The following is a 54166-nucleotide window of genomic DNA, read 5'->3' on the forward strand; positions in this document are numbered from 1 at the left end:
CTGGGTGCGGCGCCCTCGCAGGCGTCGGCGGCGGTCGACAACGCGAGCTGTCGCCCCGACGGGCTGTACCAGACCCCCGGGGTGGACGTCCCGTACTGCTCCGTGTACGACACCGGCGGGCGCGAGAAGATGGGCGCGGACCACCAGCGCCGCATCATCGGGTACTTCACCGGCTGGCGCACCGGCAAGAACGGCGACCAGCCGTACCTGGTGAGCGACATCCCCTGGGACAAGGTCACCCACCTCAACTACGCGTTCGGGCACGTCGGCGGCGACAACAAGCTGTCCGTCGGCACGGACGGCCCGACCAACGAGGCCACCGGGATCTCCTTCCCCGGCGTGCCCGGTGCCGAGCTGGACCCGACACTGCCGTACAAGGGCCACTTCAACCTGCTGACGAAGTTCAAGAAGCAGTACCCGAACGTCAAGACCCTCATCTCGGTCGGCGGTTGGACCGAGACCGGCGGCTACTTCGGGGACGACGGCAAGCGGGTGAACTCCGGCGGCTTCTACGCGATGACCGTCAACCCGGACGGCAGCGTCAACCAGGCCGGCATCGACACCTTCGCCGCCTCGTCGGTCGACTTCCTCCGCACGTACGGCTTCAACGGCGTCGACATCGACTACGAGTACCCGACCTCGATGAAGGACGCCGGCAACCCGCTGGACTGGCAGCTCGCCAACTCCAAGCGCGGCTCGCTGGCCAAGGGCTACGCGGCGCTGATGAAGACGCTGCGGGAGAGCCTGGACAAGGCCGGCGCCGCCGACGGCAAGCACTACCTGCTGTCGGTCGCGGCCCCGTCGTCCGGCTACCTGCTGCGCGGCATGGAGACCTTCCAGGTGGCGCGGTACCTGGACTACGTCAACATCATGTCGTACGACCTGCACGGCGCCTGGAACAAGTACGTCGGTCCGAACGCCTCGCTGTACGACGACGGCAAGGACGGCGAGCTGGCGGCGGCCAACGTCTACGGCACCGCGCAGTACGGCGGCATCGGCTACCTCAACGCGGACTGGTCGTACCACTACTTCCGCGGTGCGATGCCCGGCGGGCGGATCAACGTCGGCCTGCCGTACTACACCCGTGGTTTCAAGAACGTCCAGGGCGGCACCAACGGCCTCTGGGGCACGGCGTCCGCGACCACCTGCCCGGTCGGCTCCGGTCTGACCTCCTGCGGTGACGGCGCGGTCGGCATCGACAACATCTGGAACGACAAGGACGACGCGGGCAAGGAGTCCCCGGCCGGGTCGAACCCGATGTGGCACGCGAAGAACCTGGAGAAGGGCATCCTGCCCGACTACCTCGCCAAGTACGGCGTGAAGGACACCGCGCTGCAGGGCACCTACGCCCGCAACTACAGCTCCTCCCTGGTGGCGCCGTGGCTGTGGAACGACACCAAGAAGGTGTTCCTCTCCACCGAGGACGAGCAGTCGGTGGGCGCCAAGGCCGACTACATCGTCAACCAGGGCGCCGGCGGCGCGATGATCTGGGAGCTCGCGGGCGACTACCGGTGGGACGCCGCGGCGAACGGCGGCAAGGGCGAGTACGTCCCCGGCTCGACGCTGACCTCGCTGATGTACGACAAGTTCAAGTCGGCGACCCCGTACGGCGCGACGCGTTCGACGGTCGCGCTGCCGCAGCAGACCCTGGCGGTGGACGTGTCGTTCACCAACTTCGCGCTGGGCGACTCGAACTACCCGATCAACCCGAAGCTGCACATCGTCAACAACTCGGCGCTGACCCTGCCGGGCGGCACCGAGTTCCAGTTCGACTACGGCAACTCGGCGCCGGGCAACGCCAAGGACCAGTCCGGGTTCGGCCTGCAGGTGATCCGGCAGGACAACCCCGGACCGGGCAACGTGGGCGGTCTGAAGGGCACCTACAACCGGGTGTCGGTCAAGCTGCCGGGGTGGCAGTCGTTGGCGCCGGGCGCCTCGGTCGACATCGACTTCGTCTACTACCTGCCGGTGTCCACGCCGTCGAACTGGACGGTCAACGTGGGCGGCACGCTGTACGGGATCAAGGGCGACCTGACCCGGGGCGCGACGGACGGCGGTACGACCCCGCCGACCACTCCGCCGACCACGCCTCCGACGACCCCGCCGACGACGCCTCCCACCACTCCGCCGACCACGCCGACCACGCCGCCCACGACGCCGCCGACCACGCCGGCCGGCTGCGCGGGAGCGCCGGGCTGGGACGCGGGCACCACCTACGCGACCACCACCAAGGTCTCGTGGAAGGGCCACTACTACCAGAACAAGTGGTGGACCAAGGGCGACGACCCCACGGCCAGTGGCGCGTGGGGCGTCTGGAGCGACCTCGGGGCCTGCTGATCCGGCAGCCGGGGTGAGGAACGGCGGTGGCGGCGCACCCGGTCGGGGGGTGTACCGCCACCGCTCCGTCGCTGCCGGGCGTGCCCGGACGGCCCCGGCGGCTACGCCTCGATCTTGAGGTCGCGCAGCAGCTTGGCGACGTGGCCGGTGGCCTTGACGTTGTAGAGGGCGCGTTCGACCTTGCCCTGCTCGTCGACGATGACCGTGGAGCGGATCACGCCCTGGTAGGTGCGGCCGTAGTTCTGCTTCTCTCCGTAGGCGCCGTACGCCTCCAGGACCTTGTTGTCCGGGTCGGAGAGCAGGGTGACCTTGAGGTTCTCGGTCTCGCGGAACTTGCCGAGCTTCTCCGGCTGGTCCGGCGAGATGCCGATGACGTCGTAGCCGGCGCCCTCGAAGACCTGCAGGTTGTCGGTGAAGTCGCAGGCCTGCTTGGTGCACCCCGGGGTGAGCGCCTTGGGGTAGAAGTAGACGATGACCTTGCGGCCCGCGTGGTCGGCGAGGGAGACCTGGTTGCCGTCGGCGTCGGACAGGCTGAAGGCGGGCGCGGTGTCGCCGGGCTGGAGACGCTCAGTCATGGGTGGACTCTCCTGGTGCGTGCTGCTGTGACGGGCGGTCGTACCACGGCAAACTTACCTCCGATGGTGGGTGGGGCCGCGCGGCCGTGCGCGGCAGCTGACACACTGGGTCAGTCGCACGGAACAACATCGGCAAGTGAATGGGGTGGCCCGAGTGGGCGAGGCGAGCACGCAGGACAAGTCGGCGCGGACGACCGCCCAGATCGAGGCGGACATCGCGAGCGCGCGCGACCGACTGGCGTCGACCCTGGACGAGCTGGCGGTCCGCGTCCACCCGAGCACGATCTCCGCCCAGGTCAAGGCCAAGGCGGTGGCCGCCGTCGAGGAGAAGGCCGGCCGGGCGTACGTGGCCGCCAGCGGCATGGTGGACAAGGTGAAGGCGCAGTTCGTGGACGAGAAGGGGCAGCCGCGCCGGGAGCGGATCGTCCCGGCCGCGCTGGTCGGCGTGGGCCTGGTGCTGCTGGTCGCCTCGTCCCGCAAGCGCCGCAAGGACTGACCCGGGCGGTGGGTGAGGGCCGGGCGCGGTGCGCGTCCGGCCTTTCGCATGCCGGGCCAGCGTCACGCTCCGCGCCCGGGAGCGGTACCTTCGGGACCGTGAGTACGAACGAGGAGACCCACTCCGACCACCCCCACGATCCCGCCCGGCACGACCGGCTGGGTGAGAAGCTGCCGATCCGGATGCTGCACGACCGCGTGCTGGTGCGCATCGAGGGCGCCGAGGGCGAGCGCCGCTCGACCGGCGGCATCCTGATCCCGGCGACCGCCGAGCTGTCCAAGCGCTGCACCTGGGCCGAGGCCGTCGCGGTGGGCCAGAGCGTGCGCTCGGTGGAGCCGGGCGACCGGGTGCTGTACGACCCGGAGGACAAGTTGGAGGTCGAGGTCCGCGGCGCCACCTACGTGCTGCTGCGCGAGCGCGACCTGCACGCCGTGGCCGCGACCCGTTTCGGGGACACCGAGGGCTCGACCGGCCTGTACCTCTGACCGTGGACCGCCTGCGGTACTCCTTCGAGGCGGGGGTCGTCGGCACGGCGCTGTGGCCGGACGTGGAGAGCCCGTACGGCTGCCCGGCCGATCTGGACCGGCTGTCGATCGGTGCCGCGCCGGCGTCGCGGCCGGGGCGGTGACCGGTCGGCCGCGGGTGGGTCAGGTGACGCGGATGGTCAGGCGACGCCGGTGGTCAGGTGACGCCGGTGGTCAGGCGAGCAGTGCGCCGCCGTCCACGGTGACGACCGTGCCGGTGGCGAAGCGCTGTTCCATCAGGTAGGCGTACGCCTCGGCGGCCTCCTCCGGGGCGCCGATCCGGCCGAGCGGGAGGCCGGCGGCGGTCGTGGCGTAGAGCTGTTCGCGGTCGGTGTCGGGGAGGCCGGACCAGAGCGGGGTGCGGAGCATGCCGGCCCGGACGGCGTTGACCCGGATCGGGGCGAGTTCGACGGCCAGGGCCCGGACCAGGGACTCGATCGCGCCGCAGATGCTCGCGGCGACGCTCCAGCCCGGGCCGGGCCGCCGGCCGGCGGTGCCGGAGGTGAGGGTGATCGAGCCGCCGGGGCGCAGCCGGGGCGCGGCGGCGCGGACGGCGTCGAGGGCGCCGAAGTAGCGCAGGGTGAAGAAGCGGCGGGCGGCGTCGAGGTCCAGGTCGTCGAGCGGCATCAGGGCGAGCGGTTCGCCGGCGGTGAAGACCAGGTGGTCGACGGGGTCGAGGCGGTCGAAGAGGGCGGCGACCTGGTCGCTGTCGGTGAGGTCGGCGATGTCGGCGGTGGTGCCGGTGGGCAGGGCGGCGAGGGCGCGTTCGGCGCTGTCGCGGCGGCTGGAGGCGACGGTGACCCGGGCGCCGCGGCGGGCGGCGAGGTCGGCGGTGGCGAGGCCGATGCCGGAGGTGCCGCCGAGGACGACGACGCGCTGGTCGGTGAGGGGCATGGTGGTGCCTTTCGGGCTGCCGGGGCGGTTCGGGGGTGTGTCGATCGTGCGTCGCGCGGGCGGGTGTCGTCCAAGACCTGTTCCGTCCGCTGTCATACCCTCGGGGTATCAGTCGAGGTGGGTGCGGTGGAGGGGGTGCGGTGGACGTCGATCTGCGGAAGCTGCGGTACTTCGTGGCGGTGGCGCGGCAGCTGCACTTCGGGCGGGCTGCGGCGGAGTTGCACATCGCGCAGCCGGTGTTGTCCCGGCAGATCCGGGCGCTGGAGGCGGAGTTCGGCGCGCAGCTGTTCCGGCGGGACCGTCGGTCCACGGAACTGACGTGCGCGGGGCGGCAGTTGCTGGAGGACGCGCCGCCGCTGCTGGCGGCGGCGGAGGCGTTGCGGCGCCGGGTGGGGCGGTCGGCGGACGACCGGGAGCGGTTCGTGGTGGGGTTCATGCCCGGGATCACGGTGACGGCCGTCGCGCGGGCGATGTGCGGGCGGCATCCGGGGCTGGCGGTGGAGGTGGTCCGGACGTCCTGGCGGGACCAGGCGCAGGTGGTGCTGGACGGGCGGGTGGACGTGTCCTTCGTGCGGCTGCCGGTGGACCAGCGGGGCCTGGCGCTGCGGCCGCTGTTCGCGGAGCCCCGGGTGGTGGCGCTGCCGGCCGGGCACCGCTTGGCGGGTCGGCCGTCGGTGGCGATGGCCGAGCTGGGCGGGGAGCGGCTGCTGCAGGATCCGGACGCGGTGCCGGAGTGGCGGGACCTGCCGGTGCCGGGCGGGCGGCGGCCGGAGCGGGCCCGGCCGAGCGCGGACACCGTGGAGGAGAAGCTGGAGTACGTGGCGGCGGGCGAGGGCATGGTGGTGCTGCCGCTGTCGGTGGCCGCGTTCTACACGCGCTCGGACGTGGTGCACGTGCCGATCTCGGACATCGCGCCGAACCGGGTCTGTCTGGCGTGGGCGGCGGGGCGGACGTCACCGCTGCTCGCGGAGTTCGCGGAGTTGGCGGCGGAGCTGGCCGCCGGCGGCGCGGGGGAGGGCGCCGGCCCGGAATTGTCGGTGGCGGGCGCTAGGGTCCCGGCATGACGAGGCGCGTGCCGGTGATCGGTGACGGGGAACGGCGGGCCAGGCTGGGCCGGCGGCAGTTGTTGGCGCCCTCGGCGCGGGCGGCGCGGGTGGAGGACGTGGCCGACGCGGTGGTGGGGCTGCACGCCACGGACGCGGCCACGGTGTACCTGTCGGCGTGCGCGCGGCTGGCCGAGCCCTCGGCGGCGGAGGTGGACCGGGCGCTGTACGAGGACGTCTCCCTGGTGAAGCTGCTGTCGATGCGGCGGACGATCTTCGCGGTGACGGAGGGCCTCGCCCCGTACGTGAGTTCGGCGGCGGCCCGGGCGATCGCGGCCAAGGAGCGGGCGACGCTGCTCAAGCACCTGCGGGACCACGCCGAGGGCTGGGACGAGCGGCGGCTGGCCGAGACGGAGCGCGCGGTGCTCGCCGCGCTGGCGCGGCGCGGCGAGGCGACGACCAAGGAACTGGGCGACGAAGTCCCGCAGTTGCGCGAGACGATGCTGATGTCGGCGGGCAAGGCGTACGAGGCGAAGCAGAGCGTGGGGAGCCGGCTGCTGCGGCTGCTGGCCTCGGACGGGCACGTGCGCCGCTGCCGGCCGCGCGGCTCGTGGCTGAGCAGCAGCTATCCGTGGGCGCTGGTGCCGCAGTGGCCGGACGTGCCGGTGCGGGAGGCGAAGGCGGAGGTGGTGCGCCGTTGGCTGGCCGGGTACGGTCCGGCGACGGTCGAGGACGTGAAGTGGTGGACGGGCTGGACGCTCGGCGACGTCCGCACGGCGCTGGCGGACGTCGGCGCGTCGGCCGTGGAGCTGGCGGGCGGCGCGGCCGGGCTGGTGCTGCCGGGGGACGAGGGGCCGGTGGCGGAGCCGGAGCCGTGGGCGGCGCTGCTGCCGGCGCTGGACCCGGCGGTGATGGGCTGGCGCGGGCGGGACTGGTACCTGCGGCCGGAGGACGTGCCGGCGCTGTTCGACCGGGCGGGCAACGCCGGGCCGACGGTGTGGTGGTGCGGCGAGGTGGTCGGCGGCTGGGCGCAGCGGGCCGACGGCGAGCTGGTGTGGCGGCTGTTCCGGGACGTCGGGGCGGAGACCGGGCGGGCGGTCGCGGCGGAGGCGGAGCGGTTGGCGGGCTGGCTGGGGGAGGTGCGGGTGACGCCGCGGTTCCGGACGCCGTTGGAGCGGGAGCTGGTGGCGTAGCGCTGGGGCCGGTGGGGCCGGTGGTGCCCGCCGCTCAGGGGCTGCCCGCCGCTCAGGGGGTGGGGGTCGCCACGGGGTGGGTGACGGGTCCGCCGGTGGCGGTGGGTGGGTCGGTGGGGCGGGGCGGCCGGGTCGGGGTGGGCTGGGCGGTGGGGCTGGGCTGTGCGTGGCTGGGCGTGGGCTGGGGGGCCTGTGGGCTGGGCGTGGCCGGGTCGGGACCGGGGCCGGGTGCGGGGGCGCCGGTGGCGGCGGGTGCGCTGGGGGCGCGGGTGGGGACGGTCGTGATGAGCCCGGGGATGGTGGCGCTGGGTGCCACGGCGCCGGGGGGCGGGGTGGCGCCGGCGCCCGGGGCGGTGCTGCCGCCGGGGGTGGGCCCGTTGTCGGTGCCGGGGTCGTCGTGTCCGGTCTGCAGGTCGAACTGCCGGGTGGGGGTGCCGTCGAGGGCGGCGGCCGTGTAGGCGGTCCAGATCTTGGTGGGGATGGCGCCGCCGTTGATCCGGGTGAGTCCGGCGGTGCCGGCCAGCGGCTCCTTGGCGTGGGTCTTCGGGTTCTCCCGGAACAGGCCGACGGTGGTGGCGAGTTCGGGGGTGTATCCGGCGAACCAGGCGGAGAGGTTGGCGTCGGTGGTGCCGGTCTTGCCGGCGGCGGGGCGGCCGAGGTCGAGGGCGGCGGCGCCGGTGCCGCGCGGGCTGACGACGTCGCGCAGGACGTCGGTGACGGAGTCGGCGATGCCGCGGCCGACGGCGTCGGTGGGGTTGTGGTCGGGCGTCTTGGGAACGTCGACGGCGCCGCCGGGGTTGACCCGTTCGAGCTTGAGCACGGACCACGGGGCGTGTGCCTGGCCGTGGTTGGCGAGGGTGGCGTAGGCACCGGCCAGGTCGAGGGCGCTGGGCGTGGCGGTGCCGAGGGTCATCGAGGTGTTGGCCGGGTCCATGCCGCGGACGCTGTCGGGGATGCCGAGTCTGACGGCGGTCTCCCGGACGCGGGCGAGTCCGGCGTCGACGCCCTCCTGCGCGTACACGGAGTTGACGGACTTCACCATGGCGTAGCGCAGGGTGATGCTGCCGTAGTCGGTGCCGTCCTCGTTGGGCGGGGCGTACGGGGTGGGACCGCCGGTGACGGGGCGTTCGCTGGTGCCGTCGTAGCGGGACTCGGTGGTGATCGGGCGGCCGTCGAGGGTGTGCTGGGCGATGAGGCCGGCGGCGAGGTCGATCGGCTTGAAGGTGGAGCCGATCTGGTTGTCCTGGCGCAGCGCGTCGTTGTAGGGCTGTTTGGCGTAGTCGGGGCCGCCGTAGACGGCGACGACGCGGCCGGTGGCGGGTTCGACGGAGGCTCCGGCGACCCGGACGTCGGTGTCGGTGGTGGGGCGGGACTTGGGGTCGAGGTCTGCGCCGAGCTCGTCCTGGACGGCCTTGACGAAGGCGTCCTGCCGGGGCTTGTCGAAGGTGGTGGTGATGCGCCAGCCGCCGGCCTTGAGGGTGGCGGCGTCGATGGTGCCGGAGGAGATCAGGTAGTCGTCGGCGACGCCGACCAGGTAGCCGGCCTGGCCGGCCAGGCCGGTGGTGGGCTGGGGCTCGATCGGTTCGGGGAAGGCGGTGGCGGCGCGGTCGGCGGGGGTGAGGAAGCCGAGCTGGACCATGCCGTCGAGGGTGTAGTTCCAGCGGGCGACGGCCTTCTCGCGGTTGGCGGGGGTGGCGGTCCTGACGTCGTAGAGGCTGGGGGCCTGGAGCAGCGAGGCGAGGTAGGCGCCCTGGCCGAGGGTGAGACCGGAGACGTCGACGCCGTAGTAGGCGTGGGCGGCGCTCTGGATGCCGTAGGCGCCGCGGCCGAAGTAGCTGCTGTTGAGGTACCCGGCCAGGATGTCGCGCTTGTCACGCTGCTGGTCGACCTTGAGGGCGATGAGGAGTTCGCGGCCCTTGCGCTCGATGGTCTTGTCCTGGGTCAGGTAGTAGTTCTTGACGTACTGCTGGGTGATGGTGGAGCCGCCCTGCATGCCCTTGCCGAGCAAGGTGTTCCAGCCGGCCCGTGCCATGCCCTTCAGGTCGATGCCGCGGTTCTGGTAGAAGGTGCGGTCCTCGGCGGAGACGACGGCCTGCTGGGTCTGCAGCGGGATCTGGTCGATGGTGACGTCGGTGCGGTTGACGGCGCCGGTGCGGGCGATCTCGGTGGTGCCGTCGGCGTAGAGGTAGATGTTGTTCTGGGCGACGGCGTGGGCGTTGGCGTCGGGCACCGGGACGATGACGTAGAGCACGGCGAAGCCGCCCACGGCGAGCAGGAAGAGCGCGGTGAGGGTGCCGAGGAGGACCCTCCAGGTGGGCAGCAGCCGGCGCCAGAGCGGGAGGGCGCGGCGGGCCTCGCGGCGGGCGGCCCGTTTGGCCTGGCGTCTGCTGCTCAAGGTCATGCCGCGATTATGTGCTATTTGACGTCCGGTCAGCGGTGTGTCGGGGTCTGACGTGCGCCGTTGTGCGCTGTGAGCGCCGCTGTTCGCGCCGGGGCGTGTGCGTACTGACGACCGCTGGAAAAACGGGTGCGGGCCGTGGGGGTCGGAGGTACGGTGAAAGATGCGAACTTCATAGCGCACCCACTTCGGCAGCTCCGCCCGCCAGGCCCGGCACCCCCGGGTACGGCCGGTCGGAGCCACTGGGGCGTGTGCGGACGCGTGCGGGCACCCGTGTGCCCGCATTTGTCGACAAGGAGACAATATGCTGAACGCTGCCCCCGCCGGGGCGAGGCCTCCCGATCCCCGGGCGGCCCTGACCGCCTCCCTCGGGCTGTACGCGGCCGTCGCCCGCGGCGCCTTCCGCCGCTACTCCACCTACCGGGCCGCCACGCTGGCCGGCATCTTCACCAACACCGTCTTCGGCTGCATCCTCGCCTACACCTTCGTCGCGCTCTGGCGGGCCCGGCCCGGTCTCGGCGGCTACGACCTGACCCAGGCCGTCACCTTCATCTGGATCTGCCAGGCCCTGATGCCCACCACGGCGATCTTCGGCGGCGGCTTCGAGAACGACCTCCAGACGCGGTTCCGCAGCGGCGACATCGCCGTCGACCTCTACCGGCCCGTCGACTTCCAGGGCTGGTGGCTCGCCAGCGACCTCGGCCGGGCCGGCTTCCACCTGGTGGTCCGCGGCGGGGTGCCGCTGCTGGCCGGATCGCTGGTCTTCCACTTCCGGCTGCCCGAACGGCCGCTGACCTGGCTGGTCTTCCTGTTCTCCGTGCTGCTCGCCGAGACGGCCAGCTTCGGGCTGCGCTTCCTGGTCGCGCTCACCGGCTTCTGGCTGCACGACTCCGACGGGGTGCGCTCGGTGACCCTGGTGGTGACGATGTTCCTCTCCGGGATGCTGCTGCCGCTGACGCTCTTCCCCGGGTGGCTCGGCGACCTCGCCCGGGTGCTCCCGTGGGCGGCGCTGGCGCAGGTGCCCGCCGACCTGTTCCTGGAGCACGCGACCGGCGCGGCCGTGCTCGGGCCGCTCGGCTTCCAGCTCGGCTGGGCCGCGGCGCTGCTCGCCGCCGGGCGCGGGGTGCAGGCGCTCGCGACCCGCAAGGTGGTGGTCCAGGGTGGCTGACCCCGGTCTGATGCGCTCCGACCCCGCCCGTTCCGACCTCACTCCTTCCGCTCCGGCCCGCGTCCGCTGGGCCGTGCGCTCCTGGTGGTTGTGCGCCGCCATGTGGACCCGCTCGGTGATGTCCTACCGGGCCTCCTTCACGATGATGCTCGCGGCCAACCTGGTGATCGCCTTCCTCGACTTCGCCGTGATCATCCTGATGTTCCGGCACACCGCCACGCTCGGCGGCTGGACGCTGCCCGAACTCGGCTTCCTCTACGGCACCTCCGGCTTCGCGCTCGGCATGGCCAACCTGCTGGTCGGCAGCATCGACGCGCTCGGCGACCGGATCAGGACCGGGACGCTGGACGTGATGCTGATCCGGCCCGCCCCGGCCCTGGCCCAGCTCTGCGCCGAACGCTTCTCGCTGCGCCGGATCGGCCGGCCGGTCCAGTCCGCGGCGGTGCTGGCCTGGTCGCTCGCCGCCCTGGACGTGCCCTGGACCTGGGACAAGGTCCTGCTGGTGCCCGTCCTGCTGCTCTGCGGCACGGCCATCTTCTGCGCGATCTGGGTGGCCTTCGCCTGCCTGCAGTTCTGGTGGGGCGAGGCCGGGGAGCTCCAGAACTCCTTCACCTACGGCGGCGGCCTGATGCTGCAGTACCCGCCGACGGTCTTCGCCAAGGAACTGGTGCTCAGCGTGGTCTTCGGCGTCCCGCTGGCCTTCGTCAACTGGCTGCCCGCCCTGCACGTCCTCGGGCGGCCCGACCCGCTCGGCCTGCCCACCGCCTTCCAGTACGCCTCCCCGCTCGCCGCCGCCCTCTGCGTCGCCGTCGCCGGGCTGGCCTGGCGCGCCGGACTGCGCGCCTACCGCGGCACCGGCAGCTGAACTCCCCCCGCCCTCAAGGAGGTTCCAGGTTCCATGGCACTGATCGAACTCCAGGACGTCCGGCGCAGCTTCACCGTACGGGCCCGCGCCGGCCGGTTCAGCCGCACCAAGCGCGAGGTGCGCGCGGTGGACGGGCTCAGCTTCGACGTCGAGGCCGGCGAGTGCGTCGGCTACATCGGGCCCAACGGCGCCGGCAAGTCCACCACCATCAAGATGCTCACCGGCATCCTCGTCCCCAGCTCCGGGCGGCTGCGGGTCGCCGGGGTCGACCCGGCCCGCGAACGCGTCGCGCTGGCCCGCCGGATCGGCGTCGTGTTCGGCCAGCGCACCACCCTCTGGTGGGACCTGCCGCTGCGCGACTCCTTCGAACTCGCCCGCCGGATCTACCGCATCCCGGACCGGCGGTACCGCGAGAACCTCGACCGCTGCGTCGAACTGCTCGACCTGGGCGAGCTGCTGGACACCCCGGTCCGTCAGCTCTCGCTCGGCCAGCGGATGCGCGGCGACCTCGCGGCCGCACTGCTGCACGACCCGCGGGTGCTCTACCTGGACGAACCGACCATCGGCCTGGACGTGGTCAGCAAGGCCAAGGTGCGCGAGTTCCTGCGCGAGGTCAACCGCGACCGGGGCACCACGGTGCTGCTCACCACGCACGACCTGACGGACATCGAGCAGCTCTGCGACCGGGTCATGGTGATCGACCACGGCCGGGTGGTGTACGACGGCGGGCTGGAGGGCCTGCACGCCACCGGGCGCAGCGAACGCACCCTGGTGGTGGACCTCGCCGGGGCCCGGCCCCCGATCGAGGTGGCCGGGGCCCGGGTGGTCAAGGTCGAGGGGCCGCGCCAGTGGCTGGCGTTCCCGGCGCAGCAGAGCGCCGCGCCGATCGTGGCGGCGGTCGCGGAGCGGTACCCGCTGGTGGACCTGTCGGTGCGCGAGCCGGCCATCGAGGACGTGATCGCGCGGATGTACGCGGAGGTCCCGATCGGCTGACGTCGGCCGCCTCCCCCGGAGGGATCTCCTCCCGGCCGCCGTGCCGCGTACGGCGGCCGGGAGCGCGGTCGCCGGACGGGAGCGTGGTCGGTGGGCGGCGGAGTGGTCGCCGGCCGGTGGCGTGGTCGTCGGCAGCGGCGTGGTCGAGGGGCGCGCGCCAGGGGGTGTGAGGGGCTGTCGGGGAGGGTTCGTCGCGGATGCGGGGCGTGTGATCGCGAGGCACGCCCCCGTCCGCGCCGGGCACCGGGCAGACTGGCGGGGTGAGTGACGAAGCCTTCAGCGGGACCGGCCCCGGGGTCCGGTTCACCGCGGCCGACGAGCAGAAGAGACGCGGCGTCCGCCGGATGAAGACCATCGCGACCGGCCTGCTGGCCTTCGCGAGCCTGGTCTTCGCCCTCGCCACCTGGGCCAAGGCGGAGGGAGCCGGCGCCTGGGCCGGGTACGTGGCGGCCGCGGCCGAGGCGGGCATGGTCGGCGCGCTCGCCGACTGGTTCGCGGTGACCGCGCTGTTCCGCCGCCCCTTCGGCCTGCCGATCCCGCACACCGCGATCATCCCGACCAAGAAGGACGCCTTCGGCCGGTCGCTCGGCGACTTCGTCGGCGAGAACTTCCTCTCCGGCCACGTCGTGCGCGGGCGCCTCGCGGCACTCGGCATCGGCCGCCGGCTGGGGGAGTGGCTGGCCGCGCCGGGCAGCGCCGAGCGGGTCACCAAGGAGGCCTCGGCCGCGCTGCGCGGCCTGCTCGCGGTGCTGCGCGACGACGACGTTCGGGCGGTGGTCGCCGAGGCGGTGACCCGACGGGCCGCCGCCACCTCGGTGGCCGAGCCGATGGGCCGGATGCTCGGCAAGGTGGTGGCCGACGGCGGGCACCACGGCGTGGTGGACCTGGTGGCCGTCCGGGCGCACGGCTGGCTGACCGCCAACCACGAGGACGTGGTGCGGAAGGTGACCCAGAAGACCCCGGGCTGGACGCCCAAGTTCCTCGACCACCAGGTCGGCGAGCGGGTCTACAAGGAGCTGCTGCGCTTCGTCACCGACATCCGGGACGACCCGGACCACCCGGCCCGCGGCGCGATCGACAACTTCCTCGCCGACTTCGCGACCGAGCTGCAGACCGACCCGGAGACCATCGCCAGGGTCGAGCGGGCCAAGGGGGAGATACTGGCCCGCCCCGAGGTGCAGGACCTGATCAACTCCACCTGGACGGCCGTGCGCACGCTGGTGATGGGCGCGGCCGAGGACGAGGACAGCGAACTGCGCCGGCGCATCCGCGAGGGCGTGCGCCGCTTCGGCGAGCGCCTGGCCACCGACGCCAAGCTGCAGGCCAAGGTGGACGGTTGGCTGCAGGACGCCGCGCAGTACCTGGTCGACACCTACCGGGCCGAGATCACCTCGCTGATCTCCGACACGGTGGCCGGCTGGGACGCCGACGAGGCCTCCCGGAAGATCGAGGCCAACGTGGGCCGCGACCTGCAGTTCATCCGGATCAACGGCACCGTGGTCGGCGCCCTGGCCGGACTGCTGATCCACACCGTGGCGGTCGCGCTCGGCGGCTGAGCCGCGCCGCGGCCTATGCTTGCCAGCACTGTCGGAACGCGCGTAGACGCGCGGAGAAGGAAGAAGGGCACCGCCGTGGTCCAGCCGGACGGAAGTCGGATCGGAAACCCCGCCACCAGCACCTTCGGTGCCGGTGGCAAGAGCGGCATCGAGGCGTTCATCGCCGGGATGCCCAAGGCGGAACTGCACGTCCACCACGTCGGCTCGGCCTCGCCGCGGGTCGTCGCCGAGCTGGCCGCCCGCCACGCCGGGCAGTCCAAGGTGCCGACCGACCCGGCCGCGCTCGCCGAGTACTTCACCTTCACCGACTTCGCGCACTTCATCGAGGTCTACCTGAGCGTCGTGGACCTGGTCCGGGACGCCGAGGACGTCCGGGCGCTCACCTACGGCGTGGCCGAGGACATGGCGCGCCAGAACATCCGCTACGCCGAGCTGACGATCACCCCGTACTCCTCGGTCAACCGCGGCATCCCCGAGGTCGCCTTCATGGAGGCGATCGAGGACGCCCGGGTGCGCGCCGAGAAGGAGCTCGGCGTGGTGCTGCGCTGGTGCTTCGACATCCCGGGCGAGGCGGGTCTGGAGGCGGCCGAGGTGACCGCCCGGCTGGCCACCGAGCTGGCCCCCGAGGGCCTGGTCAGCTTCGGCCTGGGCGGCCCGGAGATCGGCGTGCCGCGCCCGCAGTTCAAGCCGTACTTCGACCGGGCCCGGGCGGTCGGCCTGCGCAGCGTCCCGCACGCGGGCGAGACCACCGGGCCGGAGACGGTCTGGGACGCGATCCGGGTGCTCGGCGCCGAGCGCATCGGGCACGGCACCCAGGCGGTCAAGGACCCGGCGCTGGTCGACCACCTGGGCGAGCACCGGATCCCGCTGGAGGTCTGCCCCACCTCCAACATCGCCACCCGGGCCGTGGAGCGGATCGAGGACCACCCGATCAAGCGGATGGTGGACGCGGGCCTGCTGGTGACCGTCAACAGCGACGACCCGCCGATGTTCGGCACCGACCTCAACACCGAGTACGCGGTGGCGGCGCGGCTGCTCGGGCTGGACGAGGCCGGGGTGTCGGCGCTGGCCCGGAACGCGGTCGAGGCCTCCTTCCTGGACCAGGCGGGCAAGAAGCGACTGGTCGCCGAGATCGACACCCACCTGGCGGCCTGGCAGCAGGCCTAGCCTCGGCGTTCCCCCGGGTGAACCGCCCCGTCGGCTGCTGCCGGCGGGGCGGTTCGGCGTTCGGGGCCGTACGCCGTCCGGGTGATGGCGCCAGAGTGGTGCCATGAATGGCTCGACATGGCGCCATCGATGTGCCATGCTCTGGGCATGGACCTCACACCGTACGTCGAGAACCTCCGGAACGAGCTCGCCGTGGCCGCCGCCGCCGGCGGGGACGAAGCCCGCGCGCTGGCCGACCGGCTGACGCTCCCGCTGGAGTCGGCCGTGCGGCTCACCCTGCTCAACGCGCTCTCCGCCGCCATGGGGGAGGTCACCCGCGACCTCGCCCCCGGCTCGGTGGACGTGCGGCTGCGCGGGCTCGACCCGGAGTTCGTGGTGACGGCGCCGCCCGGTGCCGAGGGCTTCCACGGCGACGCGCCGGTGGTGGTGCCGCCGATGGTGCCGCCCGTGGTGCCACCGGTGGTGCCGCCGGTGACGCCGCCCGTGGTGCCGTCCGGCTCGGCGGAGTCCGACGAGAGCGGCACCGCCCGGATCAACCTGCGTCTGCCCGCCCACCTGAAGGCCCGGGCGGAGGAGGCCGCAGGGCAGGAGGGCCTCTCCCTCAACGCCTGGCTGGTCCGGGCCGTCGCCGGCGCGCTGGAGGTCGGTCAGTCGGCCGCCCGCCCGACGGCCGACCTCGGCCTCCGGCCGGCCCCGCGCAGCGCCGGCGGCCAGGGCTTCACCGGTTGGGTCCACTGACGCCTCGGCGCCACCCTTCCGCACCACCTGACTTCCGCACCACCTGACTTCCGCATCACCTGATCTTCTGCACCACCTGACCTTCTGCACCTTCGACGTCACCCCCGCTCCGACCAGCGGGAACACCCACACGAGCCAAGAGGACGGGACAGCCATGCCTACGTACGAGACCGACGGACCGATCTCCGCCTCCATCGAGTTCGAGATCGGCGCGGTGTGGATCACCGCCGGCAAGCGCGCCGACGCCGTGGTCGAGGTCCGGCCCGCCAGCGCGGCCAGGGAGGCGGACGTCAAGGCCGCCGAGCTGACCCAGGTCGACTTCTCCGGCGGCCGGCTCACCCTCAAGGGCCCCAAGCAGCGCACCGTGTTCTCCAGCAAGAAGGGCTCGATCGAGGTCCGGGTCGAGCTGCCGGCCGGCTCCCAGGTGCACGCCGAGTCCCCGATGGCGGACTTCGTCGTCGAGGGCGCGCTCGGCGACTGCCGGCTGAAGACCTCCATGGGCCGGATCCAGGTCGACCGGGCCGAGAGCGTGCGGCTCAAGACCGACATGGGGGACATCCGGCTCGGCGCCGTCGCCGGGGACGCCGAGGTGTCCGGCTCCGGGCGGATCGAGATCGGCACCGTCGGCGGCGTGCTGACGGTCAAGAACAGCAACGGCGACACCGAGATCGACGAGGTGCGCGGCGAGCTCTCCGCCAACGCCTCCAACGGCCGGATCCACGTCGGCGCCGCCGGGGCCGGTGTGGAGGCCAAGTCGGCCAACGGCCACCTGAGGGTCGGCAAGGTGGTCCGCGGCAAGGTCAACCTGCAGACCAGCGTGGGCGACGTGGAGGTCGGCATCGCGGAGGGCACGGCGGCCTGGCTCGACGTGCACAGCAAGTTCGGCGCCGTCCGCAAGTCCCTCGGCGAGGTGCAGGGTCCGGGCGACGCCCGGGAGACGGTCGAGGTCCTCGCCCGCACCCAGGTCGGCAACGTCATCATCCGGAGGGCCTGATGGCCGCGATCTCGGCGATCGGACTGACCAAGTCCTACGGGGACAAGGCGGTGCTCCGGGGCGTCGACCTGGAGATCCCGGCGGGCAGCGTGTACGCGCTGCTCGGGCCGAACGGGGCCGGCAAGACGACCACCGTGCAGATCCTCTCCACCCTGATCCCGGCCGACGGCGGGGTGGCCCGGGTGGCCGGGCACGACGTGGTCGGGCAGGCCGACGCGGTGCGGAAGGCGATCGGGGTGACCGGCCAGTTCTCGGCGGTGGACAACCTGCTCACCGCCGAGGAGAACCTGATGCTGATGGCCGACCTCAACCACCTCCGCCGTCGGGAGGGGCGGAGGCGGGCCGAGGGCCTGCTGCGGCGCTTCGAACTCACCGACGCCGCCCGGAAGCCGGTCGTCACCTTCTCCGGTGGCATGCGGCGCAAGCTCGACCTGGCGATGACGCTGGTCGGCGACCCCGAGGTGATCTTCCTCGACGAGCCGACCACCGGACTGGACCCGCGCAGCCGGCGCACGATGTGGGAGATCATCCGCGGGCTGGTCGCCGACCACGGGGTGACGATCTTCCTCACCACGCAGTACCTGGAGGAGGCCGACCAACTCGCCGACCGGATAGCCGTCCTGGACGGCGGCCGGATCGTGGCCGAGGGCACGGCCGAAGAGCTCAAGCGGATCGTCCCCGGCGGGCGGATCCGGCTCCAGTTCGCCGACGCCCGTCGACTGGGCGACGCCGCCGAGCTGTTCGACTACGCCGTCGCCGACCGGGAAGCGCTGCGGCTGGACATCCCGGGGGACAACTCCGTCCTGACGGTGAAGGCCGTCCTGGACACCCTCGACAACGCCGGGGTGCAGGCGGAATCGCTGGTCGTGGAGACGGCCGATCTGGACGACGTGTTCCTCACACTGACCGGGGAGGGAGCGCGATGAGCGCGACGAGCGCGACGAGCGCGACGAGCGGACTGAGCGCGACGACGGGCTACGCGCTCAGCGACTCGCTGACCATGCTGCGGCGGAACCTCAAGCGCGCGCAGCGCTACCCGGCGATGACCTTCTCGGTCGTGCTGATGCCGGTCATGATGCTGCTGCTCTTCAACTACGCCTTCGGCGGCGCGCTGGGCGCCGGCATCGGCGGCGGCAGCTACATCGACTACGTGACGCCGGGCATCGTCCTGATGACGGCGACGGCGGGGTCGGTCGCCACGGCGGTGGGCGTCTGCGTCGACATGACGGAGGGGATCGTCAACCGCTTCCGCACGATGGCCATCTCGCGCTCGGCCTTCCTCGCCGGGCACGTGATCGGCAGCGTCATCCAGACGGTGGTCGCGCTGGTGCTGGTGACGGCCGCGGCCTTCGCCATGGGCTTCCGGACGACCGCCGGACCGCTGGAGTGGCTGGCCGCCGCCGGTCTGCTGCTGTTCGTGACGCTGGCCCTCACCTGGATATCGGCCGGGATCGGGCTGGTGTCCAAGACACCGGAGAGCGCCAGCAACACGCCGCTGCCGCTGACCTTCCTGCCCTTCATCGGCAGCGCGATCGTCCCGCCGGACTCCATGCCGACCGTGCTGCGCTGGTTCGCCGAGTACCAGCCGTTCACCCCCGTCATCGAGACCCTGCGCGGCCTGCTGACGGGCACCGGGATCGGCAGCAGCGGGTGGAGCGCCCTCGCCTGGTGCACCGGTTTGACGCTGCTCGGCTACCTCTGGTCGAGGAGCGTCTTCCACCGGCGGTGACGGGGGTACGGCCGGTGGGCGGCGGCCCGGGTGACGGAACCACCGTCGCCCGGGCCGTAGCGGCCGTTCACGGCAGGCCGACGGGTGTGCCGCCCGTAGTAAAGTCCGGGCAAAGGTTTCACCCCGGGGGAGCACATGGCGGCGGCTACGTGGCACAGACGGATCGAATGGTGGTTCAGGGGTGCCGCGCTCCTCGCCTTCCTGTCGTACCTGGTGGGTCACCAGGCCTCCCGCTCCGGCGGTCTGGTCGAGGTCGAACGCTGGCTGAACCACCCGGTGCTGCTGCTCGGAGCGGCGGCCGTGATGCTCATGGTCTCGATGCTGGTCCAGTTCGAGTTCCGGGAGCGGTGGGCGCAGCTCGGCTGCGCCGCCATCCTGTCGCCGCTCATCATGGTTGCGGTGGCGATCGGGGCCGTGACGTACTTCCTCGGCAGTGACGGCCGGCTCATGGAGCGCAAACCCGAGCCCGGCAACCCCGAGCACGTCCTGACCATCACCGACCTCGCCTGGTCCATCGACCCGATCTACCGCGTGGAACTGCTGACCGGCAGCGGCTGGACGGCCCGCCACTGGTACCTGGGCACCTGGGAGGACGGCGAAGGCTTCCTGCGGGCCGAATGGTCCGGTGCGAACCTGATCGAAGTGATCACGACCCACGAGATCAGGGAGTACGCGGTGAAGCAGGACGGCCGGCTGAGCGAGCCGAAGGTCACGCCCCGGTAGGGGGCGTTCGGCCGGGCCGCGGGTGGCCGCCCGGCCACCCGGGGCCCGCCGGGGCGAGCGGCTACCAGCGGTCGATGCCCATGGTCCTGGCGGCGCTGTGGATGGCGTTGTAGTGGGCGATCGACATGTCGGACTTCTTCTGGCCCGCGGGCAGGTACTTGTCCGCCGCGCGGAACTCGTCCCGCGCGGCGGCGAGCAGGCTGGTGCCGTAGGAGACCGGGACGTCGTTCTTGCCGTGGATCGGGTGCGACTTGGCGGCGGTCTGGCTGCCCGCCTGGGCGAGGATGCTGCGGGCCTGGTTGTAGGCGTCGGCCTTGACCGTCTTCGGGTTGGCGGGCCGGGCCGGTGCGCGGGTGGCGGTCCGGGCCTGTTCGGCGGCCGTGGCGACGGGGGCGAGGGCGGCCGTGAGGGCGCCGGCGGCGACGAGGGTGACGAGGGCGTTGCGGACGGTCCGGTGCATGCGTGTTCCTTCCGTGGAGAGTCTCAAGGATTCGCCTCCGCCAGGGACTTGGGAGATGGTCGGAGTGCGAACGTCTCCGCCCTACCCCGGCTGTCGAGAGCGGAAAACCCGCTTCCGGGCGGTTCGTCCGCAGGCGATCGGATCAGGCCTTTTCTGGGCCAGAGCCGGAACCTGCGGGAGCCGCGCGAACGGTTCCCGTTCCTCGCCCCCTCGGAGCTCGCCGAGGCCGAGGCCGAGGACGGCAGCGGCGAGGACGGGTGAGCGGTGCCGCCGCCCGGGACCGACAGCAGGTGGCGCTACGTCAGTTCCGCTCCTCCCCCTCGACGTACGGCGGGATGGTCCAGCGCAGCACCGTGCCACCGGACGGGTCGGCTTCGAGCGTGACCGGGTAGACCTGGCCCCAGCCGCGTTCGCCGTGGTGGCGGACGGAGTGGTCGCCCTGGTCCCATTCGATGCCGAGCACCGGGCAGCCGCCGACCTCGATCGCGCCGACGCGGAGCGGGTGGTCCCAGCCCGCCCGTTGGGCGAGGTAGTGGTCGGTGTGCGGGTCGAGGGCGACGGCGACACCGGTCCCGGACAGGCCACCGCGCCAGGCGGTGAGCTCGGCGGCGCGTGCGGTGGCCTCGGGGAGGGGGAGGTCGAGCCACCCGTGCGGTCCGTCGACGCCGTGCCAGAAGATCCGTTCGCCGCCGAACCGGGCATGGGCGTCGTCCGCGTGGCGGCCCCAGTAGGTGACGTCGGCCAGTCCGTCGGTGGAGTCGCCGTCCAGTCCGGTCCAGGCCTCCAGCCCCAGGGCGTCGCCGATCACCATGCCGCAGCGGTCGACGGGCAGGTCGCCGAGCAGGACCGGCGCGGCCGGGTCGGCGTCGGCGGGCCAGGGGAGGCCCAGTTCGACCTCCAGGGTCGCGATGGCCGGTTCCTCGTCGAACGGTGACGGAGAGGTGGTGGCCCGTACCCGCAGCGGCCGGTCGGCGGCCGCCGGGACGGCGACGGCCTCGCAGTCCCCGTCCCGCAGGTGGCCTCCGCCCACGGCGGCGGCCGCGCGGGCGCGCTCGCCGAGGGGCAGCTCGGTCTCCGGCCAGTAGTCGATCCAGCCGGCCATCCCGAGGACCAGCAGGCCGGACGGCGCGGTGACGGTTCCCAGATCGGTGAAGGGTGCGGGCATGGGCCGATTGTGCCGTTCCGGTACGACATTCCCGACAGCGGGGCCCGGCCACCTCGGCCACGGGAGCCGGGCCCCGCCGGACGGCCCCTAGAGACCGGCGCCGAGCAGGACGCGGTAGACGATCGTGGCACCGTCGGTGCTGACCTCGGTGCAGAGCTCACGGCGGTCGAGCAGCCAGCCGTTCGCCTCGCAGCGCCGCCGGGGCCGCAGCCGGTCGGCGGCCTCCGCCGTCGGTACGCCGGCCGGGCCGGTGAGGTAGCGGGTGCGCCAGCAGGTGGCGCCGCTGCCGTTGCCGCAGTCCTGGCCGGTGCCGAGGATGGTGTAGCCGGGCGGCGGCTCCGGCAGGGCCCGCGCGGCGGGGAGGTCCGCCTCGTGGAAGAACGCGAGCGCCAGCAGCGGGGTGGCGGTCAGGACCAGGGCCAGCTGGGTGTGGAACGCGATGCCGACGGCCCGGGACCAGCCGCGCGGGCGCTCGGCGCGCGGCCCGGCGATCCGCCGGTCCAGCCGCAGTCCGGCCAGCACGGCCAGTTCGGCGAACGGTGTGTAGAGGAGGTACAGCTCGGTCTCGCTCCGCAGCTGCAGGAGGTCGAGCGCCACCACGAGCACCAGCGCCAACCAGAGCACCAGCGCGGCGGCGACGGTGGCCCGCAACGGTGTCGGCCGGGCGCGCAGCAACCAGTGGAGGAGCGGCACCAGCGCGAACAGCACCCCGACGACGGCCCACACGACGACCCGAACTCCCTCACCTGCGAACGGCGGCACCTCGGGGGCGGGGACGCACTGCCGGGGCTGCGCGGTTCCGGTACGACCGGTCGACGCCGGGCCCTGCGCAGGCGCAAGCCGTGCGGTCCCAACGCGAACGGGCCCGGCACCTGTGAGAGGTGCCGGGCCCGTTCGACCGTGGAGCGCCAGGCCCGGGTTGCACGGACTCTTCCCACTGAAAGTGGGACGTACTCTGGTAGTACCGCTGACGCCTGACGAGGAATTCTCTCCCTCGCGACGAGAAGAACACTAGCAGCTCAGAGCCCATGATCCAAAATGGGGGGCCGTCGGGCCGGCCGGCGGGGAGCGGTCAGGCGTCGAACTCGCCGGCGCGGATGGCGGAGACGAGGTCGCGCCATTCGGTGGGGGTGAGTTGGGCGATGGCGTCGGGCGTGAGGTTGCTGCGGACGTAGACGGTGTCGGCGGTGATGGCCACCTCCGGGCAGCTTGAGCCATCGGGGCAAGCTGCCGGGCGCTTCCAGTGGAGTGATTCCACGCCCAGGCCTCCTTCTTGCTGGACAGGCACGGACGGTTCGGCCACTACCCTGCCGGTCGGCAGCGGAAAACCGCCTTCCGCACGGGGAATTCGGGAGCGATGCGATCGGGGGGCTTCGCCATACTGATGGGATGGATCGCGAGTTCGACGTCGAGCAGCCGGGCTTGGACGAGATCGAGCACTGGTTCATCGCGGTGGCGGACGGTCGGGTGAGCCGGGACGAGGCCGACCGTTGGGCCGGGCGGTGGTTCCTCGACGACGGGTTGCGATGGGACGAGCTGTCCCGGTGGGCGCTTCAGTTGCTGTACGGGATCGACCTCCCGGCTGGGCCGGGGGGTTCGTACCTGCACGACGAGGAGCAGGTGCGGGAGTGGCTGGCCGAGTTCCGGCGCCGCCGGGGCCGGTGAGGGTCCCCGCCGGGTTCGGACCCGGCGGGGAGGGGTCAGGCGTCGAACTCGCCGGCGCGGATGGCGGAGACGAGGTCGCGCCATTCGGTGGGGGTGAGTTGGGCGATGGCATCGGGCATGAGGCTGCTGCGGACGTAGACGGCGTGGGAGGTGACTGCTACCTCAGGGCAGTTGTTTCCGTCTCCGCACGCAGCGGGCCTATGCCAGGCGAGTTCATCCATGGTGGTTCCTCTCACAGGGTCTTCACTATGCGGGAGATGAGGTCACGCGAATCGTCCGGGCCGAGTGCTCGATCTCTCATCGCCGCAATGACGTTCTGGTAGTTCTTTAGCTGGTTCACATCAGTCAGGAACGCCGGTGATCCGATGGAGTCGAGCTGCACGGTGTCCAGGCGGTCAACTGGACCCTTTGCGTACATGACTGCTTGACCCGCTCCCTTGAAACCGCCAGCCCGGAACTCCACCACGCGCAGCGTGACATTTGACAGCTCCGACAGCGTCAGGAGCTGTTCGAGCTGTGCGCGGGCCACCGTCGCCCCGCCGAACGTCATCCGGAGGGCGGCTTCGTGAACGATGGCTTCGTAAGGCATGGGCTCCGCGCGGGTGAGGAGCTGTGCCCGACGCATGCGGTTCTCCACTCGCGCCTCGATGTTCAACGGCCTCAAGGGCGGATAGACCTCGCGGAATATCTCCCGAGCGGTGTCCTCGGTCTGCATCAAACCGGGCACGTGGCAGATCTGATAGGTCGAGAGCCCATGTGCGTGGTGTTCGATTTCTGAGATGTCGAGCAGGCCATTGGAGACGAGTCCGCGGTGGGCCTCCCACCAGCCCTCGGACTTGTCTCCTGCCATCGCTGCCAGGGCGTCGACGTACTCGGAGTCGCCTTCCTCATATTCGGACGCGAGGGCGAGTACCCGCTCAGGGGTGATTGCGTACAACCCCTGTTCGATGAGCGTGATCTTCGAGCGGTTCAACCCAAGGACGGCGGCGGCCTCGGCGGTAGTCATGCCAGCGGCGTCGCGCATCTTCCGCAGCTCGATGCCGATCCGCTGCTTGCGTGCGCTCGGGGTGTGGGGCATGTGGCCAAGCATCTAACGCAGTAGTGGCACGAGTCCAGCCATCCTTTTGGGGACATGTTCCAAACCGTGTGGCACATGTCCCATGCCTTGCCCTACAGTCTGTGATGCACCGCTCACCGAACGGATCGTCAGTAACGCCGCTCGGGCACCGAAGAACACCCATGTCCAGTGGGCTCGTTCACGGCGACGCATCCGCCGGTCTCACCCTTTCCCCTCTCGGGAGACCCTGTGCGCAACCTCGACTCCCCCTCCCTGGCCCTGTCCCGCGACGCCCTCCGTCAGGGCATGGCCCGCGCCGGGTGGCCGCCCTCCTCCATCGCCGACGCCGAGCTCGCCATGGTCGAACTCATCGTCAACGCCTGTCGGCACGGCGGGACGTCCTCGCCGGTCGTCCTCATCCTCTTCCTCGCCAACACCCTCCGTGTCGCCGTCGCCGACAGCAGTCCGCGCCTGCCCGAGCCGCAGCCCCTCTCCCTCCTCGCGGAGTCGGGCCGCGGCCTTCAGCTCGTCGCCGGGCTCACCCACCGTTGGGGTGTCGACCCGCAGAAGCTCGGCAAGAGCGTCTGGTTCGAGCTGGACGGTGCCGCGTGAGTGCCCACCGCCCGATCCACCCCGCCGACCCGGCCCTGCTGCATCTCACCGACCGCCAACTCATCGAGCTCATCGTGGAACTCCGCACCGAGAGCCGTGAGTTCGGTCTCCTCTGGCCCTCCGCCGGCCCCGGCGAGACCAACCTCCACGGCCGCCGCCTCGTCTCCCTCGGCAACGTCCCGGCCAGCACCCTCATCAACCTCCTCGCGCTCCTGCGCGAGTTCCGGCGCTGCCGGGACGCCCGCCCCTGAACCGCAGCCGCCTACCGGAACGCCGGCAGGTTGCGCTCGACCCAGGCGCGGAACGGCGCGGCCGGGCGGCCCAACAGCTCCGCCACGTCCGGGCTGACGGCCAACTCCGCCGGGAGCGGGACGCCGAGGACGTCCAGGGTGCCGGTGACGACGTCCTCCGGCATGAACCGGGCCAGGTGCGCGTGGGCCTCCTCGCGGGACAGCTCGACGAAGGCCACCTCTTCTCCCAGCGCCTCGGCGAGGATCGCCGCCTGCTCGCGCGGACTGATCGGCGCCGGACCGGTCAATTCGTACGTACGACCCGCGTGCCCGTCCTCGCGCAGGACGGTCGCTGCCACCGCGGCGATGTCCGCCGGGTCGACGACGGGCAGTGCCACGTCGCCGAAGGGGGCGAGGACGGTCCGCTTCGTCCGTACCGTCTCGGCCCAGGCGAAGGCGTTGGAGGCGAAGCCACCGGGCCGCAGGACGGTGAACTCCCGTCCGGAGGTGCGGACCGCGGCCTCGAACTCCCGGAGGCGAGCGTGCGAGGCGGCGTCCGGCCGGGTGGCGCTGACCTGCGAGGACACCAGGACGATCCGGTCGACCCCGGCGCCCTTTGCGGCCTCCAGCAGGACGTCCGGGCTCTCGCCCCGGCTGTTGAGCTCGCCGCCCAGCAGTAGGAACAGCGCCCGGGACCCTTCGAGGGCGGGCCGCAGGCTCCTGGCGTCGCCGAGGTCGCCCTGCGCCCAGCGGACCCCGGCCGCCCCGGAGGCGGGCTGCGGCTGCCGCGACACGGCGACCACCTGCTCGCCCGCCCCCGCCAGCAGCTCCACCAGCGTCCGTCCGATGTTCCCGGTGGCACCCGTCACGGTGATCATTGCGTCCCCCAGTTTGTGAGTTAGTTGGCTGACTGAGAAGAACGTAGCACGCGCCCACCGGCCGCTGTCTATAGTCAGTCGGGTGACTGACTCAGTGAATCGGCGGGTGCGGGCATCGCAGAAGCGCCAGCGGCTCTCGGCGGCCGCGGCCCGCGTCCTCCACGAGCAGGGGGTCGAACGCACGACCCTCGCCGACATCGCGCGCGAGGCGGACGTCCCGGTCGGGAACGTCTACTACTACTTCAAGACCAAGGACGAGCTGGTCCGCGCCGCGCTGTCCGAGCACCGTGCGCAACTGGACGAACTCGCCGACGGACTCGGCAGGTTGACCGACCCGCGGGACCGTCTCAAGGCGTTGGTCGAGGCCTGGGTCGGGCAGCGCGAGACCGCCGCGCGCTACGGCTGTCCGACCGGCACCCTGGCCGCCGAGCTCGACAAGCGGGCCGACGGCGTCCTGGACGCCGAGGCCGGCGCGGTGATCCGACGCCTGCTCGACTGGGCCGCGGAGCAGTTCCGCGAGCTCGGTCTGCCCGATCCGGACGGCCTGGCGCTCACCCTGGTCGCCGGCTACCAGGGCATGTCGCTGCTGGCCAACGCCCTGCGCGACCCGGAGGTCATGACCCGCGAGGGGGCGCGGTTGTTGCGCTGGCTCGACTCGCTGGAAGCCCCGGAGGGGAATCGCTGACCCTGCCGTCCATCGCCCGGCGATCGGCACCCGGGGCCCCTCGCGGGATCGCGAGGGGGCCTCAGTCGCCGAGCAGCCGGTGGGCGAGGAGGCGCAGCGACGCCTCGACGCGTTCGGGGGAGACCCCCTGGTCGCGGTGGCGGCGGTAGAGCTCCGGGGCGAGCGGCGCCAGCAACTGGTCGGCGAGCACGTCCGGGTCGGGGGCGCCGGCCGCCGCGGCGAGCATCCGGACGTGGGCGCGCCAGAAGCCGTACGCGCCGGTGGCCAGGCGGGCCGGGCCGGTCTCGGCGCCGAGCAGTAGGTGGGAGTGGCGCTCCAGCAGGTGGACCATCGCCGTGTAGAAGGCGCCCAGTCGCTCGGCCGGGGTGGCCGCCGGCTCCGGCCCCAAGGGGCCCTCCCCGCGCAGGAGTCGCTCCTGGATCTCGCGCTCGTGGGCGTCCAGCAGGGCGCGGGCGATCGAGGCGCGGTCGGGGTAGCGGCGGTACAGCGTGCCGCGGCCGACTCCGGCGGCCTTGGCGATGTCGTCCATGGTCACGGTCGACGGGTCGCGGGTGGCGAACAGGTGCTCGGCCGCCTCCAGGACCTTGACTCGGTTGCGGGCGGCATCGGCGCGTTCGACGGGCGACATGGAGGGATCCTAGCAAGTGGACGATGTGTCCACTTGGGGCTAGCATCGGCCTCAGGCAAGTGGACGCCGTGTCCGCTTCGTTCGTCCCGGGGGTACGTCATGCCGCAACTCCTCGCTCTCGACGTCGGCCCGCGCCGTGCATCCCCTTCCCGCCGGAGCGGCGTGCGGAGCGGGTGCGAGGCGCCGGCCGCCCTGGCCGGGGAACGGGGGTGAGGCGGCCGTGTCCTGGCTCCTCCTGCTCGCCGCCGGCCTGGTCGAGGTCGTCTGGTCGCAGAGCATCAAGCCGACCGACGGCTTCACCCGCCCCGGCCCCACCGCCCTGTGCGTGCTGATCGGCGGGCTCTCCGTCTACCTGCTCTCGCGGGCCATGCGCGACCTTCCGGCCGGGCTCGCCTACGCGATGTTCACGGGCATCGGGACGGTCGGCGCCATCGCGCTCGGTACGGCGTTGCGGCACGAAGCGCTCGGCGCGGGCCGGGTGGCGGCGCTGGTGCTGATCGTCGCGGGCCTCGTCCTGGCGCGGCTCACCGCCGCGGACTGAGCGGCCCGGGCTGAGTGGCCCGGGCTGAGTGGCCCGAGCTGGGCGGCTCGGGCCGGGTGGTGGCGGCCGGGGCTGCACTTCAGCCGTGCGCCATCAGCCGTGCGCGATCAGCCGTGTGCGATCAGTTCGCGCGCCATCAGCCGCGGGGCTGGACCGTCGCGGCGAGTGCACCCGGCAGCTCGGCACAGGCGGCGCGCAGGCGCCGTACGAGGTCCTCGCGGGTGTGCCCGGTCGGCTGCGCCACCCAGCCGTCCAGGGCCCGGTGGAACGCGGCGACGAGCATGTCCGTCGCGAGTCGCGCGCGCAGCCCGGCGGTGGGTCGGGTGCCGGCGGTGCCCTCGGGGGTGCCGGGGGTGTCGAGGATCCCGGGGGCTCCGAGGGTGAAGCGCCGATCCATGGCCGACATGGCCTCCCGGGTCGTCCGGTCGCAGAAGGCCAGGCCGTGGGCCTCCATCGAGGGCGTCCGGGCGGCCAGTCGCCGGCTCGCCAGGGCGCGCTCGGTCCAGCCCTCGGCCGGCATCCGCTCGATCGCCGCGGCGAGCGCGTCCTCCAGGAGCTCCATGAGCCGGCGCCCGTCCGCCGGGGTGTTCTCCAGGACGTCGAGGAACGCGGTCCAGAGGTCCTGGGTGGGGGCCATCGCGACGTCTTCCTTGCTGCTGAAGGCGCGGAAGAAGGTCCTCTTGGAGACCTCGACGGTCTCGCACAGCCGGTCCAGCGTCACCGCGTCGAAGCCGTGCTCGCCGAACAGCTCCAGCGCGGTGTCGATCAGCGCCTGACGGGTGCGCAGCTTCTTGCGCTCGCGCAGCGGGAGCCGGGCCTCGGGGGCGTCCGGGGCTCCGGGGGCGTCCGGGGCTTCGGGGCCCGGGGCTTCGGGGCCCGGGGCTTCGGGGCCCGGGGCTTCGGGGGTGTCTGCGGTGTCAGCGGCGTTCGGGGCTTCGGAGGACATCGCGGGTCAGTGTAGTCGGGCCGAAAGTGCCATCTGTAGGCTTATGCCACTCAGTGGCAGAATCTCGGGGAGGATCCTCCATGCGTGCACTCCTGGTCGACCGCTCGGCCCCCGGCGGCCTGCGCCTCGGTACGGCCCCCGATCCCGAACCGGCGCCGCACCAGGCGCTGGTCCGGGTGACCGCGACCTCGCTCAACTACGGCGAGGTCGCCTTCGCCCTCGACTCGGCGCCCGACGGCACCGTCCTCGGCTGGGACGCCGCCGGGATCGTCGAGCGCGCCGCCGCCGACGGCTCCGGCCCCGCCGCCGGGACCCCCGTGGTCACCCTGATGCCCGCCGGCGCCTGGGCCGAACTCCGCGCCGTGGACACCGACGTGATCGGCGTGGCGCCCGCCGGGGCCGACCCCGGCGCGCTCGCCACCGTCCCGGTCGCGGGCAGCAGCGCCCTGCGCGCCCTGCACCGCCTCGGGCCGCTGCTCGGCCGGACCGTCCTGGTCACCGGCGCCACCGGAGGCGTCGGCCGCTACACCGTCCAACTCGCCCGTGCGGCCGGCGCGCACGTGGTGGCGTCCACCGGCTCGCCCGCCGAGAACGGCGACCTGCTGCGAGGCCTCGGCGCCCACCAGGTGATCGCCACCCCCAAGGAGGTCACCGGCCCGGTGGACGGCGTGGTCGACTTCGTCGGCGGGCCCCAACTCGTCGAGGCCTACGCGGCCCTGGGAGAGGGCGGCACCCTGGTCGCCGCCGGCCACAGTGCCGGACAGGGCGAGGACTTCCCGTTCGGCGCGCTCTTCGGCGACCAGTCCCGGCACGACCGCTCGGTGGTGACCTTCTTCCTGCTCGCCTGCACCGGCCTGGGCCGCGACCTCGGCTGGCTCGCCCACCGGGTGGCCGCGGGCGACCTGGACCCCGGCATCACCTGGCGCGGCGGCTGGGACGACGCGGCGGAGGCGGTCGAGGCCCTGCGCGCCGGGCGGCTGCACGGCAAGGCGGTGCTGACCATCGGCTGACCGTCGGCGCCCGAGGTCCACCCGGACGGGTCAGGAGCTCTCGCCGTGGCGCCGGGCGTTGCCAAGCATGGAGGAGGTGCGGGCCCCGGCGAGCGCCGCTGCCCGGCCGTCGGACCACCGACCAGGAGAGGGATCCTCGGTGCGCGAACTCCACAGTCCTCCTCGTCACGGCCGCCCCGGCCACCCCAGGCTGCGCGGGCCCGCGTCGGTCGGCTCGCTGCCCGGTTCCCCGCCCGGCGGTTCGCCGGGCGGTGGTGGCGACCGGGCGGCCGGTGGCTGGACGCCGCAGCGCACGGTCGCGCTGATCGCGGCGGCCGCCGGCGTCGCGGTGCTCGCGGCCTGCGGCAGCAGCGGGTCCTCGGGCGCGGCGGGCGGCTCGCCGTCGGCCACCGCGCCCACCCTCGGCAACTTCTCCGGGGAGCCGCCCTCGGCGATCGCCTCCGCCGCCGAGTCGCTACTGGCCTCGGCGTCGGCCGCGGCCGCCTCGTCCTCGGCGGCCTCCGTGGCGGCCGAGGCCTCCGGCTCCGCGGCGGCGTCCGCCTTCGAGGCGTCCGTCTCGGCGCAGCAGGCGATGGTCCGGGAGAAGGCCGCCGCGGTGCTCGGCACGGTGGAGGACGGCGGCAACGCGCAGGGAGACGTCACCATCACCGGCATCGCGCGGCAGCACACCGGGGGCCTGCACGCCGTGGTGGTCACCATCCAGAACCCGGGGCCCGGCCCGGCGTCCTACGCGGTCCAGGTCGACTTCACCGACACCAGCGGCAAGACCGTGGACAGCTCCGTCGTCGGCGCCGAGAACGTCCCGGCGAACGGCAAGGCCCAGCCAGTGGCCTTCAGCCGCCAGCCGGCCGACCTGACCCTCCTGCCGGTGGTGGTCAAGGCCGTCCGGTACTGACGCCGCCGCCCGCCTGCGGTGGCGCCATCCCGCGCCGCCCGGCCGTACCGGCCGCGGCTACCGGAAGTCCGCCGCGTGGTCCCGCACCCAGGAGCGGACGTCGCGCGGCGGCCGTCCGAGCACCCGCTGCACGGTGTCGGTCACCCGCTCCGGCTCGCGCGTGAACGACTCCCAGGCCCGCAGCCGGGAGTCCACGAACGCCGGGTTCCCCCAAGCCGCGGTGAGCCGTTCGCGGGCCGTCTCCGGCGGCAGTTCCTCCCACCGCACCCGGACGCCCAGCTCCTCGCCGATGATCGCCACCAGCTCGGCGTGCGAGAGCGCCTCCGGCCCGGTGACCACGTACCGGCCGCCGTCGTGCCCCTCCTCGGTGAGCGCCCGCACCGCGACGTCCGCGATGTCCCGCTCGTGCACCAGCGAGCGACGCGCCCGCCCGTACGGCCAGCGGACCACGCCTCCGCGCACCTGCTCGGCCCAGGCGAGCAGGTTCCCCGCGAAGTCGATCGCCCGCACGAAGGTCCAGGCGAGGCCCGAGCGCCGGATCAGCCGTTCGATCTCCTGGTGGAAGATCACCGCCGGTTCGTCGTCCGCGAGGTCGGCCACATCGGCCGAGAGGTACACGACGCGCTCGGCGTGCCGGGCGATCAGCTCGATCACCCGGGGCTCCACGGGCAGGCCGGGCCACATCAGGTAGACGGCCTCCACCCCGTCGGCCAGCGCCGGCTCCAGGCTCTCCGGCGCCGTCAGGTCCCCGGCCACGGCCCGAACCCCCGCGGGCAGCACGGCCTTTGCGGCGTCCCGTACCAGCGCCCGCACCTCGTGGCCGCCTTCGGCCAGTGCGGCCACAACGTGCCTGCCCACACTGCCGGTTGCGCCGATCACCAGAATCTCGGTCATGGCGGGCTGCAACACCGCGCGGGCGGGGCTTATGCCGGGTGGCCGTCCGGCGGACCGGATCGGGCCGCGTCCCGAGGACCGTCGGGCGCGTCGCGCGGTGCACCCGTGGGCGCTACCCTCGCCGGATGCCCGACGAACACCTGCGCCTCACCGTCCTGGGAAGCGCGACGCCGTACCCGAGCGCCGACAACCCCTGCTCCGGCTACCTGGTCTCCGGCGGGGGCGCGCGGGTGTGGGTGGATGCCGGCACCGGCACCCTGGGCCCGCTGCAGCGGTACGCGCGGCTGGACGAGCTGGACGCGATCTGGATCTCGCACCTGCACGCCGACCACTGCGCGGACCTGCTGACCGCCTACTACGGCGCCCTGTACGCGGACGTCCGGCTCCCCGCGCCGATCCCGCTGTACGCCCCGCCCGGGACCGCCGACCGGCTGGCCGGCTTCCTGAGCAACACGGCGCGCCGCAGCCCGATCGAATCCGCCTTCGCCGTACGCGAGTTGACCGACGGCCACCGGGTGCGGGTCGGTCCGCTCACCCTGACCAGCCGGGCGGTGGACCACGGGATGCCGGCGTTCGCCCTCCGGGTGGAGGCCGGGGGCCGGTCGCTGGTCTACTCCGGCGACACGGCCCCGTGCCACTCCCTGGTCGAACTGGCCGCGGACTGCGACCTGTTGCTCTGCGAGGCGGAGGAGCCCGGGCCGGTGAGCGACACCGCCGATCGGGTGCACCACACCGCCGAGCAGGCCGGCGCCACCGCCACGGCGGCCCGCGCCGGCCGCCTGCTGGTCACCCACGTCGGCCGCGCCATGACGCCGGCCGACGCCGTGCGCCGCGCGTCGGGCCACTTCGCGGGCCCGGTCGCGCACGCGGAGCCGGGGGCGGCCTTCACCGTCTGAGGGCCGGCGGTGAGACGGCCGCCGGCCGGGCCCTGGGCGCGGCGGCCCGGCCTGGCCCGGGTGCGCGGTCCGGGCCGGGGCGTGCGGTCCGGGCCGGGTGCTCCTCCGCGGGGGCTCAACCGCCCACGCGCACCACGAACTTGCCCGTGGCGCGGCGGTCCTCCATCGCGTCGTGGGCGGCCGGGACGGCCTCCAGGCCGGGGAGTTCGGTGACCGGGAGCTTCAGACCGCCGTCGGCGAGGAGGTCGAGGACCTTGCGGATGGCACGGGCCAGACGGTCGGGGGCGGTGGCGGCCAGGAAGCGGTGGCTGAAGCCGGTGACGGTCAGGTTGCCGGCCATCAGGCGGCCGAGTGGGGGCAGGTCGGCGACGGCGCCGCCGCCCGCGTTGCCGAACAGGACGATCCGGGCGCCGGGTGCCGCCACGGCGAGGTCGAGCTCCAGGGCCTCGGTGCCCAGCGGGTCGAGCACGAGGTCGACGCCCCGGCCGTCCGTGGCGGTCCGGATCACCCCGGCCAGGGCCTCGTCCAGTGCCCCGGCCGGCGCCTCGCCGCGGGCGAAGGCGTGGTCGTAGCCGGAGGCGATCGCGGCGGCGGCCTTCTCGGGGCGGCCGACGGTGCCGATCAGCCGGCCACCGCCGAGCAACGGGACGAGCTCGGCCACGGCGTGACCGATCCCGCCGCCCGCGGAGTGCACCAGGACGGTGTCCCCGGCGGTGAAGCGGCCGGCGTCGGTCAGCAGCAGCATCGCGGTGGCCAGGCCCAGCGGTACGGCGGCGGCCTCGCGCAGCGCCACCCCGTCCGGGAGCGGCACGGTGAGCGCGGCCTCCGCGACCGCCACCTCCGCGAGCCCCGCGCCGACCGGTGCGCCCACCACCCGGTCGCCCGGGGCCAGGCCGACGACGCCCGCGCCGACCTCCCGGACCGTTCCCGCCACTTCCTTGCCGGGCCGGTACGGCCACTCGGCGCTGTACGCGGCGTCGCCGCGGCGGGTCATCACGTCGACGAAGTTCAGTCCGGCGTAGGCGACGTCGACCGTCACCTGGCCCGCCCCGGGGTGCGGCTCCTCGATCTCCCGGATCTGCGAGTTCTCGGCCCCACCGGGTGCGGTCATCACCAGTGCGCGCATGTCGGTCCCCCTCGACTACGATGTTCGACGAACGGCGAAATTGATCCGAGGCAGTGGTACCACGCCGTTTCCATGGATGTCGAACATCGCAGATCAGGGAGGTCCGACCGTGCCCCGCAGCACCCGCCGCCGACCGGCGCTCACCCACCCCGCCACCGAGGAGATCGACCTCCTCGACATCCTGCACGCGCTCTCCGACCCCACCCGGATGACCATCGTCCGCGTCCTGCGCGCCGAGCCCGAACGGGCCTGCGGCACCTTCCCGGTGGACGTCGCACCCTCCACCCTCAGCCACCACTTCAAGGTGCTGCGCGAATCCGGCCTGATCAGCCAGCGCGAGGAGGCCAACCGCCGCTTCTCCGCGCTGCGCACGGTCGACCTGGAGCGGCGCTTCCCCGGGCTCCTCGACACCGTCCTGGCCGCCTACGGCCGGACGGTGCCCGCACCGGCGCTTGAGGCCGAGGCCGGGCCCGGGGCCGCTCCTGGGTCGGCGCCGGCGCTTGAGGCCGAGCCCGCCTAGACCCGGTCTGCGCCGCGTCGGGCCTCAGGCCGGGCGGGGGAGCGTCGGCGCCGCCGCCCGGTGGCGGCGGTGGTACGAGAGCGTGACGGCGGCCAGCAGCGGGGCCCAGGCGACGGTGGGCAGGTAGAGGAAGCCGACCAGGACGTGGCCCAGTGGGGTCATGTCCGTCCCCGGCAGGGCCCACCACCCGGCGAAGGGCGTCCAGAGCACGGCCAGACCGGCGGCGCCGAGCGAGGCCGCGAGCACCACGGCACGCGGGTTGACCGGACGCCCGCCGACGAACGGGACCCAGCGCGGCGGCGCCGTGCCCCAGGGCCGGACCAGCCCGAGCGTGAGGAGCGCCAGCGCCTCGGTGAACAGGCTCAGGAAGACCGGCCACACCGAGCCCCAGCCGCCGAAACCCATCGCGTGGTAGCCCGCCTCGGTGTACCCGCCGTGCCAGCCCGCCACCAGCCCGAGCCGCCAGAGCCCGGCCGGCAGCGCGGTGACGGCCGCGACGTGGGCCGCGCGCACCGCCCACCGCGGTGGGGCGGGCACGGTCGCGGCGAGGCGGGTGGCCCCGGCGGTCGCGGTGGGGTCGACGGAGGCGGCCGTCGCAGGAGCGGTCTCGGCGGTCTCGGCGGTTTCGGCAGTGGCGCCGGGGGCGGTCTCGGCGGCGGGCTGGGTCAGCGTCATGCCCCCACCCTCGCGCCCGGCCCCGGTCCGCCGCGTCCACCCGGCGAGGGGCTTGACCGGGGGGCCTCCCCCGGGCGGGGGAGCGCCGCGTCACCTTCCCGCATCCTGCTTCCCGCCGGGGCGGTCCGGCAGGGACGGGGCCCGGTCGAACTCAGCGCAGGCGCGAGGAGGACAGGATCGACGCCAGGTGCGCGACCACCATGCCCCAGGTGATCACCGTGATCCCCGCGAGCGTCGCCCGCGTCGCGTCCAGGGTGCCGAGCCCGGCGTCCACCGCGGCCGCCACCAGCAGCACCAGCGAGGCCTCGATGCCGTTCGTCACCCGGTGGATCTTGAAGATCGAGGCGAACCGGCGGGCCGTCGCGATGCCCTGCGAACGCGGCTGGGTCGACTCCTCGTCCGCCGGCGGCTGCCCGCTGCGCGCGCGGGCCACGTCCACCAGGTCCGTCGAAGCCTTCAGCAGCACCACGCCCAGCGCGGCCGCCAGGCCCGCCGACACCCACAGCTCCGAGCCGCCGCGCGCCGCCCGGACGCCCGCCCCGATCATCAGCGCCGCGTCCGCCAGGTAGGCGCCGAGCCGGTCCACGTACACCCCGGCCATGCTGAACTGGCGCTTCCAGCGCGCCACTTCGCCGTCCACGCAGTCGAACAGCAGGAACAGCTGGAACAGCACCGCCGCGAGCACCGCGCCGGTCAGGCCCGGGATCAGCAGGGCCGCACCGCCGCCGACCCCGCACACCACCATCACCCAGGTGAGGGTGTTCGGTGAGACCGAGGTCCGCACCAACTGCCGGGTGGTGCGCAGCGAGAGCGCCCGCATGTACAGCCGGCCCGCCCAGTGCTCACCGTTGCGGCTCTGCAGCTTGGCCTGCGGCTGGCACACCTCGCGCAGCTCGGCGAGCGCCGGAGCAGCCACCATGACGACATCCCTCCACCTGTCCCGTAACGATCAGCACAGGCTACGGCCCCCGGGGAACCCCCCGACCAGCCGGGACGGCAGCTGCGGGCCGGTCCGTACGGGGTCCGCGGACCGGCTGTGCCGCCGGGCCCGTGCGGTGCCCGCCGCGCGGTTCGTGCGGGGTCGGCCGCCCGGCTCGTCCGGTGCCCGCCGCGCGGTTCGTACGCGCGAAAACCGGTGGGCCCCCGGCCGGCCCCGGGCTAGGCTGCGCGGGTTCGCCCGGAACCGGAAGCCCGGGCCCGACCACCACCCGTTCCCCGCAAGCCGGTTGACGCGGTCCGACGCGTCCCGGACGTGGGCGAGGAGCGGGCCCGCAGCAGAACGAGGAGTGCAGATCCATGGCGACCACGGGCGGCCCGTCGCACAGCCCCGATCCCGACCCCGCCGCCGGCCCCGCTGCCGGCCCCGACCTCGCCCGGCTGCTGGCCGACCACCGCCCGCAGGGCCCGGTGGAGACCGCCGACCACGAGCGCGCCCGCCGCCTCCTCGCCGCCGCCGACCCCTGGAACCGCGGTACCTTCCCCCTCCACTTCACCGCCTCCGCGCTGATCGTCCACCCGCCGACCCGCCGCGTCCTGCTGCGCTGGCACGTCCGCCAGCAGGCCTGGCTGCAGGTCGGCGGCCACGGCGACCCGGGGGAGACCGAGCCGCTGCGCATCGCGCTGCGCGAGGGCGTGGAGGAGACCGGCCTGACCGACCTCACCCCGTGGCCCGATGCCGCCCTGGTCCACGTCGCGGTGGTCCCCGTCCCGGCCTCGCCGGTCGAACCCGCCCACGAGCACGCCGACCTGCGCTTCCTCCTGGCCACCGACACCCCGGACCGGGCACGGCCCGAGAACCCGGCCTCCCCGCTGCAGTGGCTCACCGTCGAGGAGGCCGGGCAGCGGACCACCGAGGACAACCTCCGCGAGACCCTCGCCCGCGTCGCCCGCCTGCTCCCGCCCGCCTGAGGCGGCCGATCGCCCGGCCGCCGTCCGCTCCCGCCCGCCTGCCCGACGCCCTTCGCCCTGGAGACCACCGGATGCACACCGACCAGATCCTCATCTTCGACGCCGACGACACCCTCTGGGAGAACAACGTCCTCTTCGAGCGGGTCATCGACGGCTTCCTGGACTGGGTCGCCACCCCGGCCGAGCGGGACCGCACCCGCTCCGTCCTGGACGGCATCGAAGCCGCCAACTCCGCCACCCTCGGCTACGGTGCCGCCGTCTTCCGGCAGAGCCTCGCCGACTGCCTGCGGCAGGTGAGCGGCCGCACCCCCGCCGCGGCGGAGCTCGCCCGGATCGACGAGCTCCTCACCCCGCTGACCACCCGGCAGGTCGAGCTGATCCCCGGCGTCGCCGACACCCTCACCGCCCTCGCCGACCGCCACCACCTGCTGCTGCTCACCAAGGGCGACCGTGACGAGCAGCAGGGCAAGGTGACGGCGTCCACCATCGACCACCACTTCCGGGGCGTCCACATCGTGGCCGAGAAGTCCGCCGACACCTACCGGAAGCTGACCGCCGACCTCGGCCTCGACCCCGGCCGGACCTGGATGATCGGCAACTCGCCCAAGTCCGACGTCGCCCCCGCCCGCCGGGCCGGCCTGCGCACCGTCTACATCCCGCACGAGCACACCTGGGTGCTGGAGCACGAGGAACTCGGTCCGGACGCGGCGACGCTGCAGCTCGGGGCCTTCCCCGAACTGCTGCGCCACTTCTGAGCCGGCCGACTCCCGGACCACCTGGCGTCCGGACCACCCGGTGCCCGGGCAACCCGGCTCCCGGACAACCCGCTGCCCGGGCAACCCGACTCCCGGACTACACGGAGAGGACGGCCGCCGGAGTCTGCGGCGCCCCGTCCCGGTACAGCCAGGCCCGCTCGGCGGCCGACCACGCGCTCGTCGTCAGCAGGTAGAGCGCGGCGGCCACCGGCACCAGCAGGGCGAACAGCACCGACCCGAACGACAGGTACGGCAGCACTCCCGCCCCCGGCTGCGGGGTGGGCTGCGCCGCCGCCGCACGCCGGGCCCGGCGGTAGTTGACGTACCCGACCGCCGCCAGCCCCGCGTACAGCAGCCCGAACACCGCCAGCTGCCCGGCGCCGTGCGCACCGCCGACGTGCAAGCCCAGCGGCACGCCGAACAGGGTGTGGTCGAGCAGGTCGTTCGGGGTGGTGAACAGCCGGTACATCACCGAGAAGAACGGGATCTGCACCAGCAGCGGCAGACACCCCGCGAACGGCGACACCTGCTCCTCGCGGTACATCTCGGCCAGCGCCTCCTGCAACTTCTCCGGGCGCTTCTCGTGCTTCTTCCTCAGCGCGGCGACCTTCGGCGCGAGCACGGCCCGCGCCTTCTCCCCGCGCGCCGCCGCCCGCGCCAGCGGGTGCAGCGCGAGCCGGACGGCGACGGTGAACAGGACGATCGCCAGCGCGGTCGGCAGGACGTGGGCGATGGTGGCGACGACGGCGTGCGCGACGGCGACGGCCGGGTCGAGAACGGCGAGAACGGACATGGTGGAGCGAGCCCTCCGGGGTCTCAAGGCATGAGTGGTCGGCGGAGGACGGCCGCGAAGGCGAACGGAACGACGAAGGGCTTACGCGGCCGCCGGGGCCGCCCCGGGCGCCCTGGGGCGTCGCCTGCCCCGGGCATCCGGATCACGCTGCGGAAGGAACGCCGTACGGAACGCCCGACGCCGCAGCACCCCGCTGCGCACCGCCGCCGGCGCCCGCGCCCCCAGGAGCCGAGCCCCCGCCAGCGCCCCGGCGACCGCCCCGGCCACCAGCGCCACGGCCGCCACGGCCGCGACGGACGCCAACGTCCCGCTCTCGCCCACCAGGTCCCCGGTCAACACCCGGAGCAGCCCCAGCAACATCGACACAACGGCCACGGCCCACTCCCTCCTCGGTGTCCCACCGGCTCCCGGACGTACAGCAGGACGATCCTACGACCCACCGGGTTCCCCCACCCCGGAGATCCCCGTCACACCCCATCCCTGGCGTACACCCACACCCGCGTGCCGCCGCCCGCCTCCGAAATCCACCGTCATCCACGACCCGGGCCCCCACTCCCCTCCGCCGGATGCTCCACCCGATCCCGCAGCCAGTACAGTCCGCCCACGCCGGCCCCCACCAGCACCACCAGCAGCACCCACCGCCGCTTCCCCGTCATTGCGCCTGCCTCCCCGGGGCGCGAACAGTCGGTGTTCGAACGTAGCGGACGGGAGGCGGCGGGGAGGGGGGTTTCGCGGGCGTGGGCGGGGGTGTAGCCATCGGTGCTACGCGGGGCTACGGTGGAGGCATGAAGACGATTACCCAGCGGGAGTTCCGGAACAACTCCGCCGCGGTGATGGACGCGGTGGAGGCGGGGGAGACCTTCCACATCACCAGGAACGGGGTCGAGGTCGCGGAGCTGCGGCCGGTGTCCGGGCGGCGGCGGCTCACGGCGGAGGAGCTGGTGGCGCGGCACGTGAAGCTGCCGCGGGTGGACTACCAGCAGATGCGCAAGGAGGCCGAGGAGGACTTCGGGCCCGAGGAGCTGGTGGGGGACGAGGGCGACGACCCGTTCGAGCGGCGGCGTGGCTGAGCGCCGCAGGGCGTCCCGGCGGCGGCCCGCCGGGGTGCTGGACACCTGTGTCTACATCGACCTGGCGCTGCTCAACCCGGCGGACCTGCCGGCCGTGCCGGAGCTGACCGCGATCACCTTCGCGGAGCTGCAGCAGGGCGTGTCGATGGCCCGTGACCCGGCCAGCCGGGCGGCCCGGCTGGAGGTGCTGGGGGCGGCGATGGCCGACTTCGACCCGCTGCCGTTCGACGCGGCCGCCGCCGCCCGCTACGGGACGCTGGTGACGCTGACCATCGCGGCGGGGCGGCAGCCGCGGCCGCGGCGGATCGACCTGATGATCGCCGCCGTGGCCTCCGCGCACGGGCTGCCGCTGTACACCCGCAACGTCGCGGACTTCCGGGGCCTGGGTTCGGCCGTGGAAGTCATCGGGGTGTGAGGGCGGCGGTGCCCTCCCGTTCGACCCGGTCGGCCAGGGCGGCCGCGTACCGCAGGGCCTGCCGCCGGCTCCGGCCGCGCAGCAGGACGGTGTTGTGCTCGCCGCCCTTGCCGCGGTCCGGTCCTGCGGCGGCGCCGACGGCCCAGCGCGGGCGGTCGGCGAGCCGGAGGACCAGCCAGCGCAGGCCGGAGTTCAGGCCGACGAGGACGGCGTAGAGGGCGAAGAGGAGGATCCCCTCGACACCGGAGCCGTTCAGCTCGGGGGCGGGGAGGGGGTCGTAGCCGTTCAGCGGCTTGCGGGTGGCCCGGAAGCGTCCGAGCCACACCACGGCGATCCGTACGGGCACCCCGTCCGGCCCGGTGACGTCGAGGTAGCCGATCGACCCGGTCCGCCGGCCCTCGGCCCAGGCCTGCCGTTCGCCGGCGATGGCGGCGAGGTGCGCGCGCTCCCGGTCCTCGGTCTCCCGGACCTTCTGGCGCTTCTCGAACTGCTCGGTCCAGGCCCGTTCGCGCTTCTTCTGCTCGGCGGACCACGCCCGTTCGCGCTCACGGCGCTCGTCCGCGCTGATCTGCCGCCCCCGCTGACTGTTCATCCGGTCATCGTAGGAGTCGAGTCGGCGGTGGCGGCAGGGGTGGGACGGGTCCCGTCGGACGGCGTTCCGGTCGGCTGAGCCTCCGTCAGGCCAGGCGGACCGTCGTTCCGGTGGCGGCCGAGGCGCGGGCGGCCTCCAGGACGGTGAGGGTGGCCACCGCGTCGCGCGGGTCGACCGGGGGCGGGGTGCCCGGGACGGTCAGGGCGGCGACGATGCCCGCGTAGTAGGCCGGGTAGTCGCCCGGGTCGGTCGGCAGGGAGATCGCGGACTCGTCGCTGCCGACGGTGCCGTAGGACGAGGGCTCGTCGGCGCCCCACGGGCGGGTGCCGTCGGGGCGCAGACCCGCCCGGAGGTCGGCCTCCTGCGGGTCCATGCCGGGCTTCACGTAACCGGCGGCGTCGCCGAGGACCCGCAGCCGGGGCCCGATCAGCGGGGTGATGGCGCTGGTCCACAGGTGCGAGCGGGTGCCGGAGGCGTGGGTGAGGGCGAGGAAGGCGTCGTCGTCCACGACCGCGCCGTCACGCCGCACGTCGATCTCCGCGTACACCGTCTCGACCGGCCCGAACAGGGTGAGCGCCTGGTCGACCAGGTGGCTGCCCAGGTCGTACAGCGTGCCGCCGACCTCCGCCGGGTCGGCCAGCTCGCGCCAGCCGGCCTTCGGCTTGGGCCGGAAGCGCTCGAAGCGGGACTCGAAGCGGTGCACCCGGCCGAGGGCGCCGCCGCGCACCAGGCGGGAGGCGGTGAGGAAGTCGCCGTCCCAGCGCCGGTTCTGGAAGACGGAGAGCAGGACGCCCCGCTCCTCGGCGAGCGCGCACAGCTCCTGCGCCTCGGCGGCGGTGCCGGCCAGCGGCTTGTCGACCACGGTGGCCAGCCCGGCCCGCAGGGCGGCGCGGGCGAGCGGGGCGTGGGTGCGGTTGGGCGAGGCGATGACGACCAGGTCGAGCGCGTCCGGGTCGGCGAGCAGCTGTTCGGGGGTGTCGACGGCGCGGGCGTCGGGGTGTTCGCGGGCCAGCTGCTCGCGGCGCTCGGGGTTGGCGGTGACCACGGCGTCCAGCCGCAGCCCCGGCGTGGTGGCGATCAGCGGCGCGTGGAAGGCGGAGCCGGCCAGGCCGTAGCCGATCAGGCCGACGCGCAGCGCCCGGTCGGGGAGCGGCCGGTCGGGGAGGGAGCGGGAGGTCTGCGGGTTCATGCGGCCTACTCAATCACGAGGCGCCCGGTTGCTCCCGGTTTGCAGGGTGGGCGGTCGGCCGGGGCGGTGGCGGGCCGGTCCGGTGCCGTGGCGGGTCGGTCGGGTGCGGTGGCGGGTCGGTCCGGTGCGGGACCGTTCCGGTGGGCGGGACGTGCTGCCGTCGGCCAGGTGTGCGGATTAGGCTGTGCCGCGTCAGGGCCCTCGCATGACCCAAGACGTTGCAACACTCCGGGAGACACGCACGTGGCAGACCGCAAGCCCATTGAGTCCTGGCTGACCGACATGGACGGGGTCCTCATCCACGAGGGCACGCCTATCCCCGGCGCGGAGGAGTTCCTGCGCCGGCTGCGGGAGTCCGGCAAGCCCTTCCTGGTCCTCACCAACAACTCGATCTACACCCCGCGCGACCTCAGCGCGCGCCTGGCCGGGATGGGCCTGGAGGTGCCGGAGGAGTGCATCTGGACCTCCGCCCTGGCCACCGCGAAGTTCCTCAAGAGCCAGCGCCCCAACGGCACCGCCTACGTGATCGGCGAGGCCGGCCTCACCACCGCGCTGTACCAGGCCGGTTACGTCCTGACCGACAACAACCCCGACTACGTGGTCCTCGGCGAGACCCGCACCTACTCCTTCGAGGCGCTCACCAAGGCGATCCGCCTGATCAACCAGGGCGCCCGGTTCATCTGCACCAACCCGGACGAGACCGGCCCCTCCCCCGAGGGCGTGCTGCCGGCCACCGGCTCGGTCGCGGCCCTGATCACCAAGGCGACCGGCGTCGAACCGTACTTCGTCGGCAAGCCCAACCCGCTGATGATGCGCGAGGCGCTGAACACCGCCGGCGCCCACTCCGAGACCGCCGTGATGATCGGCGACCGGATGGACACCGACATCGTCGCGGGCATGGAGGCCGGCATGGAGACCATCCTGGTGCTCACCGGCCTGACCTCCGCCACCGACGTGGAGCGCTTCCCGTACCGGCCGACCCGCGTGGTCAAGTCGATCGCGGACCTGGTCGAGCTGGTCTAGCCTCGGCGGTGCTGTCGTGGGCCCCGTTCCGGCCGGTCGCCGGGGCGGGGCCCGCTTCGTACGTTTCGGTGCGGTGGGCGGGGAGGCGGGCGCGGATGGGTACGGCGGGGGAACCGGCGGAGCCGGGCGGGGCGGAGTCGGGAAGGGCGGAGTCGGGAGGGCCGGATCCGGGGGCGGAGTCGAGAGGGGCGGAGCCGGGAGGGACGGAGGAGAAGCGGGTCACCTGGGCGGAGCTCTACTTCGACCTGGTCTTCGTCTTCGCGATCACCCAGGTCTCCGGCCTGCTGCACCACCACCACGACGCGATCGGGCTGGTCCGGGCGCTGGTGGTGTTCGTGCCGGTGTACTGGTGCTGGGTCGGCACCACCGTGCAGGCCAACATCCGGGACGTGGACAACGTACGGGACCGCCTGGGCATCCTGCTGGTCGGCCTGACCGGCCTGTTCATGGCGCTCGCGATCCCCGGGGCGTACGGCCGGCGGGGCGTGCTGCTCGGCGGAGCGTACTGGCTGGCCCGGGTGGTGCTGCTGCTCCTGCTGGCCCGCGTCCCGGGCGTCTGGCGCGGACCGTACGGGGTGGGCGTGCTGGTCAGCGGCCCGCTGCTGGTGGCGGGCGGGCTGCTCCCGGACGGGCCGCGCCTCGCGCTGTGGGCGACGGCCGCGCTCTGCGACCTGGCCGCGCCGCTGGTGTTCCGGCGGCGGCTCGCGAAGGTCGCCTACCACCCGGCACACATGCCGGAGCGGTTCGCGCTGTTCCTGCTGGTCGCGCTCGGCGAGTCGATCGTCGGGATCGGCGGCACGGCGGCCTCCGCCCGCCTGGACGCGGCCGAACTCGCCGCCGTGGCCGTGGCGTTCACCATCTCGGCGGGCCTGTGGTGGCAGTACTTCGTGTACGCGGCGGACGCCATGCGGCACGCGGTGGTGGTCACCGGCTCGCGCCGGGACATGGTCCGGCGGATCTTCCAGTACGGGCACCTGGCGCTGGTCGCCGGGGTGATCGGGGTGGCGGTCGGCTTCGGGGAGACGGTCGCGGACCCGTGGCGGGCACTCGGCCCGGGATCGGTGACGCTGCTCTACGGCGGGTGCGGGCTGTACCTGCTGACCTTCGGGTACACGCGCTGGATGATGTTCCGCCAGGTCGCGACGACCCGGATCGCCGCGGCGGTGGTGGTGCTGGCGCTGCTGCCCGCGATGGTGCGCCTCCCGGCGCTGGTGGTGCTGGTCACGCTGGCGGTGCTGCTGGTGGCGCTCAACGGGCTGGAACACCTCCGGGTCGAACGCGCCGCCCGGTCCGCCCGCGCCGCGCGCTCCGCCGGGGCCTCCGCTCCCGCTTCCCCGCCTGCCTCCGCTCCTGTGGAGTGAGTTGTCGGTGGGGCTGTGTAGCGTTCGGGGTGAAAGAGGGCGTGCGGCGCAGCAGCCGCAGTGTGGGAGGTGGATGTCGTGACGGACACGGTCGAGGCGGGCGTGGTCGAGGCCGGCGCGGGCGGCGGGCTGGAGCTGCCCGAGTCCTGGCGCGAGGTGCTGGGCGCCGAGACGGAGAAGCCGTACTTCGCCGAGCTGGCGGCCTTCGTGGCGGCCCAGCGCGCGGAGCACGAGGTGTTCCCGCCGAGTGGCCAGGAGTTCGCCGCGCTGGAGGCCACTCCGTACGACAAGGTCCGGGTGCTCGTGCTCGGCCAGGACCCGTACCACGACAACGGCCAGGCGCACGGCATGAGCTTCTCGGTGCTGCCCGGCACCAAGACGCCGCCGTCGCTGCGCAACATCTTCAAGGAGCTCGACGCCGACCTGGGCGTCCCGGCCCCGGACAACGGCTACCTGATGCACTGGGCGGAGCAGGGCGTGCTGCTGCTCAACGCGGTGCTCACGGTCCGCGCGCACGAGGCCAACTCGCACAAGGCGAAGGGCTGGGAGAAGTTCACCGACGCGGTGATCAAGGCGGTGAGCGAGCGCGAGGAGCCGGTGGTCTTCGTGCTGTGGGGCAACTACGCGAAGAAGAAGCTGCCGCTGATCGACACGGAGAAGCACGTGGTGGTGCAGGGTGCGCACCCGTCGCCGCTGTCCGCCAAGCTGTTCTTCGGCAGCCGGCCGTTCTCGCAGATCAACGCCGCGCTGGAAGGCTTCGGCGGTGAGCCGATCGACTGGCAGGTGCCGAACCTGAAGCAGGACTGAACGGCCGCCCCGGGAGGGGTGTGAGTTCGGGGTGGCCGTGGGCCGGGCGGGGTCGATCTCCCGTTCGCCCACGGCCACTCGTCGTTCACCGCTGGTGGCCGTCGGCCGTCGCCGGGTGTGCTTAGCTGATGGCGACCGGTCGCCGGACCGGTCCCGGGAGGGGCGGCACGTGCACGGGCTGGGGCGGGCGAGGACGTTTCGGTGGGGGAGGGGCTCGCGCTGGGCCGTGGGCGCGGCGCTGACCGGCGTGCTGGTGGCCGTGCCCGGCTGCAGCGGCGCGGACGGTGGCGGGTCGGGCACCGGCTCCGCCTCCCCGACGACTGCCGCCACCACGGCGACCGGTACCGGGGGTGCCGCGGATGCCGTCGGCCCCGGTGGTCTCGCCCAGCTGCCCGGACAGGCCTTCTACGTCTCCGACCAGACCAATGCCGCTCGGCAGGTCACCGCGCTGCGCGGCCAGGGGCGGACGGCGGAGGCCGACACCCTGCTGCGGATCGCCTCCCAGCCCTCCTCGCAGTGGCTCGGCGAGCAGGGCGCCACGCAGATCGCCGAGCTGGTGAGCCGCCGGGCCGCCGAGGCGGGCCGGACGGCGGTCTTCGTCGCGTACGACATCCCGCACCGTGACTGCGGCCAGTACTCGGCCGGGGGCGCTCCCGACGCCGCCGCCTACCGGTCCTGGATCACGGGCGTCGCGCAGGCGCTCGGCGACCGGCAGGCCTGGGTGGTGCTGGAGCCGGACGCCGTCCCGCACACCCTGGACAACTGCGGTATCAAGGGCGATCTGGCAGCCGAGCGGTACGGTCTGCTGGCCTTCGCCGTCCAGGAGTTGAAGAAGCGTCCGAACGTCCGGGTGTACCTGGACGCGGGCAACCCCGGCTGGGCGCAGGACCCGGAGGAACTGGCCGCGGCGCTCCGCAAGTCGGGCATCGCCGCCGCGGACGGCTTCGCGCTGAACGTCGCCAACTTCTACGACGCCGACCGGAACGCCGCGTACGGCGCCCGGCTCTCCGCCGCGCTCGGCGGGAAGCACTTCGTGATCGACACCAGCCGCAGCGGGAACGGCGCACTGGGCGGCGACTCCTGGTGCAACCCGCCGGGGCGCGCGCTCGGCGAGCGGCCGACCGCCGACACCGGCCGGCCCGGGGTGGACGCCTACCTGTGGATCAAGAACCCGGGGGAGTCGGACGGCGACTGCGGCCGCGGCGAGCCCCGGGCGGGCGAGTTCTGGCTGCCGTACGCGCTGGGGCTGGCCCAGGCGGCGCGCTGAGGCCACCGGACCGGCCCCCGCTGCTCCGGCCGGCTCCTGCCAGGCGCCCCGGAGCCGTCAGACTCCTGCCAGGTGAGCCGGAGCCGTCCGGCTCCTGGCCGGTGAGCCGGAGCCGTCCGGCTCCTACCCGGTGACCTGGACCCAGCGGGCGACCGAGGGGGTGCCGGCGGCGTCCGTCAGGAACAGCATGTACCAGCCCGGCGGCAGCAGGTCCGGGTTGCCGGGGAGGGTGAGCGCGACCCCGTCCGCCGTCCGCCCGGTGATGTCCAGGGCGACCGAACGCTGTTCGACGTCCGTCGCGTGGGTCACCGAGCTCGGTCGGATCAGCTTGGCGGTGGCGACCGCCTCCGGCCGGGAGGTGCCGACGCGGACGGTACCGCCGAGCTTCGCGGCCGGCGGGGCGTCGCTCACCTGCGGACGCTCGCCGCGGTACAGGTAGGGCGGGGTGTAGATCTCGATGCGCTGTTCGAAGCCGCCGGGCTGGGTCTCGGCCTTGTCGGCGAAGAGCGGGTTGGAGCCGAGCACGGCGACCCGGCCGTCCGGCAGCAGCAGTGCCTCCGAGTGGTAGTCGCGGCCGACGGTCGGTTCGGCGGCGGTGGTGAAGCTGTTGGAATCCGGGTGGTACACCTGCGCCTTGAGGAGGTCGCTGTCGCCGCGGCCGCGGTAGCCGCTGGAGCCTCCGGTGGTGAGGACGGTGTCGTCCGGGAGGATCACGCTGTTGAGGTAGCGGGTGCCGCCGGCCGGCAGGTCCGGGCCGGGGGTGAAGGAGGGCTTGGCCGCGGTCAGGTCGGCGATGTCGGTGCGCGCCGTGGACAGCGGGGACTCGCCGACGCCACCGCCCCCGAGCACCATCACCTTCTGGGCCTGCGCGGGCGGCAGCAGCACCGAGGAGGAGGTCTCGGTCAGGCCGGGGTCGCGCAGGCCCGGGACGGGCTGGAAGCCGTTGTCCGACAGGTCCCACACCCCGGGCTCGCGGCCCTTGTCGGCGGGGCCGTAGCCGGCGTTGGAGCCGGAGTAGAAGAGCTTCCCGGACGCCGTCAGGAAGATCGACGGATAGGTCGGGAAGTAGCGCGCGGGCGCCTTGGCCCAGGTCTTGGTCCTGGGGTCGTAGATCTCGTTGTCGTTGCCGTTGAGGATCTCCCCGGTGTCGTCCAGCCCGGAGACGGTGACCACCCGGCCGTCGCCGAGCCCGGTCAGCGTCGGGTACCAGCGGGCGTGCGCCATGTCGGTGACCGGCTCGTAGAGCTCCGTGTCCGGGTTGAACTCGAAGGCGGAGCGGATGCCCTGGTACTCCTGCTTGTCCAGGGTCAGCCTGTCGCTCTGCCCGTACACGTTGTGGGCGTCGGCGCCGCTCAGGCCCTTGATCCGGTACTGGGCGGGGGAGCCGACGACGTAGTCGGGACCGGTGCCGACCGCCTCCACGAACACGTGCTGCTCGCCGGCCGTGACGACGGTCTGCCGACCGGAGCCGGTCTTCGTCGCGGCGGGGACGGTCACCGGGACGGTGCTGGCGTACTCGTGGCCGTTCGGGGAGACGAAGACGGTGCCCTTGGGGAGGGTCCGGTCGCGGTCCGGGCTCTCGTTGCGCACCCGCATGACGCCGGCCGCCTTCTTCACCGCGCCGGCCAGCTTCTCGTAGCGCTGGGTGCCGCCGGCCACCAGGACCCGGCCGTCCGGCAGCGAGGCGTGGCCGCCGCAGAACATGTCGGCCGGGGTGGGTACCCGCTTGTACGTGTTGGCGGCCGGGTCCCAGAGCAGGCTCTTGAAGGTGCCCGCGTTGAACTGCTTCTCGTCGTTGCCGGAGCCGGCCACGATCAGGACCTTGCCGGTGCGCAGCAGCGTGGCGTGGACGGCGTTGACCCGGAACTCGGCGGGCAGCGTCAGGGTCTGCCAGTGGCCGTACTGCGCCTTGTACTCGGGTCGGTTGATCACGTAGTCGTGGTACTGCTGGGTCGCGAAGCCGAGGACGGCCGGCGCGTTCATCCCGGCCACGGTCAGGGCGACGGTGCTGCCGAGGGCGAAGCGCTTGGTGCGGCCGGTCTTGTGGATCCTCACGGTGGTTGCTCCCTCAGTGGATGGGGGTGCCGCTTCCGGCCCGGTCGGGTGCGGGCCGGCCCGCTCGGACGGGTTGTCCGTCTCGGACGGGTTGTGCTTCTCGGCCGGGTTGTGCGTCTCGGCCGGGTTGGCCCGGTCGGTCCGGTTGTTCCGGTCGGTCCGCTCCTGTGGGCTGCGCCGCCCGGCCGGACCGTCCTGCTCGTACCGGCTGCGGCGCCCGGGGGTCGCGGGCGTGGCGGGGGCGGCGCTTCTCCAGGACGACCTTCGGGGGCGCCGCCCGGCCGCCGGTCACGGTGAGCGTCGCGGTGGGCCGGGTCCGGCGCCGGCGTACGGCGTCACCGGTCGTGATCAGGAGCGGCAGGAGGGTCAGTGCCAGGGCGATCCAGGCCCAGGTGCGCATCGCGACGTGGTCGTAGCCGGTGAAGCGGGAGGCGACGAGGGCGCCGCCGAAGACCAGCGTCCAGAACAGGTGGAAGCGGAAGGTGGCGAGGCGGTCACTGCTGGCCGACCGGCCCTTCGGGGTCACCTCGAAGCGGCTGCGGCGCCGCACCAGCGCCTGCAGCAGCGAGGCCGCGTAGACCGGGCCGCAGAGCGCCGACATCACCATCCCGGCCACCCCGGAGGAACCGGCCGGCTCGTGCGGGCTCACGTTGTGCTTGCGGTTCCAGGTGTAGAGCAGGAGTTGGAGCGCCGCGGCGTCGCTGTAGAGCATCATCCAGATCTCGGAGGAGACGTGGACGCCCGAGGCGCCGAAGCCCAGGTAGAGCACGCTGGACACGCCGCCGAGCAGCCAGGTGAGCGCGGCCATCGGGTAGAAGCCCACCATCAGCGAGTAGTTGAGCAGCCGGCCCGGCGAGAGCTGGCGGAACACCCGCCAGTACTGGGTGAACAGGGTCTCGTAGGTGCCGCGGCTCCAGCGCAGTTGCTGGGAGAAGAAGTCCGTCCAGGAGGACGGGCCTTCGCCGACCGCGAGCACGTCCGGGGTGTACACGGACTTCCAGCGTTCCCCGGTCTCCGGGTTTCGGCTCCGGTGGAACTCCAGCCCGGTCGCCATGTCCTCGGTGATGGAGTCGTACAACCCGCCGATCGACTGGAGTGCGCGGATTCTGACGGCGTTGTTGGTGCCGACGAACATGGGCGCGCCGTAACGGTTTCCGGCGCGCTGGATGAGGGCGTGGAAGAGGTACTGCTGGCTCTCGGAGAATTTGGTGACGGCCGAGCCCGAGCTGCGGTAGTTCCCGTACACCTGGGGCCCGACCACGAATGCCACGTCGGGGTCGCGGAAGTAGCCGAGCATCCGCTCGCAGAAGTCGGGCAGCGGCGCGTGGTCGGTGTCGACGGACACCCAGAAGTCGTAGTCGTCGCCGTGGGCCTGGAGCCAGGCGTTGTAGTTGCCGTGCTTGCTCCTGGCGCGGAAGCGGCCCTCGGGGCGGTTCCAGTGCGGCCGGCCGGCGCGGGTGAAGTGGCGGACGCCCAGCTCGGCGCAGAGCGCCCGCATTGCAGGATCGTTTCCCTCGTCCAACAGCCAGACGTCGTACGGTCCTTCGTGCCGCACCGAGCGGGCCGCCACCAGCGTGGCCCGGACCATCTCCGGCGGTTCCTTGCCCGGCACGCAGGTGGTGAGGAAGGCGACCCGGGTGCCCGGCTCCGGCGTCACGGGGATCGGATCGCGGGCGACCAGGGTGGCGTGGGTGTTGGAGACCACGTTGACCAGCCGGAACAGTTCGACCACGGCGATGATCCCGATCATCACCTTGTCGCCGACCAGCACCAGGGGGTTGGTCTCGTCCAGCCGCTCCGGCCAGTGCTCCGGTAACAGCAGCCAGACCAGCAGCACCACCTCCACCACGGGGGCGGCCGACAGCAGCAGGGCGGCGCGGATCCGGTGCGGCTCGCGGCGCAGCAGGCTGCGGTAGCGGACCCGGTAGGGGGCGGCCGGCGGTCCGGGCGGGGCCGCGGGGGCGCCGCCGTCGTGCGCTGAGGGGTGGGGCGCGGGTGGGGGTGGGCCCGTCCGGTGGGCCGCGGAGCCGCCGTGGTGGACGGTCGGCTCGGGGCGGTAGACCCCGCCGCCGAGGTCGTCGTCCTCGTCCGGCTCGTGCGCCGGACCGGCCAGACGGCTGAAATGGCCGTAATCGTAAGGCGCTTCGGGTACGGGTAACTCGCTCAGGGCGGTCTCGTCGAGCCGCCCGGCACCTCGCCCGCGGGCCGTTCCGACTCCCTTTCGTCGAGAGAGGCGTGAGAACGGCGTGGTCATAGCTGCTCCCCCCGGAGTTTCGCGCCTTTCCGGGCTGTACGGCAGATCCGGTGTCCGGCACCTCCAGCGTGTGCGACCGGTTCAGTTGTGCGCCCGTACGGCGGCCTCGAATACGGGACCCGTCGTGCACTTTCCGGCTTCCCCTCCGGTCGCGCGGGATCCCTGGGATCGCTCAACTCTCCCTGAGCGCACCGGTGATCGCAACCAATCGGGGCGATGATCACCGCGCGAGCATGAAGATGCCACGATTCCCGGCCAATCCGGCGGGCATTGATGCTAATGCGATGAATTCGGCGGCAACTCGTGGACGGGAAGGCGTGGTTCGGCGTACGGGGGCAGGTCTGCGTCGGGTCTGTGTCGGGTCTGCGTCGCCCCGGCGTCGGGTCTGCGTCGGGCCGCCGTCGGGCCGCCGTCGGGTCGGTCAGGGCGGTGGCAGCAGGGTGGCGCCGGTCGCGGCCCGGACCTCGGCGAAGTGCACGCCCGGCGCCGTCTCCACCACACGGAGGCCCTCCGGGGTCACGTCGATGACGGCCAGATCGGTCACGACGCGGTCGACGACTCCCCGGCCGGTCGCGGGGAGCGAGAGCTCCTCGACGATCTTCGGCGAGCCGTCCCGGGCGGTGTGCTCCATCACGACGATCAGCCGGCGGGCCCCGTGCACCAGGTCCATGGCGCCGCCCATGCCCTTGACCACCTTGCCGGGGATCGTCCAGTTCGCGAGGTCCCCGGAGGCCGACACCTGCATCGCGCCGAGCACCGAGACGTCGATCCGGCCCGCCCTGACCATGCCGAAGGAGAAGGCGGAGTCGAAGTACGAGGCGCCGGGGGTGACCGTCACCGTCTCCTTCCCGGCGTTGATCAGATCGGCGTGCTCGGCGCCCTCCTCCGGGTAGGGGCCGACCCCGAGGATGCCGTTCTCCGAGTGCAGCACCACCTCGACACCCGGCGGGAGGTGGTCGGGGATCAGGGTGGGCAGCCCGATTCCCAGGTTCACGTACTGTCCGTCGCGCAACTCCCGTGCCGCGCGGGCCGCCAGGGCGTTGCGCGGGTCGAGGGGCGCGGTGCCGGTGGCGGTGCCGTTGCCGGTGGCAGCGGCGGTGGCAGCGGCACCGGCTGTGGCGACGGCGGCGGCGGGTGCTGCCGGTCCGCTCGGGGTGGTGGGCATCGGCTCAGGCCTCCCGGTGTGCGGCGCGAACGGTCCGGCGTTCGATGCGGCGGTCCCCGGGGTCGGCGGCCACCACCCGGTCGACGTACACCCCGGGCAGGTGCACGGCGTCCGGAGCGAGCTCGCCCGGTTCGACGATCCGGTCCGCCTCGACCAGGGTGATCCGGCCGGCGGCCGCGCAGAGCGGGTTGAAGTTCCGGGCGGCCGCGTGGAACACGCAGTTGCCGTGCCGGTCGGCCACCTCGGCCCGGACCAGGGCGAAGTCCGCCGTGATCGCCTCCTCCAGGAGGTACCGCCGGCCGCCGAACTCCCGGACCTCCTTGGGCGGGGAGGCGGTCTCCACCGAACCGTCGGCCGCGTAGCGCCAGGGCAGGCCGCCCTCCTCGACCTGGGTGCCGACCCCGGCCGGGGTGAAGAACGCCGGGATGCCGGCCCCACCCGCCCGCAGACGTTCCGCCAGCGTGCCCTGCGGGGTGAGCTCGACCTCCAGCTCGCCGGAGAGGTACTGCCGGGCGAACTCCTTGTTCTCCCCGACGTACGAGGAGGTCATCCGGGCGATCCGGCCCGCCCGCAGGAGCAGGCCCAGCCCCCAGTCGTCCACCCCGCAGTTGTTCGAGACCACGCGCAACCCGGTGGCGCCGCCGTCCACCAGGGCGCCGATCAGGGTGCTCGGGATGCCGCAGAGGCCGAAGCCGCCGACGGCCAGCACCGCACCGTCGGGGATGTCCCGGACGGCGTCGGCGGGGGAGTCCAGGACCTTGTCCAAGGGATCACCTCGTGAGGGAGTGGGCGGGGTCGAGAGGAGGAGGTTCCCCTCCCCTCCACCGTCACCGGGCGCGGCCCCTCCCAGCCATGGCGGTCAGCGCCAGGGGTCGGAGCGGACCCATGGCGGCGCACCACATCCGGCGGCCCGGACGGCGGTGCCGTGGCGGCGGTATGTCGGCCGGATCCACATCCCACCGGGCCGATGCGTCGCCCGGCCCCATGTCGCCCTTCCCACCGCACACCTACGGTTCCGGCATCCACCCCCCCGCCGCACCTCAGGAGTCGGTCACCATGCGCAGCTCGACAGTCCCCACCAGGACCGCCTCCGGCGCCCGCCGCGGCGAGCGTCCGGGCCGGCTCGGCGGCCCGGCCCCCAAGCTCGTCGCCCTCACGGCCTGCGTCCTGCTCGCCGCAGGCTGTGCCAAGGCCGGCACCGCCGGGACGAGTGCGGCGGACGGCGATGGCAAGGGGCCGGTCAAGGTCGGCCTGGTGTACTCCAGGACCGGACCGCTGGCGGCCTACGGCAAGCAGTACCTGGACGGTTTCAAGGCCGGTCTGAGCTATGCGACCAAGGGCACCGGCGCGGTCGACGGACACAAGATCGAGTTCGAGGAGCAGGACGACGCCGGCGACCCGGCCAAGGCGGTGTCCGCCGCCAAGGACCTGATCGGCAAGGGCTACAAGGTCCTGGCCGGCTCCACCGCCTCGGGCGTGGCCCTCCAGGTCGGCCCGATCGCCGCCCAGAACAAGGTGCTCTTCATCAGCGGCCCGGCCGCCGCCGACAAGGTCACCGGTCTCAACACGTACACCTTCCGTTCCGGCCGCCAGTCCTACCAGGACATCAGGACCGCGGCCTCGTTCGTCGGTGACGCCAAGGGCAAGAAGGTCACCGTGCTCGCTCAGGACAACGCCTTCGGGCAGGCCAACGTGGCCGCCGTCAAGGCCGTGCTCGGCGCCGAGGGGGCGACGGTCGACCAGGTGCTCGCCCCGCCGAGCGCCACCGACCTCACGCCCTTCGCCACTCAGGCCAAGACCGCGAAGCCCGACCTGCTGTTCGTCGCCTGGGCCGGCGACACCGCCTCGGCCCTGTGGACGGCGCTCAACCAGCAGGACGTGTTCACCGGCACCAAGGTCGTCACCGGGCTCGACCTGGCCGCCTCCTACCCGCTGTTCGGCCCGGCCGGCGAGAAGATCTCCTTCCTGGACCACTACTTCGGCGGTGCCGCGGGCACCCCGGTCGAGAAGGCCATGGACGAGGCGGTCACCGCCGCCGGAGGGAAGTCCGACATCTTCACCCCCGACGGCTTCACCGCCGCCCAGATGATCGTGCACGCCGTCGAGGCCAACCACGGTTCCGCCGACGACACTTCGGCCCTGGTCAAGGCCTTGGAGGGCTGGAGCTTCGACGGGGTGAAGGGGAAGACCACGGTCCGCCCCGAGGACCACGCCCTCCTCCAGCCGATGTTCCAGGTCCGGCTGACCGGCACCGGGGCCGCCGCCAAGCCCTCGGTGGAGAAGACCCTGACCGCGGCCGAGGTGGCGCCCCCGGTCACCTCGATGGCGGGCTGATCGCGGTGCCCGCCCGTCCTGCCTCCGTTTCCTCCGCGTCGCCTGCGTCGCCTGCGTCGCCCGCGTCGCCCGCGTCGTCCGCGTCCTCCGTGCGTCCGTGCTCCCCGGTGCTCAGCGTGGACGGACTCGGCTGGTCCGTCCGCGGGGTGCCGATCGTCGAGGACGTCTCCTTCGCCGTCGACGAAGGCGAGTTCATCGCCTTCATCGGGCCGAACGGCGCCGGCAAGACCTCCCTCTTCAACCTGATCTCCGGCATCCACCCGGCGACCCGCGGCAGCCTCCGCCTCGACGGTGTCGACGTCACCGCCGAGACCGTGCACGCCAGGGCCCGTCGGGGGCTCGGGCGCACCTTCCAGACCTCCTCCCTCTGGCCGGGCATGACGGTCGCCGGCCACGTCCGCCTGGCGGCCCAGGCAGCGGCCGGTCCGCGTGCCTCGTACCGGCTCTGGCGCCGCGCCGACCGCTACGAGGAGCAGCTCGCCGAGACCCTGTACCGCACCGAGCTCACCCACCGCGCGGACACCCCGGCCGGCGCGCTCTCGCACGGGGAGAAGCGCAAGCTGGAGCTGGCCGTCCTGCTGGTCTCCGCTCCCCGGCTGATCCTGCTGGACGAGCCGATGGCCGGTGTCAGCGCGGAGGAGGTGCCCGCCCTCACCGAGCTGATCCGCTCCGTGCACCGCGACCTGGGCCGGACCGTTCTGATGGTCGAGCACCACATGGACGTCCTGCTCGGCCTGGCCGACCGGCTCGCGGTGATGCACCACGGCACCCTGCTCTCCCTGAACACCCCGGCGGCCGTGATGGCCGACCCGACCGTGCAACAGGCTTACCTCGGTGAGGCGCTGTGACCTCCTCCTCCTCCTCCTCGTCCTCTTCGCCGCAGACCTCCTCGCTGCGGTCCT

At 73.4% G+C, this 54166-nt stretch carries 59 protein-coding genes (1 of these 59 only partly in view); 35 read left to right on the forward strand and 24 right to left on the reverse strand.

Going from position 1 to position 54166, the window contains the following annotated elements:
- Positions 1-2337 carry the 3' portion of a chitinase C-terminal domain-containing protein gene (locus ACIRD3_RS23035; RefSeq protein WP_402219660.1) on the forward strand. 117 nt of this gene lie to the left of the window's left edge, so 2337 of the gene's 2454 nt are visible here — the last part of the coding sequence; the start codon falls outside the window, past its left edge; the stop codon is at positions 2335-2337.
- Between the two features lie 101 nt (positions 2338-2438).
- On the opposite strand, the gene bcp is transcribed toward ACIRD3_RS23035, so the two are convergent.
- Entirely contained in the window at positions 2439-2912 is a 474-nt protein-coding gene (gene bcp / locus ACIRD3_RS23040; RefSeq protein WP_402219663.1) for a thioredoxin-dependent thiol peroxidase, read from the reverse strand.
- Between the two features lie 154 nt (positions 2913-3066).
- On the opposite strand from bcp, the gene ACIRD3_RS23045 reads away from it, so the two are divergent.
- From ACIRD3_RS23045 to ACIRD3_RS23055, 3 genes are all read left to right on the forward strand, one after another.
- Positions 3067-3408 carry a DUF3618 domain-containing protein gene (locus tag ACIRD3_RS23045; protein ID WP_402219666.1) on the forward strand — a complete coding sequence of 114 codons (342 nt, stop codon included), beginning with the start codon at positions 3067-3069 and terminating at the stop codon, positions 3406-3408.
- A 182-nt stretch (positions 3409-3590) separates the two neighbouring features.
- Entirely contained in the window at positions 3591-3893 is a 303-nt protein-coding gene (locus ACIRD3_RS23050) for a co-chaperone GroES (protein WP_097240225.1), read from the forward strand.
- A 2-nt stretch (positions 3894-3895) separates the two neighbouring features.
- Positions 3896-4036 (forward strand): hypothetical protein, encoded by a 141-nt coding sequence (locus tag ACIRD3_RS23055; RefSeq protein WP_402219669.1) that lies wholly within the window; start codon positions 3896-3898, stop codon positions 4034-4036.
- A gap of 70 nt (positions 4037-4106) precedes the next feature.
- Here ACIRD3_RS23055 and ACIRD3_RS23060 read toward each other — a convergent pair whose 3' ends face one another.
- Entirely contained in the window at positions 4107-4826 is a 720-nt protein-coding gene (locus ACIRD3_RS23060) for an SDR family oxidoreductase (RefSeq protein WP_402219672.1), read from the reverse strand.
- A 140-nt stretch (positions 4827-4966) separates the two neighbouring features.
- On the opposite strand from ACIRD3_RS23060, the gene ACIRD3_RS23065 reads away from it, so the two are divergent.
- Positions 4967-5890: a LysR family transcriptional regulator gene (locus ACIRD3_RS23065; protein ID WP_402219675.1), complete on the forward strand. Its 924-nt coding sequence runs from the start codon at positions 4967-4969 to the stop codon at positions 5888-5890.
- Positions 5887-7062, forward strand: coding sequence for a winged helix DNA-binding domain-containing protein (locus ACIRD3_RS23070; RefSeq protein WP_402219678.1), 1176 nt, complete (start codon positions 5887-5889; stop codon positions 7060-7062). Before ACIRD3_RS23065 ends, ACIRD3_RS23070 begins: the two co-directional genes overlap by 4 nt.
- 52 nt (positions 7063-7114) lie before the next feature.
- Here the strand turns inward: ACIRD3_RS23070 and ACIRD3_RS23075 are convergent, their stop codons facing one another.
- Positions 7115-9463, reverse strand: coding sequence for a transglycosylase domain-containing protein (locus ACIRD3_RS23075; RefSeq protein WP_402219681.1), 2349 nt, complete (start codon positions 9461-9463; stop codon positions 7115-7117).
- A 301-nt stretch (positions 9464-9764) separates the two neighbouring features.
- Between ACIRD3_RS23075 and ACIRD3_RS23080 the strand changes: the two genes are divergently transcribed.
- The 10 genes from ACIRD3_RS23080 (at position 9765) to ACIRD3_RS23125 (ending at position 19393) form a co-directional block, all read left to right on the forward strand.
- A complete protein-coding gene (locus ACIRD3_RS23080) occupies positions 9765-10628 on the forward strand; it encodes an ABC transporter permease (RefSeq protein ID WP_402219683.1) in 864 nt (287 codons plus the stop codon).
- Positions 10629-10638: 10 nt separating this feature from the next.
- Positions 10639-11493, forward strand: coding sequence for an ABC transporter permease (locus tag ACIRD3_RS23085; RefSeq protein ID WP_402219984.1), 855 nt, complete (start codon positions 10639-10641; stop codon positions 11491-11493).
- A 33-nt stretch (positions 11494-11526) separates the two neighbouring features.
- Entirely contained in the window at positions 11527-12486 is a 960-nt protein-coding gene (locus ACIRD3_RS23090) for an ATP-binding cassette domain-containing protein (protein WP_402219685.1), read from the forward strand.
- A 260-nt stretch (positions 12487-12746) separates the two neighbouring features.
- Positions 12747-14042, forward strand: coding sequence for a DUF445 domain-containing protein (locus ACIRD3_RS23095; protein WP_402219687.1), 1296 nt, complete (start codon positions 12747-12749; stop codon positions 14040-14042).
- Between the two features lie 99 nt (positions 14043-14141).
- Entirely contained in the window at positions 14142-15209 is a 1068-nt protein-coding gene (locus ACIRD3_RS23100; protein ID WP_402219986.1) for an adenosine deaminase, read from the forward strand.
- A gap of 147 nt (positions 15210-15356) precedes the next feature.
- A complete protein-coding gene (locus tag ACIRD3_RS23105) occupies positions 15357-15947 on the forward strand; it encodes a toxin-antitoxin system HicB family antitoxin (protein WP_402219690.1) in 591 nt (196 codons plus the stop codon).
- Between the two features lie 154 nt (positions 15948-16101).
- Positions 16102-16941: a DUF4097 family beta strand repeat-containing protein gene (locus ACIRD3_RS23110; protein WP_402219693.1), complete on the forward strand. Its 840-nt coding sequence runs from the start codon at positions 16102-16104 to the stop codon at positions 16939-16941.
- A complete protein-coding gene (locus ACIRD3_RS23115) occupies positions 16941-17867 on the forward strand; it encodes an ATP-binding cassette domain-containing protein (protein ID WP_402219695.1) in 927 nt (308 codons plus the stop codon). The genes ACIRD3_RS23110 and ACIRD3_RS23115 overlap by 1 nt, the downstream gene beginning before the upstream one ends.
- The gene (locus ACIRD3_RS23120; protein WP_402219698.1) at positions 17864-18670 is read left to right on the forward strand and encodes an ABC transporter permease; all 807 of its coding nucleotides are present in this window, start codon (positions 17864-17866) and stop codon (positions 18668-18670) included. The genes ACIRD3_RS23115 and ACIRD3_RS23120 overlap by 4 nt, the downstream gene beginning before the upstream one ends.
- Positions 18671-18805: 135 nt before the next feature.
- On the forward strand, positions 18806-19393 hold the full coding sequence (locus tag ACIRD3_RS23125) for a hypothetical protein (protein WP_402219700.1): 588 nt from the start codon (positions 18806-18808) through the stop codon (positions 19391-19393).
- Between the two features lie 61 nt (positions 19394-19454).
- Here the strand turns inward: ACIRD3_RS23125 and ACIRD3_RS23130 are convergent, their stop codons facing one another.
- The 4 genes from ACIRD3_RS23130 to ACIRD3_RS23145 form a co-directional block, all read right to left on the reverse strand.
- A complete protein-coding gene (locus ACIRD3_RS23130; RefSeq protein WP_402219702.1) occupies positions 19455-19853 on the reverse strand; it encodes a hypothetical protein in 399 nt (132 codons plus the stop codon).
- Positions 19854-20154: 301 nt separating this feature from the next.
- Positions 20155-21018 (reverse strand): hypothetical protein, encoded by an 864-nt coding sequence (locus ACIRD3_RS23135; RefSeq protein WP_402219704.1) that lies wholly within the window; start codon positions 21016-21018, stop codon positions 20155-20157.
- 87 nt (positions 21019-21105) lie between these two features.
- Positions 21106-21744, reverse strand: a complete 639-nt coding sequence (locus ACIRD3_RS23140) for a hypothetical protein (protein WP_402219706.1) — start codon at positions 21742-21744, stop codon at positions 21106-21108.
- Positions 21745-22090: 346 nt separating this feature from the next.
- Positions 22091-22216, reverse strand: coding sequence for a hypothetical protein (locus ACIRD3_RS23145; RefSeq protein ID WP_402219709.1), 126 nt, complete (start codon positions 22214-22216; stop codon positions 22091-22093).
- A gap of 191 nt (positions 22217-22407) precedes the next feature.
- Between ACIRD3_RS23145 and ACIRD3_RS23150 the strand changes: the two genes are divergently transcribed.
- Positions 22408-22683, forward strand: coding sequence for a hypothetical protein (locus tag ACIRD3_RS23150; protein ID WP_402219711.1), 276 nt, complete (start codon positions 22408-22410; stop codon positions 22681-22683).
- Between the two features lie 35 nt (positions 22684-22718).
- Here ACIRD3_RS23150 and ACIRD3_RS23155 read toward each other — a convergent pair whose 3' ends face one another.
- Together ACIRD3_RS23155 and ACIRD3_RS23160 are read right to left on the reverse strand one after the other, a co-directional pair.
- Entirely contained in the window at positions 22719-22904 is a 186-nt protein-coding gene (locus ACIRD3_RS23155; protein ID WP_402219714.1) for a DUF397 domain-containing protein, read from the reverse strand.
- 11 nt (positions 22905-22915) lie between these two features.
- Complete coding sequence (locus ACIRD3_RS23160; protein ID WP_402219716.1) at positions 22916-23761, reverse strand: Scr1 family TA system antitoxin-like transcriptional regulator; 846 nt, start codon at positions 23759-23761, stop codon at positions 22916-22918.
- Between the two features lie 228 nt (positions 23762-23989).
- On the opposite strand from ACIRD3_RS23160, the gene ACIRD3_RS23165 reads away from it, so the two are divergent.
- The gene (locus tag ACIRD3_RS23165; RefSeq protein ID WP_402219719.1) at positions 23990-24352 is read left to right on the forward strand and encodes an ATP-binding protein; all 363 of its coding nucleotides are present in this window, start codon (positions 23990-23992) and stop codon (positions 24350-24352) included.
- On the forward strand, positions 24349-24603 hold the full coding sequence (locus ACIRD3_RS23170) for a hypothetical protein (protein WP_402219721.1): 255 nt from the start codon (positions 24349-24351) through the stop codon (positions 24601-24603). The genes ACIRD3_RS23165 and ACIRD3_RS23170 overlap by 4 nt, the downstream gene beginning before the upstream one ends.
- 11 nt (positions 24604-24614) lie before the next feature.
- Here the strand turns inward: ACIRD3_RS23170 and ACIRD3_RS23175 are convergent, their stop codons facing one another.
- On the reverse strand, positions 24615-25460 hold the full coding sequence (locus ACIRD3_RS23175) for an NAD(P)H-binding protein (RefSeq protein WP_402219723.1): 846 nt from the start codon (positions 25458-25460) through the stop codon (positions 24615-24617).
- Between the two features lie 82 nt (positions 25461-25542).
- Between ACIRD3_RS23175 and ACIRD3_RS23180 the strand changes: the two genes are divergently transcribed.
- Positions 25543-26145 (forward strand): TetR/AcrR family transcriptional regulator, encoded by a 603-nt coding sequence (locus ACIRD3_RS23180; protein WP_402219726.1) that lies wholly within the window; start codon positions 25543-25545, stop codon positions 26143-26145.
- A 61-nt stretch (positions 26146-26206) separates the two neighbouring features.
- Here the strand turns inward: ACIRD3_RS23180 and ACIRD3_RS23185 are convergent, their stop codons facing one another.
- Positions 26207-26773 carry a TetR/AcrR family transcriptional regulator gene (locus ACIRD3_RS23185; protein WP_402219729.1) on the reverse strand — a complete coding sequence of 189 codons (567 nt, stop codon included), beginning with the start codon at positions 26771-26773 and terminating at the stop codon, positions 26207-26209.
- A gap of 220 nt (positions 26774-26993) precedes the next feature.
- Between ACIRD3_RS23185 and ACIRD3_RS23190 the strand changes: the two genes are divergently transcribed.
- A complete protein-coding gene (locus ACIRD3_RS23190) occupies positions 26994-27314 on the forward strand; it encodes a DMT family transporter (protein WP_402219731.1) in 321 nt (106 codons plus the stop codon).
- Positions 27315-27450: 136 nt separating this feature from the next.
- Here ACIRD3_RS23190 and ACIRD3_RS23195 read toward each other — a convergent pair whose 3' ends face one another.
- Positions 27451-28260 (reverse strand): TetR/AcrR family transcriptional regulator, encoded by an 810-nt coding sequence (locus ACIRD3_RS23195; protein ID WP_402219733.1) that lies wholly within the window; start codon positions 28258-28260, stop codon positions 27451-27453.
- A gap of 80 nt (positions 28261-28340) precedes the next feature.
- Between ACIRD3_RS23195 and ACIRD3_RS23200 the strand changes: the two genes are divergently transcribed.
- Together ACIRD3_RS23200 and ACIRD3_RS23205 are read left to right on the forward strand one after the other, a co-directional pair.
- The gene (locus tag ACIRD3_RS23200) at positions 28341-29270 is read left to right on the forward strand and encodes a zinc-binding dehydrogenase (RefSeq protein ID WP_402219736.1); all 930 of its coding nucleotides are present in this window, start codon (positions 28341-28343) and stop codon (positions 29268-29270) included.
- 139 nt (positions 29271-29409) lie between these two features.
- A complete protein-coding gene (locus tag ACIRD3_RS23205) occupies positions 29410-30165 on the forward strand; it encodes a hypothetical protein (RefSeq protein WP_402219738.1) in 756 nt (251 codons plus the stop codon).
- Between the two features lie 57 nt (positions 30166-30222).
- Here ACIRD3_RS23205 and ACIRD3_RS23210 read toward each other — a convergent pair whose 3' ends face one another.
- Positions 30223-31059 carry an NmrA family NAD(P)-binding protein gene (locus ACIRD3_RS23210; RefSeq protein WP_402219741.1) on the reverse strand — a complete coding sequence of 279 codons (837 nt, stop codon included), beginning with the start codon at positions 31057-31059 and terminating at the stop codon, positions 30223-30225.
- 125 nt (positions 31060-31184) lie between these two features.
- Here ACIRD3_RS23210 and ACIRD3_RS23215 point away from each other — a divergent pair, with 125 nt between their 5' ends.
- Positions 31185-31955: an MBL fold metallo-hydrolase gene (locus ACIRD3_RS23215; RefSeq protein WP_402219744.1), complete on the forward strand. Its 771-nt coding sequence runs from the start codon at positions 31185-31187 to the stop codon at positions 31953-31955.
- Positions 31956-32070: 115 nt separating this feature from the next.
- Here the strand turns inward: ACIRD3_RS23215 and ACIRD3_RS23220 are convergent, their stop codons facing one another.
- The gene (locus tag ACIRD3_RS23220; protein WP_402219747.1) at positions 32071-33081 is read right to left on the reverse strand and encodes a zinc-binding alcohol dehydrogenase family protein; all 1011 of its coding nucleotides are present in this window, start codon (positions 33079-33081) and stop codon (positions 32071-32073) included.
- A 109-nt stretch (positions 33082-33190) separates the two neighbouring features.
- Between ACIRD3_RS23220 and ACIRD3_RS23225 the strand changes: the two genes are divergently transcribed.
- Positions 33191-33601 (forward strand): ArsR/SmtB family transcription factor, encoded by a 411-nt coding sequence (locus ACIRD3_RS23225; protein ID WP_402219749.1) that lies wholly within the window; start codon positions 33191-33193, stop codon positions 33599-33601.
- Between the two features lie 24 nt (positions 33602-33625).
- Here the strand turns inward: ACIRD3_RS23225 and ACIRD3_RS23230 are convergent, their stop codons facing one another.
- Together ACIRD3_RS23230 and ACIRD3_RS23235 are read right to left on the reverse strand one after the other, a co-directional pair.
- Positions 33626-34276, reverse strand: a complete 651-nt coding sequence (locus ACIRD3_RS23230) for a hypothetical protein (RefSeq protein WP_402219751.1) — start codon at positions 34274-34276, stop codon at positions 33626-33628.
- A gap of 151 nt (positions 34277-34427) precedes the next feature.
- On the reverse strand, positions 34428-35195 hold the full coding sequence (locus tag ACIRD3_RS23235; protein ID WP_402219752.1) for a CDP-alcohol phosphatidyltransferase family protein: 768 nt from the start codon (positions 35193-35195) through the stop codon (positions 34428-34430).
- A gap of 377 nt (positions 35196-35572) precedes the next feature.
- Between ACIRD3_RS23235 and ACIRD3_RS23240 the strand changes: the two genes are divergently transcribed.
- Positions 35573-36184, forward strand: a complete 612-nt coding sequence (locus tag ACIRD3_RS23240) for an NUDIX hydrolase (RefSeq protein ID WP_402219755.1) — start codon at positions 35573-35575, stop codon at positions 36182-36184.
- A 71-nt stretch (positions 36185-36255) separates the two neighbouring features.
- Complete coding sequence (locus ACIRD3_RS23245) at positions 36256-36939, forward strand: HAD family hydrolase (RefSeq protein WP_402219758.1); 684 nt, start codon at positions 36256-36258, stop codon at positions 36937-36939.
- Between the two features lie 97 nt (positions 36940-37036).
- On the opposite strand, the gene ACIRD3_RS23250 is transcribed toward ACIRD3_RS23245, so the two are convergent.
- Both ACIRD3_RS23250 and ACIRD3_RS23255 read right to left on the reverse strand, forming a co-directional pair.
- The gene (locus ACIRD3_RS23250; RefSeq protein WP_402219761.1) at positions 37037-37732 is read right to left on the reverse strand and encodes a YidC/Oxa1 family membrane protein insertase; all 696 of its coding nucleotides are present in this window, start codon (positions 37730-37732) and stop codon (positions 37037-37039) included.
- Between the two features lie 81 nt (positions 37733-37813).
- Positions 37814-38107, reverse strand: a complete 294-nt coding sequence (locus tag ACIRD3_RS23255; RefSeq protein WP_402219762.1) for a DUF6412 domain-containing protein — start codon at positions 38105-38107, stop codon at positions 37814-37816.
- A 410-nt stretch (positions 38108-38517) separates the two neighbouring features.
- On the opposite strand from ACIRD3_RS23255, the gene ACIRD3_RS23260 reads away from it, so the two are divergent.
- Both ACIRD3_RS23260 and ACIRD3_RS23265 read left to right on the forward strand, forming a co-directional pair.
- Complete coding sequence (locus tag ACIRD3_RS23260) at positions 38518-38802, forward strand: type II toxin-antitoxin system Phd/YefM family antitoxin (protein ID WP_402219765.1); 285 nt, start codon at positions 38518-38520, stop codon at positions 38800-38802.
- Positions 38795-39217, forward strand: coding sequence for a type II toxin-antitoxin system VapC family toxin (locus tag ACIRD3_RS23265; RefSeq protein ID WP_402219768.1), 423 nt, complete (start codon positions 38795-38797; stop codon positions 39215-39217). Before ACIRD3_RS23260 ends, ACIRD3_RS23265 begins: the two co-directional genes overlap by 8 nt.
- On the opposite strand, the gene ACIRD3_RS23270 is transcribed toward ACIRD3_RS23265, so the two are convergent.
- Together ACIRD3_RS23270 and ACIRD3_RS23275 are read right to left on the reverse strand one after the other, a co-directional pair.
- Entirely contained in the window at positions 39204-39809 is a 606-nt protein-coding gene (locus tag ACIRD3_RS23270) for a hypothetical protein (RefSeq protein ID WP_402219771.1), read from the reverse strand. The two genes, ACIRD3_RS23265 and ACIRD3_RS23270, sit on opposite strands and share 14 nt — an antisense overlap.
- A gap of 85 nt (positions 39810-39894) precedes the next feature.
- A complete protein-coding gene (locus ACIRD3_RS23275) occupies positions 39895-40998 on the reverse strand; it encodes a Gfo/Idh/MocA family oxidoreductase (protein ID WP_402219772.1) in 1104 nt (367 codons plus the stop codon).
- Positions 40999-41241: 243 nt separating this feature from the next.
- On the opposite strand from ACIRD3_RS23275, the gene ACIRD3_RS23280 reads away from it, so the two are divergent.
- From ACIRD3_RS23280 to ACIRD3_RS23295, 4 genes are all read left to right on the forward strand, one after another.
- Positions 41242-42021, forward strand: a complete 780-nt coding sequence (locus tag ACIRD3_RS23280; RefSeq protein WP_402219775.1) for an HAD-IIA family hydrolase — start codon at positions 41242-41244, stop codon at positions 42019-42021.
- A gap of 95 nt (positions 42022-42116) precedes the next feature.
- A complete protein-coding gene (locus ACIRD3_RS23285; RefSeq protein WP_402219777.1) occupies positions 42117-43382 on the forward strand; it encodes a low temperature requirement protein A in 1266 nt (421 codons plus the stop codon).
- Between the two features lie 78 nt (positions 43383-43460).
- Positions 43461-44189, forward strand: a complete 729-nt coding sequence (locus tag ACIRD3_RS23290; protein ID WP_402219779.1) for a uracil-DNA glycosylase — start codon at positions 43461-43463, stop codon at positions 44187-44189.
- Between the two features lie 226 nt (positions 44190-44415).
- The gene (locus tag ACIRD3_RS23295) at positions 44416-45456 is read left to right on the forward strand and encodes a glycoside hydrolase family 6 protein (protein ID WP_402219782.1); all 1041 of its coding nucleotides are present in this window, start codon (positions 44416-44418) and stop codon (positions 45454-45456) included.
- Between the two features lie 123 nt (positions 45457-45579).
- Here ACIRD3_RS23295 and ACIRD3_RS23300 read toward each other — a convergent pair whose 3' ends face one another.
- The 4 genes from ACIRD3_RS23300 to ACIRD3_RS23315 all read right to left on the reverse strand — a co-directional run bounded on the left by ACIRD3_RS23300 (position 45580) and on the right by ACIRD3_RS23315 (position 51696).
- Positions 45580-47511 (reverse strand): galactose oxidase-like domain-containing protein, encoded by a 1932-nt coding sequence (locus ACIRD3_RS23300; protein ID WP_402219784.1) that lies wholly within the window; start codon positions 47509-47511, stop codon positions 45580-45582.
- A gap of 13 nt (positions 47512-47524) precedes the next feature.
- On the reverse strand, positions 47525-49765 hold the full coding sequence (locus tag ACIRD3_RS23305) for a glycosyltransferase family 2 protein (protein WP_402219786.1): 2241 nt from the start codon (positions 49763-49765) through the stop codon (positions 47525-47527).
- A 421-nt stretch (positions 49766-50186) separates the two neighbouring features.
- On the reverse strand, positions 50187-50930 hold the full coding sequence (locus ACIRD3_RS23310; RefSeq protein WP_402219789.1) for a 3-oxoacid CoA-transferase subunit B: 744 nt from the start codon (positions 50928-50930) through the stop codon (positions 50187-50189).
- A 4-nt stretch (positions 50931-50934) separates the two neighbouring features.
- Positions 50935-51696 carry a CoA transferase subunit A gene (locus ACIRD3_RS23315; RefSeq protein WP_402219792.1) on the reverse strand — a complete coding sequence of 254 codons (762 nt, stop codon included), beginning with the start codon at positions 51694-51696 and terminating at the stop codon, positions 50935-50937.
- Between the two features lie 290 nt (positions 51697-51986).
- On the opposite strand from ACIRD3_RS23315, the gene ACIRD3_RS23320 reads away from it, so the two are divergent.
- Entirely contained in the window at positions 51987-53264 is a 1278-nt protein-coding gene (locus ACIRD3_RS23320) for a substrate-binding domain-containing protein (protein WP_402219795.1), read from the forward strand.
- A 107-nt stretch (positions 53265-53371) separates the two neighbouring features.
- The gene (locus ACIRD3_RS23325) at positions 53372-54112 is read left to right on the forward strand and encodes an ABC transporter ATP-binding protein (RefSeq protein WP_402219796.1); all 741 of its coding nucleotides are present in this window, start codon (positions 53372-53374) and stop codon (positions 54110-54112) included.
- Positions 54113-54166 lie beyond the last annotated feature (54 nt).

Origin of the sequence: Kitasatospora sp. NPDC093550 (genome assembly GCF_044764985.1) — a bacterium.
In the GTDB taxonomy this organism is placed as follows: Bacteria; Actinomycetota; Actinomycetes; order Streptomycetales; family Streptomycetaceae; genus Kitasatospora.

Bases quoted from the DNA above. Each gene is read 5' to 3' on its own strand.
- ACIRD3_RS23210 (WP_402219741.1), bottom strand. From the start codon at position 31,059: ATGACCGAGATTCTGGTGATCGGCGCAACCGGCAGTGTGGGCAGGCAC.
- ACIRD3_RS23200 (WP_402219736.1), top strand. From the start codon at position 28,341: ATGCGTGCACTCCTGGTCGACCGCTCGGCCCCCGGCGGCCTGCGCCTC.
- ACIRD3_RS23195 (WP_402219733.1), bottom strand. From the start codon at position 28,260: ATGTCCTCCGAAGCCCCGAACGCCGCTGACACCGCAGACACCCCCGAA.
- ACIRD3_RS23075 (WP_402219681.1), bottom strand. From the start codon at position 9,463: ATGACCTTGAGCAGCAGACGCCAGGCCAAACGGGCCGCCCGCCGCGAG.
- ACIRD3_RS23245 (WP_402219758.1), top strand. From the start codon at position 36,256: ATGCACACCGACCAGATCCTCATCTTCGACGCCGACGACACCCTCTGG.
- ACIRD3_RS23270 (WP_402219771.1), bottom strand. From the start codon at position 39,809: ATGAACAGTCAGCGGGGGCGGCAGATCAGCGCGGACGAGCGCCGTGAG.
- ACIRD3_RS23105 (WP_402219690.1), top strand. From the start codon at position 15,357: ATGGACCTCACACCGTACGTCGAGAACCTCCGGAACGAGCTCGCCGTG.
- ACIRD3_RS23050 (WP_097240225.1), top strand. From the start codon at position 3,591: ATGCTGCACGACCGCGTGCTGGTGCGCATCGAGGGCGCCGAGGGCGAG.
- ACIRD3_RS23250 (WP_402219761.1), bottom strand. From the start codon at position 37,732: ATGTCCGTTCTCGCCGTTCTCGACCCGGCCGTCGCCGTCGCGCACGCC.
- ACIRD3_RS23115 (WP_402219695.1), top strand. From the start codon at position 16,941: ATGGCCGCGATCTCGGCGATCGGACTGACCAAGTCCTACGGGGACAAG.
- ACIRD3_RS23305 (WP_402219786.1), bottom strand. From the start codon at position 49,765: ATGACCACGCCGTTCTCACGCCTCTCTCGACGAAAGGGAGTCGGAACG.
- ACIRD3_RS23150 (WP_402219711.1), top strand. From the start codon at position 22,408: ATGGATCGCGAGTTCGACGTCGAGCAGCCGGGCTTGGACGAGATCGAG.
- ACIRD3_RS23185 (WP_402219729.1), bottom strand. From the start codon at position 26,773: ATGTCGCCCGTCGAACGCGCCGATGCCGCCCGCAACCGAGTCAAGGTC.
- bcp (WP_402219663.1), bottom strand. From the start codon at position 2,912: ATGACTGAGCGTCTCCAGCCCGGCGACACCGCGCCCGCCTTCAGCCTG.
- ACIRD3_RS23235 (WP_402219752.1), bottom strand. From the start codon at position 35,195: ATGGTGGCTGCTCCGGCGCTCGCCGAGCTGCGCGAGGTGTGCCAGCCG.
- ACIRD3_RS23310 (WP_402219789.1), bottom strand. From the start codon at position 50,930: ATGCCCACCACCCCGAGCGGACCGGCAGCACCCGCCGCCGCCGTCGCC.
- ACIRD3_RS23275 (WP_402219772.1), bottom strand. From the start codon at position 40,998: ATGAACCCGCAGACCTCCCGCTCCCTCCCCGACCGGCCGCTCCCCGAC.
- ACIRD3_RS23175 (WP_402219723.1), bottom strand. From the start codon at position 25,460: ATGATCACCGTGACGGGTGCCACCGGGAACATCGGACGGACGCTGGTG.
- ACIRD3_RS23215 (WP_402219744.1), top strand. From the start codon at position 31,185: ATGCCCGACGAACACCTGCGCCTCACCGTCCTGGGAAGCGCGACGCCG.
- ACIRD3_RS23080 (WP_402219683.1), top strand. From the start codon at position 9,765: ATGCTGAACGCTGCCCCCGCCGGGGCGAGGCCTCCCGATCCCCGGGCG.
- ACIRD3_RS23285 (WP_402219777.1), top strand. From the start codon at position 42,117: ATGGGTACGGCGGGGGAACCGGCGGAGCCGGGCGGGGCGGAGTCGGGA.
- ACIRD3_RS23085 (WP_402219984.1), top strand. From the start codon at position 10,639: ATGCGCTCCGACCCCGCCCGTTCCGACCTCACTCCTTCCGCTCCGGCC.
- ACIRD3_RS23135 (WP_402219704.1), bottom strand. From the start codon at position 21,018: ATGCCCGCACCCTTCACCGATCTGGGAACCGTCACCGCGCCGTCCGGC.
- ACIRD3_RS23110 (WP_402219693.1), top strand. From the start codon at position 16,102: ATGCCTACGTACGAGACCGACGGACCGATCTCCGCCTCCATCGAGTTC.
- ACIRD3_RS23220 (WP_402219747.1), bottom strand. From the start codon at position 33,081: ATGCGCGCACTGGTGATGACCGCACCCGGTGGGGCCGAGAACTCGCAG.
- ACIRD3_RS23070 (WP_402219678.1), top strand. From the start codon at position 5,887: ATGACGAGGCGCGTGCCGGTGATCGGTGACGGGGAACGGCGGGCCAGG.
- ACIRD3_RS23155 (WP_402219714.1), bottom strand. From the start codon at position 22,904: ATGGATGAACTCGCCTGGCATAGGCCCGCTGCGTGCGGAGACGGAAAC.
- ACIRD3_RS23090 (WP_402219685.1), top strand. From the start codon at position 11,527: ATGGCACTGATCGAACTCCAGGACGTCCGGCGCAGCTTCACCGTACGG.
- ACIRD3_RS23320 (WP_402219795.1), top strand. From the start codon at position 51,987: ATGCGCAGCTCGACAGTCCCCACCAGGACCGCCTCCGGCGCCCGCCGC.
- ACIRD3_RS23230 (WP_402219751.1), bottom strand. From the start codon at position 34,276: ATGACGCTGACCCAGCCCGCCGCCGAGACCGCCCCCGGCGCCACTGCC.
- ACIRD3_RS23125 (WP_402219700.1), top strand. From the start codon at position 18,806: ATGGCGGCGGCTACGTGGCACAGACGGATCGAATGGTGGTTCAGGGGT.
- ACIRD3_RS23160 (WP_402219716.1), bottom strand. From the start codon at position 23,761: ATGCCCCACACCCCGAGCGCACGCAAGCAGCGGATCGGCATCGAGCTG.
- ACIRD3_RS23240 (WP_402219755.1), top strand. From the start codon at position 35,573: ATGGCGACCACGGGCGGCCCGTCGCACAGCCCCGATCCCGACCCCGCC.
- ACIRD3_RS23060 (WP_402219672.1), bottom strand. From the start codon at position 4,826: ATGCCCCTCACCGACCAGCGCGTCGTCGTCCTCGGCGGCACCTCCGGC.
- ACIRD3_RS23120 (WP_402219698.1), top strand. From the start codon at position 17,864: ATGAGCGCGACGAGCGCGACGAGCGCGACGAGCGGACTGAGCGCGACG.
- ACIRD3_RS23130 (WP_402219702.1), bottom strand. From the start codon at position 19,853: ATGCACCGGACCGTCCGCAACGCCCTCGTCACCCTCGTCGCCGCCGGC.
- ACIRD3_RS23260 (WP_402219765.1), top strand. From the start codon at position 38,518: ATGAAGACGATTACCCAGCGGGAGTTCCGGAACAACTCCGCCGCGGTG.